The organism is Pseudomonas sp. B21-021 (assembly GCF_024749205.1).
In the GTDB taxonomy this organism is placed as follows: domain Bacteria; phylum Pseudomonadota; class Gammaproteobacteria; order Pseudomonadales; family Pseudomonadaceae; genus Aquipseudomonas; species Aquipseudomonas paraglycinae.
Map to the genome: position 1 here is coordinate 4854072 of NZ_CP087192.1, position 55448 is coordinate 4909519.

Here is a 55448-nt window from a genome sequence, read left to right on the forward strand (position 1 = left end):
TCCAAGCGCCTGATCGAACAGATGGGCGGCGAAATCGGCGTCGACAGCACACCGGGCGAAGGCTCGGAATTCTGGATCAGCCTGAACCTGCCCAAGACCCGCGACGACGCCGAAGACCTGCCTTCCGCGCCCTTGCTCGGGCGTCGGGTGGCGGTACTGGAAAACCACGAACTGGCGCGTCAGGCCCTGCAGCATCAACTGGAAGACTGCGGCCTCGACGTCACGCCGTTCAATACCCTGGAAAGCCTGACCAATGGCGTTACCGGCGCCCATCAGACCGAACAGGCCATCGATCTGGCCGTGCTCGGTATCACCAGCAACGACATGCCGCCGGAACGCCTCAACCAGCACATCTGGGACCTTGAACACCTCGGTTGCCGGGTGCTGGTGTTGTGCCCGACCACCGAGCTGACGCTGTATCACCTGTCGGTGCCCAACCCTCACAGTCAGCTGCAATCGAAACCGGCCTGCACCCGCAAACTGCGCCGGGCCTTGTCGGACATGGTCAACCCGCGCCAGCCGCGCAGCGAACCGGGCGAACCGTTGTCGAGCCGCGCGCCGAAAGTGCTGTGCGTCGATGACAATCCGGCCAACCTGTTGCTGGTGCAGACGCTGCTCGAAGACATGGGCGCCAAGGTGCTGGCCGTGGAAAGCGGTTACGCGGCGGTCAAAGCGGTGCAGAACGAAACCTTCGATCTGGTGCTGATGGACGTGCAGATGCCCGGCATGGACGGACGCCAGAGCACCGAAACGATTCGCCAGTGGGAAAGCGAGCGGCACTGCACGCCGTTGCCGATCGTCGCCCTCACCGCCCACGCCATGGCCAATGAAAAACGCGCGCTGCTGCAAAGCGGCATGGACGACTACCTGACCAAGCCGATCAGCGAGCGGCAACTGGCGCAGGTGGTGCTGAAGTGGACTGGGCTGGCGTTGCGCAATCAGGCGCCGGACCGTGGCGGCGAAAGTCTGCTGGGTAATCAGGAACTGCCGATTCTCGATCACGAGGAAGGTCTGCGCCTGGCCGCCGGCAAGGCGGATCTGGCGGCGGACATGCTGGCGATGCTGCTGGCCTCCCTCGAGGCCGATCGCGAAGCCATCCGCACGGCCCGCGACAATCAGGATCAGAACAGTCTGCTCGAACGGGTGCACCGCCTGCACGGCGCCACGCGTTACTGCGGTGTGCCGCAATTGCGCGCCGCCTGCCAGCGCAGCGAAACCCTGCTCAAGCAACAGGATCCCAAAGCCTCGACCGCGCTGGACGAGCTGGAACGGGCGATCAATCGTCTGGCGGCCCAGGCGAAGATCAGCGCCTGATCCACGGCAATGCCGGTCAACGCCGACGCAGCTAAAGTTGTCGCGGGTGATTTGCGCCCGCGTCGATGCTCCAGGAGGATTTCATGCGCACGATCGTTTTCAGCAGCCAGACCTACGACCGCGACAGTTTCCTCGCCGCCGACTGCCCGGCCGGGATCGAACTGCACTTCCAGTCAGCCCGGCTCAGCCTCGATACCGCAGCGCTGGCCGAACATCACGAAGTGGTCTGCGCGTTCATCAACGATGACCTGAGCGCGCCGGTGCTGGAACGTCTGGCCGCTGGCGGCACACGCCTGATCGCCTTGCGTTCGGCCGGCTACAACCATGTGGATCTGGCCGTCGCCAAACGTCTGGGGCTGGCTGTCGTGCGCGTACCGGCCTACTCGCCCCATGCGGTGGCCGAACATGCGGTGGCGTTGATCCTCGCCCTCAACCGTCGCTTGCACCGCGCCTACAACCGCACCCGCGAAGGCGATTTCAGCCTGCACGGGCTTACTGGTTTCGATCTGGTGGGCAAAACGGTCGGCATCGTCGGCACCGGACAGATCGGCGCGACCTTTGCGAAGATCATGCACGGTTTCGGCTGTGAACTGCTGGCTTACGACCCTTATCCGAACCCTGCCGTCGAAGCGTTGGGCGCGCGCTACCTGAGCCTGCCGGACCTGCTGGCGCAAGCACGTATCATCAGCCTGCACTGCCCGCTCAACGAACAGAGCCGTCACCTGATCAACCGCGATTCGCTGGCGCACATGCAACCGGGGGCAATGCTGATCAACACCGGGCGCGGCGGTCTGGTGGACACGCCGGCGCTCATCGACGCCCTGAAGGACGGCCAGCTCGGTTATCTGGGACTGGATGTATATGAAGAGGAGGCGCAGCTGTTCTTCGAAGATCGCTCCGATCTGCCGCTACAGGACGACGTGCTGGCGCGGCTGCTGACGTTCCCGAATGTGATCGTCACTGCGCATCAGGCATTCCTGACCCATGAGGCGCTGGGCGCGATTGCCGCGACCACCTTGCACAACATCGCGACCTGGGCGGCAGGTACGCCGCAGAACCAGGTCGAAGGCTGAGGGATCGGACTCAGACCGGGGGCGGCGTCGGGGTAATCGCCACGCACAGGATCAACAGCGCCAGCCAGCCGAACCCCAGCAAACGTTGCTTGAGGGAGTGGCCGCTGCGCAGCAGGAACCAGACAAACACCAGCGGCATCAGAAACGCCATGATCTTCAGCCAGCCTTCCACCGGGCGCGAACCGTCCGGGTTCAACACCGGTTCGACAGGCTGCGAACGACGGCGTCGCCCCGCCGCGGCCGGCATGATCTTCGGCCGCTCGGGAGCCGGCGGCGGAACGAAGGCCTCGGGCACTGCCTTGTTACGCGGCAGGCTGCCAAAGGAAATCGTCGACGCGCCCTTTTCGGCGTGAGGAGCCTGTGCATCTGCCAGCGGAGCCCCGCAATGAATGCACGCCGTGGCTTCGGAGCTGATGCTCCGCTTGCATTCATAACATTCGATCAGCGCCATGTTCCGTTCCTTGAAAATGAAGGCGGCAGTTTGCCACGACTGCGGTGTCGATTTGAACCTGATCGAAGGTCGCACGCGCGCATCATTCTGCAATCAAGCCCGTGCTAGCATGTCGCGCATATTTGGAGGACCCATGGTCGAACACGATTTCCGCTACACCCTGATGAACCCGCAACACACCCTCACCGAATGCCGCGCCCTGGTTCCGGGCCGTTATCAGGTCACCGGCAACGGTGGCTCGATCCGCATCGGCGACGTGCTGGTCGTGACCCTCAAAGGCAGCAAGGACTTGTCCATGCGCCTGACCGTCGACACCGTCCGCCACCTGATCAACCCGCCGGGTCAATGGACTGCCATGACCACCGGCCCGGTGTTCGGTGAACTGGCGATCCACACCTGGCAGGTCAACTGCGACAGCTGCGCCAAGGAGCTGAGCTTCGAATTCGCGGTGGACGCCAAGCTGGGCAAGCCTGCTGAAAAACCGGCCGCCACCGCACGTATTGCTGAACTGGGCTGGAAAGCCGTCGGCGACAAGCACCTGTGCCCGAAATGCCAGGAGCCGGCGTGATGAAACACCTGGCCCTGACCGCCGCTGTCGGCGCCGGCCTGATGGGTTGCGCCGCGGAGCCTGTGCAACTGCAACAGAACCGCAGTTACATTCTGGAATGGATCGGCGAGCGTCCGCTGATGGACTACAGCCACCTGACCGTGACCCTCGGCGATGATGGCCGGGCCTATGGTAATGGCGGCTGCAACCACTGGTTCGCGCCTTACACTTTGGAAGGCGACAAGCTGAGCTTCGGCAAGATCGGCAAGACCCGCAAACTGTGTGCCCCGGCGCTGATGGAGCAGGAGCAACGCTTCCTCCAGGCCCTGGAACACGTGGAACGCTGGGACATCTCGCCGATCGAGCAGATGCGCTTCTGGCCTGCTGAAGGCAAGCCGTTGCGCTGGTGGCTGGAAGAAGGTTGATCCTTCGAATCGTTCCCACGCACAGCGCGTGATCGTTCCCACGCTCTGCGTGGTAACGCCGCCCCGGACGCTCCGCGTCCGCTGTGACGCAGAGCGTCACGGGATGCATTCCCACGCAGAGCGTGGGAACGATCAGCCAAGGCGAATCAGTTGGTAGCCTGCAACGCCTCAAGCTTCGCCATCACCCCTGCCGCCGTCTGCTCGCCCATCAACTGTTCCCGCACCTTGCCCTTGTTGTCGATGATGTAAGTCACCGGCAAGGCTTCACTGCGCGGCAGTTCGAACAATTCCGACGGATCCTGCGCCAGCACGGTGAACTTGATGCCCAGTTTTTCGCTGGCGCTCTTCAGCTCTTCACCCTGCACGTTGTCGAAGTTGACCCCGAACACGCCGATCTTCTTGCCCTTGAGCTCGTCGGCCAGGTGATTGAGTTCCGGGATTTCCGTGCGGCACGGGCCGCACCATTCGGCCCAGTAGTTGAGCACGACCCATTGTTTGTCGAGGCGCTCGGACGCCACTTTCTGCCCGTTCTGGTCGATGCCGTAGTCGTTACCGCAGCCCCCCAGCATCAACGCCCCGATGATCGTCAATGCCGCTGCCAGTGCCCGTGTCATGTCGTGTTCCTTGTGAAAAATTGAATGCGCCTGCGACCCATCGCCTCTCAAGGTTCTGGATTGCGCGCTGCACAGTTAGAATAGCCGCCACTCTACGCAAGAAGCGACCCGCCCATGACCGATCTGACGCTTTATCACAACCCGCGCTGCTCGAAATCCCGCGGTGCGCTCGAACTGCTCGAAGCCCGTGGCCTGACGCCGAACGTGGTGCGCTACCTCGAAACCCCGCTGGACGCCGCGCAGATCAAGGCCTTGCTCGGCAAGCTGGGAATCAGTGCACGGCAACTGCTGCGCACCGGCGAAGACGAGTACAAGACGCTGAACCTGGCCGATGCCAGTCTCACCGAGAAACAATTGATCGAAGCGATCGCGGCGCATCCGAAGTTGATGGAGCGACCGATTCTCGAAGCCGGCGACAAAGCCGTCATCGGCCGTCCACCGGAGCAGATCCTGGAGCTGTTGCCGTGAGTACGCCGTACATTCTGGTTCTGTATTACAGCCGCAGCGGTTCGACCAACGAGATGGCCCGGCAGATCGCCCGTGGCGTCGAGCAGGCCGGCCTCGAAGCGCGACTGCGCACCGTGCCGGCGATCTCCACCGAGTGCGAAGCCGTGGCGCCGGACATTCCTGATGAAGGAGCGCTGTACGCCACGCTGGATGACCTGAAGAACTGCGCCGGCCTGGCCCTCGGCAGCCCGACCCGTTTCGGCAACATGGCCGCGCCGCTCAAGTACTTCCTCGACGGCACCAGCAACCTGTGGCTGACCGGCGCGCTGGTCGGCAAACCGGCCGGGGTGTTCACGTCCACCGCCAGCCTGCACGGCGGTCAGGAAACTACCCTGCTGTCGATGATGCTGCCGCTGCTGCACCACGGCATGCTGATCACCGGCCTGCCTTACAGCGAATCGGCGCTGCTGGAAACCCAGGGCGGCGGCACGCCGTACGGCGCCAGCCATCACGCCGGGGCCGACGGTAAAAGCGGTCTCGATCAACACGAAGTGGCGCTGTGCCGCGCCCTCGGCGCACGCCTGGCCAAGACGGCCCAGAAACTGGGGAACTGAGATGGCCAGAAAGCCGAAAGTCCTGCCCGCCGTCGAATGGCTCGAGCCACGGGTGCGGGCGATGCGGGTGATCAGTCTGCTGTGCTTTTTGGGCCTGGCCGGACTGCTCGCCGCGTATTACCTGGTGTTCGCCGACCTGCACGGCGCGCGGCCGTGGGTGATTCTGCTGATCGAGCTGATCCCGTGGATCGTGCTCGCACCGGGCATGATCATGGGCAGCGCACGCGGGCATTCATGGATGTGCTTTGTGGTGAATCTGTATTTCATCAAGGGCGCACTGGCGGCGTATGACCCGAGCCGGCAGCTGTTCGGTGTGCTGGAGATGATCGCCAGTCTGGCGGTGTTCTGTTCGGCTTTGCTGTATGTGCGGTGGCGGTATCAGTTGAATCGCAAACTGGCGGGCGAAGGCGAAGTCTCCGTCGCCTGACAGACCGCTATCGCTGGCAAGCCAGCTCCCACAGGTTTCGGGATCGTTCCCACGCTCTGCGTGGGAATGCATAAAGAGACGCTCCGCGTCTCAGGGACGCAGAGCGTCCCGGGCGGCATTCCCACGCAGAGCGTGGGAACGATCACCCTAGGCTCAATGGTTGACGGTATACGCCAGCATCATCGAAATCTGGCTCATCGGCCGTCCGCCACTCTCTTCATGCCACTGGTTGAACGCGTTCTGCACCGTCGCCAGATCCCGCAGACTGCTCGGCACCTTGTCGACGATCTTCTGTGCATTCAACGCCGCGACCACGTCGTAGCTCGGCACGAACGTATCCTTGCCAACCATCCGCAAGAACCGTGGCGCCGACAGCCCGCCCAATTGATGCCCGTGCTTTTTCAGATAGGTCCACAAACCGACGATATCGGTCACCGGCCAATCGGCAATCAACGCGCCGAAACTGCCCTTCTCTTTCTCGACGTCCAGAATGAACTGCGCATTGCGCGGCACGCTCTTGAGCTTGCCCAGGTGACGGATGATCCGCGCATCCTGCATCAGCCGCTCAAGGTGTTCGGCGCTCATCAGCACGACCTTTTCCGGGTCGAACTTGAAAAACACTTCCTCGAAGGCCAGCCACTTGGCATCCACCAGGCTGTGCTTGAGCCCGGCACGGAACACCCGCAGGGCCATGGTCGAGAGGTAACGGTCGTCGCTGATCTTGCGCAGTTGCGCCGGGGTCTTGGGAACGGGCAGATGGGCTTCCAGTTCAGCCGCCGAACCGAAGCGGTTCAGACAGTATTCGTGCAGCCACTTGTAGTCGCGCATGCCCTCTCCTTTTGAATGAAACGAAAAACCAATGTGGGAGCGGGCTTGCTCGCGAAGACTGAGTGTCAGTCGACTCATGCATCGACTGGTACGCCGCCTTCGCGAGCAAGCCCGCTCCCACTTGGATTGTGTTTACAGGTTTACGACGTTGACGAATCGCGAAGCGGCGGTCTCATCAATCTTCAGGCTGGTGAAGTCAAACAGGTTACGGTCAGCCAGTTGCGACGGGATCACGTTCTGCAGGCTGCGGAAGATGCTTTCGGTACGGCCCGGGGTCTTGCGTTCCCAGTCCACCAGCATTTCCTTGACCACCTGACGTTGCAGGTTTTCCTGGGAACCGCAGAGGTTGCACGGGATGATCGGGAATTGCTTGAAGTCCGAGTAGGCCTGGATGTCTTTCTCGTTGCAGTAGGCTAGCGGACGGATCACCACGTTGCGGCCGTCGTCGGCGCGCAGCTTCGGCGGCATGGCCTTGAGGCTGCCGTTGAAGAACATGTTGAGGAAGAACGTCTCGACGATGTCGTCGCGGTGATGACCGAGGGCCATTTTGGTCGCGCCGATTTCGTCAGCGAAGGTGTACAGCGTGCCGCGACGCAGGCGCGAGCACAGCGAGCAGGTGGTCTTGCCTTCCGGGATCAGCTCCTTGACCACCGAGTAGGTGTCTTTCTCGACGATGTGGTACTCGATGCCCAGCTCTTTCAGGTAGGCCGGCAGCACGTGCTCGGGGAAACCCGGCTGCTTCTGGTCCATGTTCACGGCGACGATCTCGAACTTGATCGGTGCAACCTTCTGCAGGTGCATCAGCACGTCGAGCATGGTGTAGCTGTCCTTGCCCCCGGACAGGCAGACCATGACCTTGTCGCCGTCTTCGATCATGTTGAAGTCGGTGACGGCTTCGCCGGCCAGGCGGCGCAGGCGCTTTTGCAGTTTGTTCTGGTTGACCGTAAGAGTGCCCATGACGCGAAATCCGTGAGGTGTGACGAAAGGCGGGCATTTTACGCAAAAACACTTGGCTTGTGGCCACAGGTTGTCGCCCCCTCGAATGCCTGCTTACACAGACCCCGACGCGATTACCCCGAGGTTTTACAGCGCGATTTGCTCTAAGCCCCTATCACCTGTGCGGTTAAGACCTTTCTATACTGCGACATAAGGTCGCACACAATCTGAAGACCTGTATTTGCTCGGCCGCATTGGCCCGTAGGCGCTCCGCTGGGGGGCGATGGCAATAACGAGAGGAGTGACTGGCATGATCCATCACGTAGTGGGACTTTTTACCCACCCCGATCAGGAATGGAAGGAAATCCGTGGCGACCAGGAAGAAAGCATCAGCCACATGTACCTGACGCACACGCTGATTCTGGCGGCGATCCCCGCTGTTTCGGCATTTATCGGCACGACTCAGGTCGGCTGGGTGATCGGCAACCGCGCACCGGTGATGCTCACCGTCGAAAGCGCGTTGTGGATGACGATCATGTCTTATCTGGCAATGCTCGGCGGGGTCGCGGTCATGGGTGCCTTCGTGCACTGGATGGCCCGCACCTATGACGCCAACCCGAGCCTGGCCCGTTGCGTGGCATTTGCCACCTACACCGCGACACCGTTGTTCGTCGGCGGGTTGGCGGCGCTCTATCCGCACATGTGGCTGGGGATGATCATCGGCACGGCGGCCATCTGCTACACGGTGTACCTGTTGTATGTGGGGCTGCCGACCTTCATGAACATTCCGTCCGACGAGGGTTTCCTGTTTTCAAGCTCGGTGCTGGCGGTGGGGCTGGTGGTGCTGGTCGCCATCATGGCGTTTACCGTGATTGTCTGGGGACTGGGCGTGGGGCCCGTCTACACAAATTAGCTGGCTGCACTGCCGAGAAGAACTAGATCCGCCAACACAGGCCGCCGCGAGGCGGCCTTCTCGTGCCGGTTGAAAAAGAGCGACGACCATTCGGCAGCTCGACGATTCGCAACGCCCCGGCGTTGCGGCATACTCGACGCCTCTGGAGATCCATCAAGCATGCCCGAGCAACTCAATACCCGCGTCGAAGACTGTTTCCAACTCGCTGAATCCTTTTTCAAACGTCCCTTCAAACGCCCCGTGGTGAGCCTCAAGCTGCGCGGGCAAAAAGCCGGGGTCGCGCATCTGCACGAGAATCTGCTGCGCTTCAATCCGCAGCTGTACCGGGAAAACACCGAACATTTCCTCAAGCAGACCGTGGCCCACGAAGTCGCGCACCTGATCGCCCATCAACTGTTCGGCGACCGCATCCAGCCCCACGGCGAGGAGTGGCAACTGATCATGCGCGGCGTTTACGAATTGCCGCCGGACCGCTGCCATACCTATGAAGTCAAACGCCGCAGCGTGACCCGCTACATCTATAAATGCCCGTGTGCCGATAGCGATTTTCCGTTTTCGGCGCAGCGCCATAGCCTGGTCAGGCAGGGGCGGCGCTATCTGTGCCGGCGCTGTCGCAACACATTGGTGTTCAGTGGCGAGATGCGGGTCGAGTAAGTCCCCATCTCGTTCCCACGCTCTGCGTGGGAATGTATCCCGTGACGCTCTGCGTCACAGTGGACGCGGAGCGTCCATGGCGGCATTCCCACGCAGAGCGTGGGAACGATCTACAAAACGATTTTCGCGGCACGTAATTCGGCAATTCGCTCAGCGCTTAAACCCAACTCCGCCAACACCTGATCCGTATGCTGCCCCAGCGCCGCGCCGACGTGCCGCGGCGCCGGCAATGCCTCGGAGAACTTCAGCGGACACGCCATCTGCGTCTGCGACGAGCCATCCCCACGCGGCACCTGTGTCACCAGTTCCCGCGCCCGCAATTGCGGATGCTGCACCGCCTCGCCCAGGTTCAGAACCGGTTCGACGCAGGCATCGATCCCGGCAAATAGCTCGCACAGCTCGGCAAAGTCATGCTTCTCGAACTCGACCTTCAAAGCGTCCTTGAGCGCGCGTTGCTGCTCGGGTCTGGGTGACAAGCCCTGCGCCGCCAGTTCCGGCCGACCCAGCGCCGCACACAGTTGCTGCATAAAGGCCGGTTCCAGACTGCCCACCGACATCCAGCGCCCGTCGCGGGAGCGGTAGTAATCGTAGAAGCTGCCGCCATTGAGCATCTGATCCTCCCAGCCCGGCTCCTCGCCACAGGCCAGATACCCGGCACCGGCCATGGCGTTCAGGCTGAATGCGCAATCAGTCATGCTCACGTCCAGATGGGTGCCCTGCCCGGTCTGCTGGCGGGAAATCACCGCCGCCAGCAGGCCGATCACCCCGTGCAGCGAGCCGCCAGCCACATCCGCCACCTGCATGCCCAGCGGCAACGGCCCGCTATCGGCGCGCCCGGTGTAACTGGAGAGCCCGGCCAGCGCCAGATAGTTGATGTCGTGGGCGGCGCGATCCTTGTACGGCCCGGTCTGGCCGTAACCGGTGATCGAGACATAAATCAGCTTCGGATTGATCGCCTTCAGCGCCTCGTAACCCAGCCCCAGCCGCGCCATCACACCGGGGCGGAACTGCTCCAGCACGATGTCGTAATCCGCCAGCAACTGCTTCACCAGCTCCAACGCCTCGGGCTGCTTGAGGTCCAGCGCCAGACTGCGTTTATTGCGATTGAGATAAGCGTGACTGGCCGAGACGCCGTGATCGTGCGGCGGCAACACCCGCAACAGGTCGAGACGGGTCGGCGATTCGATGCGCAGCACTTCGGCGCCCATGTCCGCCAGCAGCAGCGAGGCGAACGGCCCCGGCAGCAGGGTCGAGAAATCCAGAATCTTCAGTGAGGCCAGCGGTGCAGACATGGGCGATCTCCATCAACGATGCATGCAGCCTAGGCAGCCAGCGGCGATGGGGCAATTACCGGATCCATCAGCTGCGCTGACCGTTGCGCTCAAACAGCAGGCAAGAAAAAACCCGCCGAAGCGGGTTTTTCCATTCAAGCGATGCTTACTTCACATTGCTCGGGGTCGGGCCTTCGGCCACGCCCAGGTCATCTTCTTCACGCTCGTCGGAGATACCGCGACCGCCCGAGGCCAGCTCGGATTGCAGCACATCGGTGTCCAGCTCCTTGACCCACTTGGCCACAACGATGGTGGCAACGGCGTTGCCGACCAGGTTGGTCAGGGCACGGGCTTCGGACATGAAGCGGTCGATACCCAGGATCAGTGCCAGACCGGCCACCGGCAGGTGACCTACGGCCGACAGGGTGGCCGCCAGTACGATGAAGCCCGAACCGGTCACACCGGCTGCGCCTTTGGAGGACAACAGCAGCACCAGCAGCAGGGTGATCTGATGGGTGATGTCCATGTGGGTGTCGGTCGCCTGAGCGATGAACACGGCCGCCATGGTCAGGTAGATCGAAGTACCGTCGAGGTTGAACGAGTAGCCGGTCGGGATCACCAGACCCACCACCGATTTCTTCGCGCCCAGACGCTCCATCTTGATCAGCATGCGTGGCAGCGCCGATTCGGACGAGGACGTACCCAGTACGATCAACAGTTCTTCACGGATGTAACGCACCAGCTTCAGCACGCTGAAACCGTGGGCACGGCAGATCCCGCCCAGCACCACCAGCACGAACAGGATGCAGGTGATGTAGAAGCAGATCATCAACTGGCCCAGTTGCACCAGCGAGCCGACACCGTAGGCACCGATGGTGAAGGCCATGGCACCCAGCGCACCCAGCGGCGCCAGCTTCATGATCATGTTGATGATGTTGAACATGACGTGGGCGAAACGATCGATCAGGTCCAGCAGCGGACGACCGTACGAACCCAGGCGATGCAGTGCATAGCCGAAGATCACCGAGAACATCAACACTTGCAGAATGTCACCGGTGGCAAACGCGCCGACGATGGTGTTCGGGATCACGTTGAGGAGGAAGCCAACAATGCTCTGGTCTTTACTGGCCGTCACATAGGTGGCGATTTTCGAGGCGTCCAGGGTGGTGACGTCGATGTGCATGCCGGCGCCCGGTTGCACAACGTTGACCACGACCAGACCGATCAGCAGGGCGATGGTGGAAACGATTTCGAAGTACAGCAGCGCGTAGCCGCCGGTCTTGCCCACGGATTTCATGTTCTGCATGCCGGCGATGCCGCTGACAACGGTACAGAAGATGATCGGTGCGATGACCATTTTGATCAGTTTGATGAACCCGTCACCCAGTGGCTTGAGCGCCACGCCGGTCTGAGGGTAGAAGTGACCGAGCAGGATGCCGATGGCGATTGCAACGATCACCTGGAAATACAGGGATTTGTACAGTGGCTGACGAGTCGTCATTGCAAAGTTCCTCAAGAGTCCCGCGCGGCAACATCCATCTGTTGTACGCGACACTTGAATTGCGAACCCTCCTGCACTGGAGGGATTTGTTGTGTCGAACGGCGCTTTTCCGGACCGGCTCGGCGCACGCTTCTGTCGCTCTTATCGCAAACGTCGTGCCACTTTGGTGCAAATCGCTGCAAGCCTTTTGATATCAGGGGATACGGCTTTTTCTGTGTCACCGTTCGGTTACTCAAGTGTGGCGGATTTCCGCCAACTCGCCCGACCTCGTCCTACAATTTGGCGGAAATCCGCCTTGTTACCGATCAAAGGCAGCCGCTACCATCGGTCGCCAGAGAAAGGATCTGCCGCTCATGCGCGAACGCACCATCGCCAGTCACTTTGCCCGCGCCGCCCTCGGTGGCGCGCGGCGCTCGGGTTACGACTATTCGGACCTGCTGCAGCAACTGGGCATCAGTCCCGAACTGCTCGACGAGCCGCGCGCGCGGATCGCCCCGGAACAATTCACCCAACTGATCCAGAACCTGTGGCTGGCCCTGGACGACGAATACCTGGGTTTTGGCAATGCGCCGAGCAAACCCGGCAGCTTTGCCATGATGTGCCACGCGATCATTCATTGCCGCAGCCTGGAGAAGGCTCTGCAACGCGGCTTATTGTTTTATAGCCTATTCCCCGAAGCCCCGCGCCTGACCCTGACCCATGAAGACGAATGGGTGCGTCTGAGTCTCGACGATGCGCAATTGTGGGACCCGGATCACTTTCTCAGCGAGAGCCTGCTGGTGATCTGGCATCGCCTCGGCAGCTGGCTGATCGGCCAGCGGATTCGCCTTGAACAGGCGAGCTTCAGCTACCCGAAACCGGCACACGGGGCGGAATACGACCTGCTGTTTTCATGCCCGCTGGAATTTTCTGCAAAGCAAAGCAGCCTGGTGTTTCACAGCCGCTATTTGCACATGCCGCTGTTGCAGGACGAACGCACCCTCAAGCATTTCCTCGAACGCTCCCCTGCCGACCTGCTGTCCCGCCCGGACGACGGCAACAGCCTGAGCAGCCGACTGCGCCGTTTGCTCAGCCACGACAGCGCACGCTGGCCGGACCTCGAAGCCGTGGCCGCGCACCTGCACATCAGCCCGCAAACCCTGCGCCGGCATTTGCGCGAGGAAGGCACCAGTTTTCAGGAATTGAAGGATCAATTGCGCCGGGACATCGCGATTTATCACTTGGGCCGGGCGGATCTGTCGTTGCAACAGATCGCCGAACAGCTCGGGTTTTCCGAGCCGTCGGCGTTTCATCGGGCGTTCAAGAAGTGGACAGGGCTGACGCCGGGGGCTTATCGGGCGCAGGAGCAGTAGACCGTCACGCCGCCGGAAAATGAATCCTGAACGCCGCCCCGCCCATCGGCGAATCGCCCAAGGTCAGCTTGGCGCTGTAGCTCTCGATGATGTCCTTGACCACCGCAAGACCAATCCCCTGCCCCGGATGCTGGCGGTCGAGGCGTTCGCCGCGTTCGAGAATCCGTGCGCGCTGATCCGGTGGTACGCCGGGGCCGTCGTCTTCGATGCACAGTTCAATTCCGTCCAGGCCTTCGCGCACGCTGATGCGCACTTCGCCCAGGCACAGGCGGTAGGCGTTTTCCAGCAGGTTACCCATCATTTCCAGCAAGGCGCCCTGCTCGATCGGCACGTAACAGTGCTCCGGCAGATCGAAGGCGACGCGCACGTGTTTGTCGCGGTAGACCTTGTTCAGTGTGTCGCACAGGCTTTGCAGCACCGGGCGCAGACGCACCTGATGGCGCACCAGACCGCTTTTGCGCAGGCTGGCGCGTTGCAACTGGTAGCCGATCTGCTGGCTCATGCGTTCGATCTGGGTTTGCAGCACCCACGCCTGATCGCGGTCTTCGGGGCGCTGGGCCATGTCTTCGCTGACGCCTTGCAATACCGCCAGCGGGGTTTTCAGGCTGTGGGCCAGATCGTCGAGGGAGTCGCGGTAACGGCTGCGCTGCTGGCGCTCGCTGTGCAGCAGGCGGTTGAGGGAACCGGTCAGGCGCAACAGTTCACGCGGGTGCTGTTCGCTGAGGCTTTCGAGGGTTCCGCCTTCGATTTCGTCGAGTTCCTGGCTGAGCCGGCGCAAGGCTTTCAGGCCCCAGGTCAGGCCGATCCACAGCAGCGCCAGCAGCACCAGCAACGCCGCACCGAAACCGAGGTAGAGATTTTCCCGCAGGCCTTCGAGGGTGGTTTCGTATTCGCGCACCGGTTGCAGGGCCACGATACTGAAGGCTGCGCTTTTGCCGCCGAGCAATTTGACTTCGACGTCGTAGACGAAGAATTCCTGACCGTTGGCCTCGCGGATCCGCGCGAACTCGTTGCCGAGGCCGTCGTAGCGCGGCGTGTAGTTGATCTTCTCTTCCTGGGTGCCCTTCGAGCGCCAGACCAGATGCCCTTCGCGGTCATAGATGTAGCCGAGCAGGCGATTGTCCGTGAGGTTGAAGCGCTCGTCGGGCAACTGTGCCGGCATCATCAAGCGGTTGTTTTCAACCCGCGCGGCGGAGATCAGCGTGGTGACGTCGGACGCCAGCCGCTGCTCGATCGAGTCCTGCAACGCCAGGCTGAACGCGCCCTGCATCGCCGGGAGCAACGCGAGCATGAACAACACCGCCAGGGTGGTGGCGGCGAGCATCAGCCGGACGCGAAGGGAACGGATCAAGTGCAGCGCTCATTGAACAGGTAGCCGAGGCCGCGCACGGTGTCGATCGGCTTGAACCCGGCCGGGCCTTCGAGCTTGCGGCGCAGACGGCCGACCAGCACTTCGATCACGTTCGGATCGCGCTCGTCGTCATCCGGGTACAGCTGCTCCATCAACCGGTCCTTGGGCACCACCTGCTGGTGATGGCGCATGAGGTATTCGAGGATCCGGTACTCGTAGGCGGTCAGCGCCAGCGGTTGCTCGTCGAGGGTCGCCTGCTTGCGATTGAGGTCCAGCAACAGCGGGCCGGCGACGATGGTCGACTGGGTAAAACCGCTGGAGCGGCGCAGCAAGGCATTGAGCCGCGCTTCGAGTTCTTCGAACTGGAACGGCTTGACCACGTAATCGTCGGCACCGGCGGCCAGGCCTTCGACCTTGTCCTGCCAGTTGCCGCGCGCGGTGAGGATCAGGATCGGAAAGGTCTTGCCGCCCGAGCGCAACTGGCGGATCAGGTCGAGCCCGCCCATGCCCGGCAGGCCGAGGTCGATCACCGCCAGGTCAAAGTTGAATTGCCCGGTCTGGTACAACGCCTCTTCGGCATTGGCCACGGACTCGACCACGTGACCGCTCTCCGTCAGGCGGGTTTGCAGGTGATGGCGCAACAGCGCTTCATCTTCGACGACCAACAGTTTCATGACGCTCTCCCGGGTAAATCGACAACTCCAAAGGCTTTCGCCTCACATGGCTGCGCCGGGTCGCCCCTCGAAGGACGACCCGGCGCGGGCCTGACGCCAATCGCTTAGAAAGCGTAGTTGGCCGACAGGTAAGTCTGGGCGCTGCTGGTCAAGTCCAGCGAGCCTTGCTTGCTGCCGCCGCTCTCTTTCATTTCGGTGCTGGCGTTGCTGCGCAGGTAACGGTAACCGAGTTCGACCGAGGTGTTCTGCGAGACTTGCTGCAGCACACCGAACTGGCCACCGACGGCGTAACCGATGTCACTGTCGCGGCTGTAGCCTGGCGAATCCTGGGTCAACTTGGTCAGACCGGCCGTGGCGCCACCGAACAGCTTGGTGCTGCTGCCCACCGGGTAGAACAGATCGTAGCTGCCCAGCAGGTTTTCCTGGCGCAGTTTAATGCCATTGTGCGAGCCGGACACGTTGTCGTAGGTGGCGTAGTAGCGACCCTGGCTGTTTTGCTGACCCAGGCGCAGGCCGTAGGTGTTGTTGCCGTCGATGGCCGCCGTGGCGTCCGGGTGGCCGAGGTTGTCGTTCAGGGCGTAGGATTTCTTGATCTTGTCGCTGGTCTGGCCGAAGGTCAGGCCGGCGAAGTTGGTGGTGGTGTCGGCATGGGCAGCGATGCTTGCGCTCATGACGGTGAAAGCCAGCAGCAGTTTGTTCAAACGAGTCATTGAGTGTTCCTCAGTTGTGCTCTTCGGGTATGGCGCAAGGTTACTGACCCTCCCCTGTACCGCCCCTGAACGCTCTCTGAACCTCGCCTGAATGAAATGAACTAGGCTGTTTTGACCCCTTATTGTCCGGAGACCCGATCATGCGCCTGCTTCTAACCCTCGCCCTCCTTGTCTTCAGCGGCCTCAGCCAGGCAGCGATCAAGACCGAGGAAATTCCCTATCAGAGTGCCGACGGCACGAAGCTGATCGGTTACTACGCCTACGACGACGCGATCAAGGGCCCGCGCCCCGGCGTGGTGGTGGTCCATGAATGGTGGGGCCTGAACGACTACGCCAAGCGCCGCGCCCGGGATCTCGCCGGGCTCGGTTACAGCGCGCTGGCGATCGACATGTACGGTGAAGGCAAGAACACCGAGCACCCGAAAGACGCGATGGCGTTCATGCAAGCCGCCACGCAGAACGCCGATGCGGCCAGCAAGCGCTTTGAGGCCGGGCTGGATCTGTTGAAGAAACAGCCGCAGACCGACAAGGATAAAATCGCCGCCATCGGTTACTGCTTCGGCGGTGGCGTGGTGCTGAATGCGGCACGTCAGGGTGTGCCGCTGGCCGGCGTGGTGAGTTTCCACGGTGCGCTGGCCACCAAGACCCCGGCTACGCCGGGCAGCGTGAAGGCGAAAGTCCTCGTCGAGCACGGCGCGCTGGACAGCATGGTCACCCCGGAAAACGTCACGGCGTTCAAGTCGGAAATGGACAAGGCCGGCGCCGACTATCAATTCGTCAGCCTCGACGGCGCCAAGCACGGCTTCAGCAATCCTGACGCGGATCGCCTGAGCCACGGCGATCACGGTGGCCCGGATATCGGCTACAACAAGGCTGCCGATGAAAAATCCTGGGGGGACATGCAGGCGTTCTTCAAGAAAATCTTTGGCTGAACCCGGTCGCCCCCTCGCGCTGATGCTGATCGTTCCCACGCTCCGCGTGGGAATGCAGCCCGGGACGCTCCGCGTCCCTTCGCTGTGTGACGCGGAGCGTCACTGTATGCATTCCCACGCGGAGCGTGGGAACGATCATGGATCGAGGCTTCGGCGTGGGAACGATCACTTCCTCTGCACTATCCAGCCCGAAGACAACCCGGCAAAATGCCCGACATGACTGCCAGCCCTTTCCTCCCCGCCTGCTGTACCCCGCTCGATGCCCATTGGCCGCTGCCGACGGTGTTGCCCGACACCGTGTTTCTGAGCACCCATTTCGATCCGTCGCTACTGCTGGGCGATGACTTCCGGCGCAGCGCCATCGAGACGCCGCCGAGCATTCAGCGTTCGGTGGCCAAGCGGCAGGCGGAATTCCTTGCCGGGCGGATTTGTGCCCGGGCGGCGTTGCAGCAGCTGGAAGGCTCGAGCACTGTTCCGGCGATTGGCGAGGATCGCGCGCCCATTTGGCCGGCGCACATCTGCGGCTCGATCACCCACAGCACCGGCCGTGCGGCAGCGATTGTCGCCAACAAACAGCACTGGCGCGGGCTGGGCATGGATCTGGAAAACCTGCTCAACGCCGAACGCGCCGAGCGGCTGGCCGGAGAAATCCTGACCCCGCCGGAAATGCAGCGCATGGCCGCCGGTTCCCGGGATCAGATCGCGCTCTGGGTGACCCTGACCTTTTCGGTGAAAGAAAGCCTGTTCAAGGCGCTGTACCCGATCGTGCAGCAGCGCTTCTACTTCGAACACGCCGAGGTGCTGGAGTGGAATGAACAGGGTCAGGTACGGCTGCGGTTGCTGACGGACCTGTCCAGCGAATGGCGCAACGGCACGGAGCTCGATGCGCAATTCGGCGTGCAGGACGGGCAGTTGCTGAGTCTGGTCAGCATTCCTGCCTGAAGGTTTGTACTGTTTGGAATGGCCCTATCGCGAGCAAGCTCGCTCCCACAGGTCTGCGCGCTTGCGGGTGGGAGCGAGCTTGCTCGCGAATGGGTCAGCATTGAGCAATGCGAGATCAGCGCCGCTCCTGATTCCTCGGCCAGCTCAGGCTGAAGCACGCTCCGCCCAGGCTCTTGCTCTTGCCGATCAGCGCCCGGCCGTCGTGCCAGTGGATGATCCGCCGCACGATCGACAGGCCCAGCCCGTGCCCGCCGGACGCCCGGGTGCGGCTGTCGTCCAGGCGCAGGAACGGCGTAAAGATTTTCTCCCAGGCGGTTTCCGGCACACCGGGCCCGTCGTCCTCGACATCCACCCGACAGCGCATCTGCCCGACCTGATAACTGACCGTGACCTTCGAGCGTGCATGGCGCATGGCGTTGCTCACCAGGTTCTGCAGGGCCCGGTGCAGGTAACGCGGCTCGGCCTCGACCCAGGCGTCATCGCAATCCGCCGCCGACAGGCACAGACCGCGCTGTACCGTGACTTCGGCGCGCAGAGGCGCCAGCTCTTCGATCACCTGATTGACCAGTGCATCCAGATCGATGCGCTGGAAGGTCAGCGCCGGCGAGCCCTGCTCCAGCCGGGCGTACGTGAGCATTTCATCGACCAGTTTGTCGAGGTCCTCGATGTCGTGGTCCATGCCCTCGCGGTATTTTTCCAGCGCCTGCGGGGTGGTAGCCGAGCCGATCATCTCCAGACCGAAACGCAGGCGCGCCACCGGCGTGCGCAATTCGTGGGACACCGCGCGCACCAGTTCACGCTGGATGGCGAGCAACTGCTGCAAGTGCTCGGCCATGCCGTTGAACGCCGCCGCCAGTTTGCCCACCGAGTCGGCACCACGGGCCGGCACCCGGGTTTCCAGGCTGCCTTTGGCGATGCGCGTGGCAGCGGCTTCGAGCCCGCGCAAACGCCGTTCGAGCTGACGCACCAATAGATAGACAATCAGGCCGATCAGGGTCAGGCCGAGGGCGGCGATCAGCACCAGCCATTCCGGCGGGTACGGGTTCATCTGATACAGCGGCCCGATTTCCAGCACCCACGGCGTGCCGACCATGCCGGCGAACACCCGGATCGAATCGCCGCCCTTGCCCAGCGCCATCACCGTATCGCCCTCGGACACCCGACGGCTCTGGTCTTCGTCCATGTCGGCATCGCTGACGGTGACCAGCCGCAAATCGAAGCCGAAGCCTTTGTCTTCCTTCAATTGCGCCAGTCGTTTGGGCTGCTCGCCCACGGGCACCCGCACCAGTTCATCGGCCAACAGGTAAATGGTCGCCCGGGCCAGCTGCTCGCTGATCTGCTGCACCTCGCCCACCAGCACCAGTTGATCTTTGTCGCTGACCAGCCGATAGACCTTGGCCGCGTGCGGGCCAGTCTGCTCGACCAGCGCCTGGCCGCGCTGCACCCGGGTGCGCTGGGTCAGGTCGAGATCGGTCTGGGCAAAGGTCTTCAGCGCCAGCGGAATCCCGAGCAGGCGCTCCCACACCAGCAAGGCGCGATGGCGCTCGGTTTCGTTCATCGGTTGCAGGTTGTCGGCCATCAGCGAAAACGTGCCGTGGGCCAGACGCTCGCGGTATTGCTCGCTGCGCACCTGGTTAAGCAGGTGCAGCGCCAGCACGCCGAGCACCGCCACCAGAATCAGCGCCGCGCACATGCCGCCATAGATGCGCAGGAAGATCGAATTCACAGCGGCAGGTCTGCGCAGGCTTCCGGCACGAACAGATAGCCTTTGCTGCGGATGGTCTTGATCAGGCGCGGGTGATCGGGGTCGTCGCCGATTTTCGGGCGGATGCGCGAGATGCGTACATCGATCGAGCGGTCCTGGCCGTCGTAACCGATGCCGCGCAGTGCGGTGAAGATTTCTTCCCGGGACAGGATCCGTCCGGCGTTGGACACCAACAGCCAGAGCAGATCGAATTCGGCGCTGGTCAGCTCGATGCCACTGTCGCTGAGCCAGGCTTCGCGCAACGCGTTGTCCACCACCAGCGGGCCGAATTGCAGCCGACGCGGATTGCCGGCCGGCGCCTCCGGTGTGTCACTGCGTCGCAGCAGCGCCTGGATACGCGCCAGCAGCAGCCGCGGGCGAACCGGTTTGCAGACATAGTCATCGGCGCCGAGATCCAGGCCGAGGATCTGGTCGGCGTCATCGGTGCGCGCGGTGAGCATCAGGATCGGCCCGTCGTAGCGGTCGCGCACCTTGCGGCAGATGCTCAGGCCGTCTTCGCCGGGGAGCATCAGGTCGAGGATTACCAGGTCCGGCTGTTCCTTGATGATCCGCGCCGCCGCCAGTGCACCGTTGCCTTCGATCTCCACGCGCAATCCGTTGGCTTGCAGGTATTCACGGGTCAGTTCGGCCAGACGCTGGTCGTCCTCGACTATCAATACCTGCCAGGCTTCTTGCTCCACGGGTGACCTCTGCTTGCCGATGCTGCTTATAAAGGAAGGATCCTCCCGTCTTTTTGTCATCTTTAAGGAGGATAAGAATGCGTGCGCATGGGCCGATTGTATAAACGGCGTACAGCCAGAACACAAGTCGGTAAATGCGTTCGGACAAGGCGGATTTTTGTGATAGGGTTCGCGCCCTCAAAATTCCGCCGCAGCATTTTTTTGCGGTAGAAAACAGTGACAAACGGTCTAGCTCAGCAGGTTCGCGGCCTACACGTGAATTCGACATTTCGCACACAATTTACGCACAGGGTTATCCACAGGCTGTCCGTTGCAATCCTCCCCCAAAACGCATTATCTTGTAGCCCGCGCTTGAAAAAACCCTACATGTAGGGGTTGAGGCCAAAAAACCAAACACAAACCGGACAGTGAATTCAAGGCTTTTTATTGCCATTGTCGGGTTGAACCAAACGTATTTTCAGAAGCCCAAACCGCGCCTGCGGATGGCTACCGTTTTTCAGCCGATCACGGCGTAAACGGTACGGGTGTTGCAGTCCCAAACTGCTCCCCGAAAGGAATGCGGTTTCACGCGTATCGCGCGAACCGAAGACTTCGGCATGGAAGCGGCGCCCACAAGGCCCCCTTCCTGAACTGTCCCGAAGTCGTTACCCGGCTACTGCCGGTCGTAGTGCTTCAGGACGGAACGGTGGGCACCGTGATGGTGCCCAAACAAACATAGAGAACGTGGAGACACCCATGCAAACCGACACAACTCGCGAGAACCCGCAGGGCACCTTGCCGCAGGCCGCCGATTCGAATTCGGATCTGGCTGCCACCGCGCCTGGCCAACTGCGTGTGATCAAGCGTAATGGCACTGTCGTTCCTTACACCGATGACAAGATCACCGTCGCTATCACCAAAGCGTTTCTCGCAGTTGAGGGCGGCACCGCTGCCGCTTCGTCGCGAATCCACGACACCGTTGCCCGTCTGACCGAACAGGTCACCGCGACCTTCAAGCGTCGCATGCCGTCGGGCGGCACCATCCACATCGAAGAAATCCAGGACCAGGTCGAACTGGCCCTGATGCGTGCCGGCGAGCAGAAAGTGGCTCGCGACTACGTGATCTACCGTGACGCCCGTTCCAAGGAACGCGCCGTTCGCACCACCGCCGAAGAACCGGTACAGGCGCACCCGTCGATCCGCATCACTCGCGCCGACGGCAGCCTCGCGCCGCTGGACATGGGCCGCCTGAACACCATCGTCACTGAAGCCTGCGAAGGTCTGGCCGAAGTCGACGGCGACCTGATCCAGCGCGAAACCCTGAAGAACCTGTACGACGGCGTGGCCCTGAACGACGTCAACACCGCGCTGGTAATGACCGCGCGTACCCTGGTCGAGCGCGAGCCGAACTACTCGTTCGTGACCGCCCGCCTGCTGATGGACACCCTGCGTGCCGAAGGCCTGGGCTTCCTGGGCGTGGCCGAGAGCGCCACTCACCACGAAATGGCCGACCTGTACGCCAAGGCCCTGCCGGCCTACGTCGCCAAAGGTATCGAGTTCGAACTGCTGAACCCTGTGCTGGCCTCCTTCGACCTGGAAAAACTGGGCAAGGCGATCAACCACGAGCGCGACCAGCAATTCACCTACCTGGGCCTGCAGACCCTGTACGACCGTTACTTCATCCACAAGGATGGCGTGCGCTTCGAACTGCCGCAGATCTTCTTCATGCGCGTGGCCATGGGCCTGGCGATCGAAGAGAAGCAGAAAGAAGACCGTGCGATCGAGTTCTACAACCTGCTGTCCTCGTTCGACTACATGGCTTCGACCCCGACCCTGTTCAACGCCGGTACCCTGCGTCCACAGCTGTCGAGCTGCTACCTGACCACCGTGCCGGATGACCTGTCGGGCATCTACCACGCGATCCACGACAACGCCATGCTGTCGAAATTCGCTGGCGGCCTGGGCAACGACTGGACTCCGGTTCGTGCACTGGGTTCTTACATCAAGGGCACCAACGGCAAGTCGCAAGGCGTGGTTCCGTTCCTGAAAGTGGTGAACGACACCGCCGTTGCCGTTAACCAGGGTGGCAAGCGCAAAGGCGCTGTGTGTGCCTACCTGGAAACCTGGCACATGGACATCGAGGAGTTCATCGAACTCCGCAAGAACACCGGTGATGACCGTCGTCGTACCCACGACATGAACACTGCCAACTGGATCCCTGACCTGTTCATGAAGCGCGTCTTCGATGACGGCAAGTGGACCCTGTTCTCGCCGTCCGAAGTACCGGACCTGCACGACCTGACCGGCAAGGCCTTCGAAGAGCGCTACGAGTACTACGAAGCCCTGACCGAGTACCCAGGCAAGGTCAAACTGTTCAAGACCATCCAGGCCAAAGACCTGTGGCGCAAGATGCTGTCGATGCTGTTCGAAACCGGCCACCCATGGCTGACTTTCAAGGATCCGTGCAACCTGCGCAGCCCGCAGCAGCACGTCGGCGTTGTTCACAGCTCGAACCTGTGCACCGAGATCACCTTGAACACCAACAAGGACGAGATCGCGGTCTGCAACCTGGGCTCGATCAACCTGCCGAACCACATCGTCGACGGCAAGCTGGACACCGCCAAGCTCAAGCGCACCATCGATGTAGCCGTGCGCATGCTCGACAACGTGATCGACATCAACTACTACTCGGTACCGCAGGCGAAGAACTCCAACTTCCGCCACCGTCCGGTCGGCCTGGGCATCATGGGCTTCCAGGACGCGCTGTACCTGCAGCACATTCCTTACGGCTCCGACGCTGCCGTCGAGTTCGCCGACAAGTCGATGGAAGCGGTCAGCTACTACGCGATCCAGGCTTCCTGCGACCTGGCTGACGAGCGCGGCTCGTACGAGACGTTCCAGGGTTCGCTGTGGTCCAAAGGCGTACTGCCGCTGGATTCGCAACAGATCCTGATCGAAGCACGTGGCCAGAAGTACATCGACGTCGACCTGACCGAGTCCCTGGACTGGGCACCGGTTCGCGCCCGTGTACAGAAAGGCATCCGTAACTCGAACATCATGGCCATCGCACCGACCGCTACCATCGCCAACATCACCGGCGTATCGCAGTCGATCGAACCGACCTACCAGAACCTGTATGTGAAATCGAACCTGTCGGGCGAATTCACCGTGATCAACCCGTACCTGGTTCGCGACCTGAAGGCTCGCGGTCTGTGGGACTCGGTCATGATCAACGACCTGAAGTACTACGACGGTTCGGTTCAGCAGATCGAGCGCATCCCGCAAGAACTCAAAGAGCTCTACGCGACCGCGTTCGAAGTGGACACCAAGTGGATCGTTGACGCCGCCAGCCGTCGTCAGAAGTGGATCGACCAGGCCCAGTCGCTGAACCTGTACATCGCCGGCGCATCGGGCAAGAAGCTGGACGTGACCTACCGCATGGCCTGGTACCGTGGTCTGAAAACCACCTACTACCTCCGTGCCCTGGCCGCGACCAGCACCGAGAAGTCGACCATCAACACCGGCAAGCTGAACGCTGTATCCAGCGGCGGCAACCACGGCGACGACTCGGTCCTGGCAGCCCCTGCCGGCCCTGCTCCAGTACCGAAGGCTTGCGCCATCGACGAGCCGGATTGCGAAGCTTGCCAATAAGCTGAGCTGAATCAGGCGTTGCGAAACGCCTGATCCGAGAACCCCCCCGACAGACTTCTGGTTTGTCGGGGGTTTTCTTTTGCCCGCGCAAAAAGCAAAAGCCGCCCTCACCCTAACCCTCCCGAAACGTCGGACCGCCCAGAGGGAGAGGGAACTGACCGAGGTGTTTTGGGGAGGTACGCCGACGTGAAATACCGATTTGAACTCGGGTTTTAAAAAGCATGCAACTCGACTCCTGCTGCTTCTTCTGCTTTGGCTTTGGCTTCCCACCACTCAACACGATGAGCGTTAGCTCGAGTACCGCTTTTGACGTGCCGGCCCCATCGGAAGGCTGAGTGGAGGGATTTATCCGGGGGTGGGAGCGCAGCGACCGTGCGGCGAAGCCGCATGCATCGAGAGGAGGTGCAGCGAAGCAAACCGTAGGCGATGCCCCCGGATGAATCCCGGAACGAAGGAACACCGAGCCAAAGCGAGGGGCCGAACGCCGGGGTCCAGACCTTTGGTTACTTTGGGGCGTTTGCCAAAGTGACCCGCCGTAAGGGCGGAACCATAATCCGCAACACCCGAAGCAACGGATCCACCCCCAAACCCAAGCCAAAAAAAGCCCCTCAAAAAGAGGGGCTCCTTAACCAGCCAAAACCCAGAAATCAGGTCATCTGAATAATGGTCTGCATGATAGTGCTCTGAGTCGAAATGGTCTTGGCGTTCGCCTGATAGTTGCTCTGACCCTTGATCAGATCAACCAGCTCATTGGTCAGGTTAACGTTCGACTCCTCCAGCGAGTTCGAAACAACCGAACCCAGCGTACCGGTCTCCGGCGCGTCGTAGCCCGGAATACCCGAAGCGTAAGTCTCTTTCCAGCTGGTACCACCGATAGGCTGCAGACCCTGCTCGTTGGTGAAGCTCGCCAGCGCAACCTGGCCGATGGCCTTGCTCTGGTTGTTGCTAAAGTTGGCAAACAGCGTACCGGTACCGTCGATGGTCAGGTTGGTGATCTGGCCAGTCGCGTAACCATCCTGAGTCGGGATCGAACGCGCGGTGTCAGCGTTGAACTGAGTGGTCTTGGCCATCGAAATGGTGATGCCAGCCGGGTTCGCCGAAGCGCCGTTGGCCTTCCACACGCCGTTGGTGACAGTACCCGGTACCCAGCCAGTGAGTTTCAGGTCGCTGCTGATCACGGCAGGCGGCGTGCTGACCTGAGTCAGTTGACCGGTGGAGTCGAAGGTCATGGTCGAAGCAACAGGTGCGGTGACTTTCGGATCGCTACCGGTAGCATCCGGGTTACGACCGTCCACCAGGGTGTAGACCTTCCAGGTGTTGGCACCGGTTTTCACCATGTACTGGTCCATGACGTGGGCGTTACCCTGGCTGTCATAGATCGGGGTGCTGAACGACTTGGTGTAAGTCTCGGTCTTGCTAGGGTCGAACTTGCCGGCCGCCACTGTGTCGTCGATCACCGGAGCGGTCGAGTTCAGGTTGATGGTCGAGGTCACCAGCGAGGTGGACTTCGGCGCCAGGTTCGAGGTGTCGATCTTCAGATCGGTCAACACGCCGTTGATGACCTTGCCGTTGGAGTCCACACCGTAGCCTTGCAGACGCGAGGTGTAGTCGGTGTTGGTGATGAAGCCGTCCTTGTCGACCTTGAACGTACCGGCACGGGTGTAGGAGATCGAGCCGTTGTTGCTCAGGGTGAAGAAGCCCGAACCGTTGATGCCCATGTCCAGCACGTTGCCGGTGTTGTTGATGTCGCCCTGGGTGAACTGCTGGGAAACGTTGGCCAGGCGCACACCGTTACCGATGACCTTGCTGCCGCTACCCAGGCGAGTGGCCGAGTAGACGTCTTCGAATTCTGCACGGGACGATTTGAAACCGGCGGTCGCGACGTTGGCGATGTTGTTGCCGGTCACGTCCAGTTGCTTGTTGGCTGCATAGAGACCGCTAAGGCCGATATTGAAAGACATATTCCACTCCTTTGTGCCGGTTAGTCGGCTCTATATACCAATGGTTTGTACTTTGGACAGGGCAACGGTGCCCTTGCCGGACAGGTTGAGCATCAGCTCGCCACCGGTCTGGCTGATCGTCACGCTGGTGACCGTGGCTGGCAGGTAGGTCGCCAGGTCGGTCGCGGTGCCGTTGATCGAGGCGTTGGCCTTGACGGTGTAGGTACCGGTTTTCACCAGGTTGCCGTCCTTGTCCTTGCCGTCCCAGGTGAAGCTCGCGTCGCCTGCGGCGCGACTGCCCAGATCGATGGTGCGAACAACGGTGCCGCTGCTGTCGGTGATGGAGACGGTACCGCCGGCAATCGACGACGGAACGGTGACCGAACCGGTCATGCCTTTGCTCGGATCGTCGAGCTGGACCGAGTTGGTCTGCACGATCACGTTGCGGCCGACCAGCGACGAAGCCTGCAGGGCTTGCGACGAGTTGTAGTTGCCGGCCAGCGAACTGACAGTGCTGTTGAGGGTGGTAATCCCCTCAAGGCTGCTGAACTGCGCCAGCTGGGCAACGAATGCGCTGTTGTCCTGCGGGTCGAGCGGGTTCTGGTTCTTCAGCTGGGTCACCAGCAGTTGCAGGAACGCGTCCTTGCCCAAGGCCTGGCCGCCGGTCGAACTGTTGGTGGCCGAAGCGATGCCGCCGGCGGTGGTGCTACTGGTCTTCTTCGAAGAATTGGCCAGTATGTCGTTCATCGTCAGGCTGCTGGTGGTATCGGTAACACTCATGGCAGTCGCCCCTTATTACTGACCGAGGGTCAGTACCTTCTGCATCATGGTTTTGGCGGTGTTCATCATTTCGGCGTTGGTCTGGAACGACCGGCTCGCGGAAATCATGTCAGCCATTTCTTCCACCACGTTGACGTTCGGGTAGTAGACGTAGCCTTTGGCGTCGGCCGCCGGATGGTTCGGCTCGTAGCGCGCTTCGAGGTTGCTCTGGTCTTCGACCACGCCCATGACCTGCACGCCCTGGCCGGCTGCGTCCTGGTTCTGGAACAGCGAATTGCTGCCGCCGCTCTGGCCGCCCTGGAACATGGTGGCGAATACCGGGTGACGGGCGCGGTAGGTCTGGTCGATGCTCGACGAGACGGTCTCGGCGTTGGCGATGTTCGACGCCACGGTGTTGAGACGGGTGGTCTGGGCGCTCATGCCGCTGCCGGCAATGTTGAAAACGCTGGACAGGGACATGGATTACTCTCCGCGCAGGGCTGAGACCAGCCCTTTGAATTTGCTGTTGAGCAGGGTGAAGCTGGCCTGGAAGCCGACCGCGTTTTCCGCGTAGTTCGACTGTTCCAGCTGGGCGTCCACGGTGTTCTGGTCGATCGACGGCTGCATCGGCGTGCGATACATCAGCGACTCGTCGCCATTGCCCAGGCCTTCAGCTTCGATGTGACGGCTGTTGGTCATGTTCAGGGCGATGGTGCCGTTGGCGTTCTTCTGGCTCTGTGCTTCGAGCACTTTGGAGAACTCCAGATCCCGCGCCTTGTAGTTCGGGGTGTCGGCGTTGGCGATGTTGTTGGCCAGCACTTCGGCACGCTGGGCGCGGAAGCCCAGAGCCTTTTCGTGAATGCCGAGCGCTTTATCGAAGCTGATGCTCATGTCGGGAACCTTCAGGTGACCGGATTTTTCGTAACAGGGTTATAGCAAGCGGCGTGCCAGTTTGAGAAAGCCCCGGATTACGGGGCTTTGCGCGGAACCGGCAACGCGGCAATGCCAGAAAAGCGGCAACCGGTTTCCGCCGGATGCCGCTTTTCTGCCGCCACCTGCCACCGGCAAAACCTTCAGGCATAAAAAAACGGGAGCCCCTGAGGACTCCCGTTTCTTGTGTTGCCGGTCTTTATCACTTCGCCTGGTAGATGATCCCCGGGCTGCACTGAACCATCTGGTAATGATCCGGCAGACCGTTCAGCGCCTCGGAAGCGCCAAGGAACAGATAACCGCCCGGCTTCAGCGTGCTGTGAATGCGCAACAGGATGTCCTTCTTCACCTCGGCGGAGAAGTAGATCAGCACGTTGCGGCAGAACACGATGTCGAACTTGCCCAGGCTTGCGTAGCTGTCGAGCAGGTTGAACGAGCGGAATTCCACCCGGTTCTTGATCGGCGCCTTGATCACCCAGCGCCCCGGCCCTTTCGGGTCGAAGTAGCGCTGCAGACGATCGGCGGACAGACCGCGACCGATCGCCAGGCTGTCGTACTCGCCGGTCTTGCAGTTGGTCAGCATGCTGCCGGACAGATCCGTGGCAACGATCTGCACACCCATCTTCAACTGACCGATGTTGGTCCGCTCGAATTCATCGATCGACATCGACAGCGAATAGGGTTCCTGACCCGACGAGCAGGCCGCCGACCAGATCCGCAGACGCTGGTTGGGAGCGGCCTTGATCGCCTCGGGCAGCACCTTGTTCTTCAAGACTTCAAACGGATAGGTGTCACGAAACCACAGGGTTTCGTTGGTCGTCATGGCATCGACCACCTGCTCGCGCAAACCGCTGCGCGGCTGGGTCTGGATGCGCTGAACCAGCTCACCCAGGGACTTGATGCCTTGCTGCTCCATCAGTTTGTTGAGACGGCTCGACACCAGGTACTGCTTGTTTTCACCGAGCAAAATGCCACAGGCTTTTTCCAGGAAGACCCGGAACTGTTCGAAATCCAAATTACCCGTAGACAAATGATGCCGCCTCTTAAATCGTGTTGAACGCCAGGGGCAGAAGGCCCTTAGCTGATATCTGCTGCTTTGATCCGGTCGACTACCCGGGATGCCAGGTCATCAGGACGGAACTTGGCCAGGAAGTCATCGGCACCGACTTTCTTGACCATCGCCTGATTGAACACACCCGACAACGAAGTATGCAGGATGATATGAAGCTTTTGCATCCGAGGGTCGCTGCGGATCTCGGCCGTCAGGGTGTACCCGTCCATCTCCGGCATTTCGATGTCGGAGATCATCATCAGGAACTCTTCTTCCGGCTTCTTGCCCTCGTCGACCAGCTTGCGCAGGTAATCCAGCGCCTGCTTGCCGTCGTTCAACGCCACCACTTCGACACCGACCGTCTGCAGGCAACGCGTCACCTGCTTGCGCGCCACCGACGAGTCATCGACCGTCAGCACCCGCAGCGACAACGCCTTGCTCTGGGTCTCGACATCCACCACGCCGACCGAAATCGCTTCCGGGGTCGGCGCAACTTCCGCCAGCACCTTCTCGACGTCGATGATTTCGACTAACTGATTGTCGACCCGAGTCACAGCGGTCAGGTAATGATCGCGTCCGGTGCCCTTGGGCGGCGGATGGATCTCTTCCCAGTTCATGTTCACGATACGTTCCACCGAGCGCACCAGGAAACCCTGGGTCTTGGTGTTGTATTCCGTGATGATCACGAACGGACTGTTCTTGTCTTTCAAAGCACCGGAGCCGGTCGCCATCGCCAGATCAAGGATCGGAATGGTCGCCCCCCGGATATTCGCCACCCCGCACACGACAGGACTGGACTTGGGCATCACCGTCAGTTGCGGGCATTGCAGCACTTCCCGAACCTTGAACACGTTGATCCCGTAGAGCTGCTGGCCGTCGAGACGGAACAACAACAGCTCCAGGCGATTCTGCCCCACCAGTTGCGTGCGCTGGTTCACCGAATCCATTACACCAGCCATGCCCAGACTCCTACACCAACGCCAAGTGTTGTTGCGACGCACATTCATTGCTAAACGGCACGGCGCTTGCTTTTTAACTCGTATGAACGCTCAAACGACATTTTTCCGACGCCTGACATCTCCCCTCCGCAGAGGGCTTTGCGCGATGTCCGCCGTTTGCCTTTTTTTCGCTGGCAGCCCTGCCGGTGCTGATGCGGTTACCTTGCCTGACATGCTTATCGGCGTCACTCAGGGCTTTCTTGAATTCACCGTAGAAGACTATCTGGCTACCAGTCAAACGGAAGGCCGTTATGAAATTGAGGTCAACCAGCTCGATCCCCGCATGCGCATGCCTATGTGCGACAAGGAATTGACAGCGACACTGGAGAGTCCGGCACGCCCTCTGGGCCGTGTCACGGTCAAGGTCCGCTGCGAAGGCGCCTCCCCCTGGACGGTGTTCGTGCCCGCTCAAGTCCGCCTGTTTCGCGAGATTGTCACCACCACGCGGCCACTCAAACGCGCCGGCATCATCGAGCCTCAGGACGTGACCTTGCGCGAGCGCGACGTCAGCACGATCAATCAGGGTTTTCTGACGTCGGTGGATGAAGCCATCGGGCAGAAATTGACCCGACCAACGGTAGCCGATCAAGTCATCACCCTGGTGCATCTGGAACAGGCGGAAGTGGTTCGCAAGGGCGATCAAGTGGTGATCACCGCCCGCAGCGGCACCCTCGCCGTCCGCATGCCGGGCGAAGCCCTGTCGAACGGTGGCCTGAAAGAACAGATTCGGGTGAAAAACCTCAATTCCCAACGGGTTATCAAGGCGCAGGTTATCGCGCCCGGCCAGGTGGAAGTTGCCATGTGAACGGCCATGTAGCGGTGATGTGAGCGGCTGTATGAACGGATATTTGAAAAGCCCCTGAGTACTCAAGCAGAAAACTGGCGCTGACCAGAGCTGTTCCCTAAACTGTGCCGCAGCAGGTTCTGCAACGGCGCATGCAAGCTCATTGCTAAATGAGCCTAAAGTTTTCCAGGGGATGGCCGAGAACATGGCAAGCGTCCAAATTCCCAGAGGTTTTTAACATGGTCATCGATTTCAGCCGTTTGAACAGCTCCTCGTCACTTACGGGCAGTACGCGTACCAGCAACGCCAAGGAAACCGCCGAAACCGGCACCTCCGCGCCGCTGAATACCCCGGCCGAACAGGCCAGTACCGCAAAAAGCGGGGAATCGGTACACCTCAGCAATGAGGCTCAACAGTTGCAGAAGGTCACTGACAAGCTGCGCGATCAGCCTGCCGTCGATAAAGCCCGCGTGGCCGAGTTGAAAGCAGCGATTGCCGATGGCAGCTACAAAGTCGACAGCAACCGTGTAGCCAGCAAACTGCTCAATTTCGAAGCCCAGCGCTAGGCCTCGGTCAGCGCCAGGCTTTTGGACGCTTAAAACCCAAGGCCAGCCATGCACGACACTAATTTATTGCAACTGATCACCGACGACTTTGCTCCAGCTCAACAATTGCTGGAGTTACTGCAAACCGAGTCCCTCGCCTTGCACGGTCGCGACATGCCTCTGCTGGAAGAAATTCTGGCGCGCAAACAGGCATTGATCATTCTGCTCGAACAGCATGGCCGCAAGCGCAGCGAAATCCTCGCCAGTCTCAACCTGTCCCTCGACCGCGCAGGTCTGGAACAACTGGCCAGCCAGTCGAGCATCGGCGACCAGTTGCTGAGCCAGAGCGATGTCCTGACCGACCTGATTGCCCAGTGCCAGGCAGCCAACGTCAAGAACGGCCAGTCGATCATCATGCAGCAGGCCGCTACGGCCAATCAGCTGAAAATCCTCACCGGCGGCGAGCCTCCCGCGCTCTACGATGCCAGTGGCACCTTCTCCAAACTGCAGAAACCGCGCGCGCTCAGCCAGGCGTGATGCTTTCTTCTATGCTTGCGCCCTATCAACGTGCGAAACATGCTGGCAAAATACTGGCCAGCCGTAGTCAAATTTTGTCTGGAGATTGATTTAACGTGTCCAACGATGACGCTCCGCAGCCCCCAAAGGTGCTCACCACGCCCCTGGAGATCTCCAGCAATCTGCGCCAGCTGCAAGAGAGCCACGATCCGCTGATCATTACGTTCCACGAGCGTAGCCAGCGCTTCCAGAGCTACCTGATTGAAGTCGATCGCGAAAATGGTTCGATCAAGCTTGATGAAATGATCCCGCGCGACGGCGAACGTTTTCTGGAAGCAGGCGAACCGTTCAAGGTTGAGGGCTTTCATGATGGCGTGCGCATTGCCTGGGAATGCACAGGCACGCTGAGCATCAAGGATTCCGACGGCGACCGCTTCTACACCGGCGACCTGCCCACCGAAGTGGTTTATCACCAGCGCCGCAATGCCTTTCGCGCCGCCCTGAAGCTGACCGACCTGGTCAGCGTCGAACTGGGTGGCGAAAAGCTCAAGTCGCCGATCGGCGGCAAACTGCTGGATATCTCTGCCACCGGTTGCAAGCTGCGTTTCGAAGGCGACATCACTGACCGCCTGCAACTGGGCCAGGTCTATGATCGCCTGATCGCCGCGCCGCTGTTCGGCAACCAACCGGTATCGGTCGAGCTGCGTTACCTGCACTTCGAAGAAAAGCTCAACATCACCTTCGCCGGCCTGCGCTTTCACAACATCAGCGGCCCGGCGGCCCGCAACGTCGAGCGTTTCGTTTATCAACTGCAGCGCGAAGCGCGTCGGTTCGATAAAGACGATCTCTGATCGGCAGGCATAAAAAACGGGCAGTCACTGCGGTGACTGCCCGTTTTTTATGCCCGGATCACGGCTTGGCGGGAGTGATGTCCGGCCCCTCGTCTTCGACTGTCGAGTCGGTGGGCGCGGCAGATTCTGGCTCTGGTTCAGGTTCTGGCTCCGGTTCAGGAGCGACCGTATTCTGCATCTGCTCCTGCACCACCTGCTCGTCGACCCGCGGGTCAAGCGCAGCCACCAGCGGCGAACTGGACATGCTGTCCGGCATCGCCACGTGATGCAGAGGTGCATCGTCGACCTGGTGCAGATTGGTCACGGCTTTCGGCCGGATCCGCCACACCAGCACCAGCGCGAAAAAGGTAAAGAACGCATACAGGCTCTGCGGCCCGAACAGCTTCATCAGCACCCCGGCCGCCAGCGGCCCGATACTGGCGCCCACGCCGTAAGTCACCAGCAGCATCGCCGTCAGCGACACCCGACGCTCGCCTTCGACGTGGTCGTTGGAGAACGCCACCGCCAACGGGTACAGGCAAAACTGCACCAGCGAGCAGAGGAAGCCGACCACGAACAGCACCTCCAGTGGCACCTGCGGCAGAATCGCCAGCGGTAATGCAGCAATTGCGAGGAAGAACGCGAAACAGCGGATCAACAGCGCCCGGTCATAGCGGTCGGACAACCAGCCCAACGGCCACTGCACCACCAGCCCGGCAAAAATGCAGCTACCCATGAACAGACCGACCTGTTCGGTGGACAGCCCCTGCTGCGAGGCATACAGCGGCGCCAGACCGTAGAACGAACCGATGATGAGACCTGCACCAAGCACCGTGCTCAGCGACTGCGGCACGCGCTTGATAAAGAAGCGCGGCTCCATCGGCGCCGGATGCAGCGGTGCCGGGTGAATCCGCCGGGTCAGCGCCACCGGCACCAGACACAGGGCAAAGCACAGCGCGACCAGCATCAGCAGTTCCAGGCCCAAGCCCGGGTGCATGACCAGAATCAGCTGACCGAGCACCAGCCCCAGATACGATGCGATCATGTAGCCGCTGAACACTAGGCCGCGCTGATTGGCGTCAGCCTGCTCGTTCAGCCAGCTCTCGATGACCATGTATTGGCACATCATGCCGAGGCCGACGATGGTCCGCAGCACCAGCCAGGCCGGCAGCCAGTCCACCAGACCATGACCGAGCACCGCTGCGCCGACGATCCCCGCACACGCCGAGTAGGCGCGGATATGCCCGACCCGGGCAATCAGGCGGTGACCGATCTTGCCGCCCAGCACCAGACCGAAATAGTTGGCCGCCATCAACGCACCGACCCACAACCCGTCGACATGGTCGGCAGCCAGACGCAAAGCCAGATAAGTAGAAAGAAGGCCCGAGCCGATCAACATCATCAGCGAGGCGAAATACAGCGCTCGAAAGGATTTCCAGATTTGGCGCATCGGCGTTCCGAGCGGCTCCTTGCGGTAAGTATCGGGCTATCAAACGATAGCCCGACGGCAACATTTCGTCAGGCCTGGGCTGCTAGAACACGGCGTTCCCAGGGAGTGATTTCATCAAAGAAACTGGTCAACTCCATGGTCTTCGAAGCGATGTAGCCTTCGATGAACTCCGTGCCGAACAGTTCCTTTGCAAGCTGGCTGCGCTTCAGACGTTCAAGCGCCGCGTGCAGGGTGCACGGCAGCGAAAGATTGTCCGGCACGTCGAACTCGCCCTGAATCGCTTCGCTTGGCTCCAGCTCATGCTCGATGCCGTACAAGCCGGCGGCCAGGCTCGCAGCGATGGCCAGATACGGGTTGGCATCGGCGCCCGGCAAGCGGTTCTCGACCCGACGCGCAACCGGCGAACTGGCCGGAATACGCAAGCCGGCGGCGCGGTTGTCGTGGGACCAGCAAGCGTTGTTCGGCGACGCAAACGGATGGCACAGGCGCTGGTACGAATTGACGTTCGGCGCGAACAGCGCGGTGAAGTCAGCCATGCCCGCCTGCTGCCCGCCGATGAAGTGGCGGAACATCGCGGTCGGCTGACCGTCCGCATCGCTGAACACATTCTTGCCGCTGCCGATCTCGACGATGCTCTGGTGAATGTGCATCGAACTGCCCGGCGTGTGCGCCAGCGGCTTGGCCATGCAGACCACGGTCAGGCCGTGCTTGAGTGCGACTTCCTTGAGCAGGTGCTTGAACAGGAAGGTCTGATCGGCCAGCAGCAGCGGATCGCCATGCAGCAGGTTGATCTCGAACTGGCTGACGCCCATTTCGTGCATGAAGGTATCGCGCGGCAGACCGAGGGCCGCCATGCATTTATAGACTTCACTGAAGAACGGCCGCAGACCGTTATTGGAGCTGACGCTGAACGCCGAGTGACCGTCCTCGCGACGACCGTCGAGACCGACGGGCGGCTGGAACGGCTGGGTCGGGTCGGTGTTAGGAGCGAACACAAAGAATTCGAGTTCGGTCGCCACCACCGGCGCCAGACCGAGGGCTGCGTAGCGGGCAATGACTTTCTTGAGCTGGCCACGGGTCGACAGGTTGGAGCTTTCACCGGTCAGCTCGTCGGCATCACAGATTGCAAAGGCCCGTGGCTCTTCACTCCATGGCAACGGATGGATTTGCGCAGGATCGGCCACCAGCGCCAGATCGCCGTCATCGCTGCCATAGAATTTCGCGGCGGGATAACCGCCCATGATGCATTGCAGCAGCACCCCCCGAGCCAACTGCAAACGCCGCCCTTCGAGGAAACCCTCGGCGGTCATTACCTTGCCCCGTGGCACGCCGTTCAAATCCGGCGTGACACATTCAATCTCATCAATGCCCGTCAATCGCTGCGCGAGTGAACGCTGGCCATCGGTTGTCATGACGCAATCCTTGTTATTGTGCGAGCCGCGAACGGCGACCCGGACAAAATAGGCTTCGGCTGTTCGGAATATCAAGCAGCAGCCAACAAAAAGAATTCCGGTCGATGAATCCGTGATTCAGGGCAGGTAAATACTGAACACGCCGCCGCCCAACGGGCCGCCATTACGGATCTCGGTCCGGCCGCCAACACCGTTGCGCTGATGCAGCGCAGCGATGCGTCCGGCGAAGTACAGACCGAGGCCGGTGCTGCCACTGCTGTGGTTGATGCCCTGCACGTAATCGGACTGGCGCTCGAGCATTTCAGCCGGGTAACCGTCGCCATCGTCATTGATGCTCAGCACCAGTTGCCCGGCTTCGTCGCTGACGGTGATCAGCAGCGATTCACGGGCGTAACGGATCGCATTGTTGATGCAGTTGCCCAGCACCGAGGCGATCAGTTCACGGTCGAAAAAGCCCAGGGGACTGAGCGGATCGACTTCGTAAGTGGCGATGATTCCGCGACTGGCGAACACTTCCTGATGCGCCGCCAGTTGCGCCTCGATGAAATCGTCCAGCTCGTGATAGGCCGGCTGCAACGGCATCTGATTCACCCCGAGCTTGTACAGCCCGAGCAACTGCACCAGCATGCCGTTGAGGTGGGCGAACTCAAAGTCGATCACGCCCTGCTCCGCCCCTTGGCGCTGCGCATCGGGCAGGCGCGCCAGCCATTGGCTGTGGGCCTGCATCAGCATCGCCAGAGAGTTCTTCATGTCGTGCACGGTGGAGGCGATCACCGTGGAAAAGTCCAGTGCCTGCTCGTCTTGGTTCATTCGCCAAACGCCTTGCTTTTCAGCTTCTGATAACGCGGATAACGCGCGTCGGTATCGGGCATCATGCCCACCAGTTTCAGGCAGGCCCGACATTCTTCCAGCTCCGCCGACGGCACATTGGTGTCGGTGCCGTGCAGCAGCGACTGGGCCATGTTCAGCGCGATACTGATGTTCTTCGGTTGCATCTTCAGCGCCTTGCGGAACACCTCGCGGGCCTCCACCAGGTTGCCGGTCTTGTACACGCGCACGCCCTGACGGTTGAGGTCGGCGGCCGCGTTGCTGGAGCTGAGAATAGTCGGGTCGTCGGTGAGCTTGGCAATGTCTTTCATCACCGTCGGGTCATCGCCGTAGATTTCCGCACAGCTCTTGAGCATCGAAGTGCCCGCCTCGGCCTGGCCGAGCATCTGCAATTGCTTGGCGACCAGCAACGCCGCCTCGGGGCTCATGAACTGTTCCATGCCGTCGAGGCGCATCAGCGCTTGTTCGGTGAGCTTCTCGGCGGTCTCGGCATCGTTGAGCAACAGGCTCGTGGCCTTCATCAGACGCGCGCGAATCTGCAGGCCCGGGTCGGTCGGGTTTTCTTTCGCCACCGCGCTCAGCGTGGTGTTGATCTCCAGACGCGTACGGGTATCGAGCCCGCGTTCGCTGCCCTTGCTGATCAGCGCGTGAGCCAGGCCGAGATTGCTTTCCGGATCCTTGAAGCGCGATTGCGCGCCCTGATTCACCGCCTGGCGATAAGCCCGGGAGGCGGTGTCGAAATCTTCGTTGGCCATCGCCAGTTTGCCCAACAACGCCTGACGGCGCACTGCCAGCGGCGACAGGCGAATCGCCTCCTCCAGCACTTGCTGCGCGCCTTTGGTATCGCCTTCGGCGACCAGCACGTCAGCCATGCCGTCATACAGCGCCGGCATCATCGGGAAGACCTTCAGGGCTTTTTCGTAAACGCCTTTGGCCTGACTGACCTGCCCACGCTTGAACAGCAACTTGCCCAACCCGGCAAACGCCCACGGCAACGGGCGGTCGGCGATGATGCTGTCATACAGACGCTCGAGCGCTTCGTTCTGGTTCATGTCGCGCAACGCATCGGCGCGATAGCGCAGGCACAGCGGCGAATAACGGATGTCCTGTTTGCACAAGGCGATGCAGGCGTTGAGCACCTCTACCGGTTTGCCACGGTCGAGGGCTTGCAGAATCGGCTTGAGCAGGGTCTTGCGCTGCTCCAGACGCTCCAGCCGCTGAGCGAGGCCGGAGCGGTTGAACGGTTTGGTCAGGTACGCGTCCGGCTCGTGCTCCAGGGCACTGAGCACCATCGCCTGACTGGTCTCGGCCGTGACCATCACGAACACCGCTTCGTGGCTGATCAGCTTTTCCATCATCAGGTCTTCCAGCACCTGCTGACCGTTCTTCTTGCCGTCACCGAGGTGGAAGTCCTGGAGGATGAAATCGTAGGACTTCTGCGCACACATTTTCAGCGCCTGCTCACCGGTGTCGGCGGTGTCCACATCCTTGACGCCCAACTCGCGCAACATCGAACGCACGGAACTGCGGAAATCCGAGAAATCATCGACGATCAGAAAACTCTTTTGGTGATACGACAGCATCGAGGATTTCCAGGCAATTGAAGAGGATGGACCATTTCCAGGCGCGCAGATGATAGCTGCCGGCCAAATGCTATCAAGCGATTTCGCGCGACTCTGAAGTCACCGAATGGGTTATCGGCCGGATCAGCGGTTCTCTTGAAGCGAGGGTTCAAGATTCGTTGCGCAAGGATTACCCTGCGCGGCGGTTCTCACCTTCCAACGCGGATACATCAAGAACAAGCCATCGCGTCGACCTGTAAACTTGCGTTCAGCCTGCTCCCTCCAACAGCCGGATTGGACGGCGCCAAATACAAAAAAGCCCCACCAGATGTCTCTGCATGGGGCTTTTCAATTCAGGGCGCTTCTCAGACCTCCGCCACCAACACATCGGCAATCCGGATACTCAACGCCGCACCTGTCAGCGTCGGGTTCACGCAGGAGGACGATGGCATGACGCTCGTGCCTGCGATGAAGAGGTTGGAATGGTCGTGACTGCGGCAATCGCGGTCCACCACGGAGTCTTTCGGGTCATCGCCCATGATGGTGGTGCCCATGATGTGCTGCCGATTCTGGAAGCCCGTGTCGGTGCTGAGGATGTCGGCGTCGAGCAGTTTCGCAAACTGTTTGAAGTCCTCCAGAGCCTTCTCTTTGCCGGCGTGCCAGTAGTCGGGAACGCTGTAGTAGATCTCGGGAACCGGCAGACCGATTGCGTCGAACTTGGTCTTGCTCGGGGTGACCCGGTTTTCCGGCAGTGGCAAGGTTTCGAAGTCGACAGCCCAGTTCAGGGAGCGCGCCGATTGCAGCCGGATCTGCTCATCGAGCTTCGAGCCCAGCACGCCTTTGGCAATCAGGTTCGAAGTGATCTGCGACGTCGGCACGGTGTTGCGCACCTTGATCTTGTAGCTCGGATAATCGTTGCGAAACGCACCATCGCGGCTGTTCAGATAAACCAGCAATTGCGTCGGCCCTTCGCCCGGCCACATGTCTTCCTTGGTCATGACGTTCATGCTGATGCCGGTGTGATCCATCAGGTTGCGCCCGACCTGATCCGACGAGTTGGCAATCCCGTTCGGATACTTTTCCGAGGTCGACATCAACAGCAGCTTCGGCGACTCGATACCGTAAGCCGCCAGCACAAAGGCCCGTGCGGTCAGTTTGTGTTTGGACTTGTCGGGGCGCATGTACCAGATCGCGGTGATCTTTCCATCGTCGCCCGCCTCGATCTTGTAGACCACGGAGTTGTCCAGCACCTTGGCGCCATGACGCTCGGCTTCATCGATATGCATCGAACCGTCGTACTTCGCCGCGATCGGGCACACCGGGTTGCAGTTGTTGTTGCCGGCGCAGGGAGGCCGTTTGCCATAGGGGCGGGTTGCCCGGCCATTCGGCTCGAGGATCGGGTTATACCCGCCCTTGCTGAGCAATTCGGAAAGGCGCTTGAACATGTAGCTCGGTTTCAGGCCTTCCATCGGATAGGGAATCGAGCGCGGTGGATAGGCGTCTCCGCCCTGCCCGCTTTCGTCCTGGCCGTCGACGCCGGAAACGCCCAGTTCGATTTCAGCTCGAGCGTAATACGGTTCCAGTTCGTCATAACTGATGGGCCAGTCACGACCACGGCCATACAACGACTTGAGACGAAAATCGTTGGGCAGCATGCGCCACAGCGATGACCCGAAATGCCAGGTGGTGCCGCCCACCACACGCAGATAAGAGGTGTTGTATTTCACCGGCCCTACCTGCTGCAGATAGTCGCCATAGGTAGAGGGCGCATGGGGCAGGCTCGGATAAGGCGACCCGGCACCCTGCAGCTTCGCATTGGCCAGCGAGAGTTTCACCGGAGCATTGCGGAACGTTTCCACCACATCACGGCGATTCACCCGAGGACCGGCCTCGAGCACGATCACCGACTTGTTCGCTTTGGCCAGGCCCGTGGCGATCAGGCCGCCCATGACACCGGAGCCGATGATCACCACATCGGCATCGAATTGATCGCTGCTCATACTGTCGAGTCCTGATTGACTGCTGGTTTGGGACCCCATGAATCCGGGCCGCCACCGTAGGTTGGAATGATGAGAATGCCGTGAGTGGGCTGATACATCATGGCGAGGGAATAGCTGATCAGCTCGGCATCCGCCGGCTCACCGACAATGCCCAGATACCAGGCGGAAATGATGCTGGTGGCCGTGGCTCGCAGCGATGGATCCGGATTCGGCTGCGCCAGGTATTCGTCGACATGCCTGTACCCCTGTGCGCCGATCAATTGCTTCAGGGCAATTACATTGGTCGAGAAATTCGGCGCGCGCTTGTCCAGTGCGGCGTAGTAACGACCGGCCAGAACCGGATTGACCGCACGACTGACCAGAAACCGGGAAAGCGCAATGAAATCGTCGCTGGAAACCTGGGCTGCCAGCACAGACTGCCAGGGCAGCGCACCACCGATCATCGCCGCCAGCCCCAGTGTCACGGAACCGCGCAACAGGTTGCGGCGAGTGAGCCCCGTCGAGCCTTCGGTTTGAGTTTTTACGTGTTTGTGCGTCATTGAAGTGTCCATTGCTCAGGCCTCCTTGCGCCGACGTGCAATCAAGGCCCATGCGCCCAGGCCGATCAACAAGCACACGAGAATGATGACCGGGATCGTAAACTTCGCCATCACTGCCAGCGGTGCCTTGGGACCACCTTCCCGTACCTGCGCCACATCGGCGGCGGTGACAATCGTGTCGGCATTGCCGTAGCGCGACAGCACGTAGTTGCTGACGTCGGCAATCTGCTGGTCGTTCAGGCGGTCGGTGAACAGCGCGTCCGGGCCGAATGCCGGCATGTCGATGGCCACACCGTCGACTTCGCGGTGCACGCCATACACGATGGCCGCAATCAGGTTGTCGCTGCGACTGGTGGCGGTGTTGTGAAACAGCGATGGATATTCCCGCGTGCCTTGACCGTCAGGCTGGTGACAGTTGGCGCAAGTGCCACTGAAAATGTGCCAGCCCGGGTTGTCCCCCGGTTTGCCTCCGCGCAGCGTCAATTCATCGACCGAAGCCTGACCGTACTCGTGCCGGGCCTTGCTCTCCCCGGTCTTGATCGGCGCGGTCTGCAACAGATAGGCCGCGATGGCCTTGAGATCCACATCGCTCAGATGCTGCAGGCTGTTCTCCACCGCCTCGGCCATCGGCCCCGCTGCCTGGGCCTTGCCCTCGACGTGACCGGTACGCAGATAGGCCACGATCTCGTCGCTCGACCAGGCACCGATGCCGCTGACTTTGTCGGAAGTGATATTGGGGGCATACCAACTGCCCAGCGATCCGCCGGCCAACGGCTTTGCGCTGTCGGCCGCCATCAGGACATTGCGCGGTGTATGACAGGTGTCGCAGTGAGCCAGGCCGTTGACCAGATAGTCGCCACGATTGACCTCGGCGGACTTGGCCGGATCCGGTGTGAAGCGTGTTTTGCTGTGGAACAGCGCGTTCCAGCCAATCATCGATGCACGGATATTGAACGGGAAATCCAGAGCGGTTTTCTGGTTCGGCGTATCGACCGGCGTCACCTCATGCATGAAGTAGTCGTAGAGCGCAGCAATGTCGCTGTCGGTCATCTTCGAATAAGAGGTGTAGGGCATCGCCGGGTAAAGCCGAGTGCCATCGGCCGCCACCCCGTCACGCACCGCACGGGCGAATTGCTCTGACGTGTAATTGCCGATACCGGCCGTTTTCGAAGGCGTGATATTGGTCGAATAAATGGTGCCCATCGGTGAGCCGAGCGGATAGCCGCCCGCAAAAGCCTTGCCGCCTGGCGCCGTGTGGCAAGCCACACAGTCAGCCGCTACCGCCAGACGCTTGCCCACCGACGCGGTGCTGTCGAGCGCCTCGCCATGCGCAGTTCCAGCCGCGGCGATCAACAGCGTAACCAATCCGGCAAAGGCGTACCCCCTGCGTTTCCCTTTATCAATGCGACGCGACATGAGTCCTACCCTAGGCTGCTTCGTTCTTTTTTTTCACGGTTCCGGCAAGCACGAACACGGCATCCTCGCCATCTCGTAAGCCGAGGACGAAGAGGTACGATGTCGTACGTATTTTTGGAATATTCCACATAATGTAACACTTTGCAATAAATAGAAAAGGCCAAGTGCCATCTTTTGTATGTATGTGCTGAATGCTCTAAACCAATGGTTACAAGGGGTTTTATGCAGAATATATTTAGATGAGAAACAACTAGTAACCCTACAGTTGTGGACTCCGCAGCCGAAAGATGTACGACGACACGCCATTTACCTACGAGCTGCGCTCGATATTGACCCGCCCCCACATGTCAGCAGGATGCCCCTTATGAGTTGGTTGAATGACGCAAGACTTTCCACGAAATTGATCACGGCCTTCGCGGCGTGCGCCTTCATTACTTTGGGGGTGGGCCTGCTGGGAAGCCGGGGAGTGACCGAGCTTTCGACGAGCCTCAGATCGGTGTTCGGCAACAACCTGGTCGCCGTCGCCAACATTGCGCAGACCAAAATCAAGGCTGTCGGACAGACCCGTGACATGTATCGGCTTTACGTCGCCACAGCCGCCAACCTGCCACAGAGCACCAAGGACGAATTCCTCGCCTCGATGAGCGCCAACCAGTTGGCGAGCGAAAAAGCCTTTGCCGAATACCGAAAAACCGAGCTTGCCGACGACGAACGTGCGGCCGGTGACCGAATGGAAAAAGCCTGGCCCGTTTACCAGGCGATCGTGCAAAGGTATCTGGCCCTGATGAAGGCCGGGGACCTGGAAAACGGCCGCGAATTGCTGCTCGGCGACCTGCAGAAAAACTACCGCGTCGTCATGGACGAATTGACCATCATGACCAACTCCAACGATATGCAAGTCAGCGAAGCCGCAAAACGATCGGTTCTGACGGAGTCTTCCGCCAAGACGTCGCTGTACATTGGCATCGTGCTGGCCTTCGTCGCTGCGATTTTGCTTGGCCTGTTCATCAGCCGACTGATCAGCCGCCCCATCTCCAAAGCCGTTGAAAGCGCCCGAAGCATCGCTGGGGGCGACCTGACTCAGCAGATCGTCAGCACCGGCCGCGACGAGGCCGGCCAGTTGCTCACGGCCCTGGCCGAGATGCAGGGCAGTCTGAAAAGCACTATCCAGCAGATCGCCAGCGCGGCAGATCAACTGGCTTCAGCTGCAGAAGAACTCACCGCCGTCACTGACAATGGAAGCCGTGGCTTGATACGTCAGAATGACGAGATCCAGCAGGCTGCGACCGCCGTCACGGAGATGACCTCCGCTGTGGAGGAGGTTGCGCGCAACGCGGTATCCACTTCCGAGGCCTCCCAGACCACCAGCCGGGAAGCCAGCAACGGCCGCGACCAGGCGCGAAACGCCGTTGCCGCGATCAACCATGCAACCACGGAAATCGCTACCTCCACGACCATGGTCAAGGATCTGGCAGAGAAAGTACGGGACATCGGCAAGGTTCTGGATGTCATCAGGGGGATAGCAGAGCAAACCAATCTGCTGGCGCTTAACGCCGCCATCGAGGCTGCACGCGCGGGTGAGCAAGGTCGAGGTTTTGCCGTCGTTGCCGACGAGGTAAGAGCCCTGGCGGCGAGAACCCAGGCTTCGACGGGGGAAATCGAAGGCATGATCAACGACGTTCGCAACAGTGCAGACGAAGCCGTTGGCGCCATGGGGAAAAGTCAGGCACTGGTCAGCGAAACCCAGTCACTGGCGCAAGCGACCGGCCAGGCCCTGGAGCTGATTGCCGACGGCATCTCGCAGATCAATGACCGCAACCTCGTCATCGCGACAGCCTCGGAAGAACAGGCACACGTTGCTCGTGAAGTGGACCGAAATCTGGTCAACATTCAGGATCTTTCCACCCAGACAGCGGCAGGCGCGCATCAGACCAGCGCCTCGACTCAGGAACTCTCCAACCTGGCGGCGTCGTTCAACACAATGGTCAGTCGCTTCCGCTTATAAATTCGTGAAAACAAAAAGCCCCGCGCAGATCACTCTGCGCGGGGCTTTTCAATAGATGGTGTCCCAGGGCAGGTTCGAACTGCCAACCTTCCCCTTAGGAGGGGGATGCTCTATCCAATTGAGCTACTGGGACACAGGACTGTCAGTGCGACAGACGGCGTGCATGTTAACGGCCGGGCCCTGATTTGTCATGTCGTCCGCAGGGCTTTTTAAGTGTAGGCAGGCGCCTCGCAAGGGGGCCGGATGTTTTACCGTGCAATTTGCATCACCGCAAAAAGCCATCATTGCAGAATGCAATGCGCCCTCTCCGAAAAACCCTGTTAAATGCTTGTTTTTAAAGGACTTAACAGCGGTTAGACTATTGGCACGACGGCTGCTTTACCGGTTCTTATACAAGAACAATCGGAGACTCGTCTCATGAACAGCGCCCTCGTGTTCGCAAACGCAATCGCACTGGCCGTCCTGGTGGGCTTTCACTTCGTCCCCGAGGACAACGAGAAAGTGGCCGGGCGCATGCCGCATTACCTGCAAGTGCAGAAGGCGCCGCAATGGGCGGTGTTGAGCGATCAGAGCTTCGCCCCGCAAGCGGTCAGCGAGTCTGAACAGGCGTTGCCGGCGCATTCGACTGAACGTCTGGTGTTTTGAAATATCTTCAGGAGTACAGCATGTCCAAGTCAGCTGCAGGATTTCTGATCCTCGCCTTATTGAGTGGCCTCGGGCATTTTTCGCTGTTCGAGGAAACCGAAATATCCCTGCCGCTGATCGGTTGCGGCGTCTTCTCGGCGCTGTTCGTATTGGCGCTGGTGGCCGGTCGCAAGATCAAGTTTGATCCGGTATTGCGCTAAGCCTGACCAGCTCCAGCAGATGATGGACGGCGTCGGCCAGGTCGCCCGAGTTGTCGATCAGGTGCACAGGGCTATCGGTTGATCGCCTGTCCTTGAATAGCGTGTTGCGGGCCAGCCTCGCATCGATCTGCTCAAGCGTCTCCCGGCCACGCCGGAGCAGGCGCTCACGCAAGACGTTATCTCGAACCGTCAGCAACACCGGCACCAGTGTCGGATAGCTTTCCAGCGCCTGCCGGAGGTTCGCCCGAGAGCCGTTCACCAGGACGTGTTTCCCGGCTTTCAACCATTGGTCCATTTCCACCGGAATCCCGTAGGCGAGACCATTGGCCTCCCACGCCAGTGCAAACTCGCCGGCGCGCTGACGCTGCTCGAACTCCTGGGGCGTCACGCCGATCGCATCCTCACCCACGGATTCGGCCGAACGGGTGATCACGCGTCGAATGATTTCGCAGTTCAACGCCCGCAAGGGTTCACGCGCAGCCTCGATCAGACTGTCCTTGCCGGAGCCGGAAGGTCCCATGAGGTAAATCAGCCTGCCATCCATCCTGAAAACGCCCTCCGGCGGGCATTTGCCCCTAGTAAATCGGCCATTTGCCACTATCCTGTACAAGGTAAGGAACAACGATTCAACCCGCATAGCATGCACGTTCTGACGCCTTCGGGCATCAGTCGACGTGCTTCAGGACGCGGTCAGCGATACGGGCCGATGCTTTCTTTTCAAACCAGTCCGCATTTCTGATAATTGGTGCTGGCATTACGCCTTTACCCGGATCAATATTTGTCACAGAATTGACGCCAATGATCTGGCAATTTTGAGGCATGATGCGCGCCTCTTAACAATTCAGGTTGAACCATTTGGCGCGGATGCTTGTCCTACCACACATCCTGCGGCCAATCCCGAGAACCGCTCCCCTGAACTAACCGGTTAAATATATGCGCCCATTGAAACAGGCAATTTATTCCAGCCGTACGGCTGACAAGTTCGTCGTACGTCTGCCAGACGGAATGCGTGAACGCATTGCCGAGGTGGCTCGCAATCATCATCGCAGCATGAACTCCGAGATCATTGCGCGCCTTGAGCAGAGTCTTATTCAGGAAGGTGCACTGGGCGAAGAGCTGAGCATGCGCCTGGACAGCCCGGAGCTGTCGCTGCACGAACGCGAGCTGCTGCAACGCTTCCGCCAGCTCTCCCACCGCCAGCAGAACGCGCTGGTTTCTCTGATCGCCCACGACGCCGAAATGGCCGCAGACGCATCCTGAGTAAAACCGAACATCTCAAGCCAGCATGAATGCTGGCTTTTTTTTGCCTGCAATTCGGGTTTTCAGGGGCGAAAAAAAGCCCGCCAATCGGCGGGCTGTTTCAATGCAGTCAGTCAGAGCAGGAAAATCGTCGCCAGCCCCAGGAAGATGAAGAAGCCACCACTGTCGGTCATGGCCGTGATCATCACACTGGCGCCCATCGCCGGATCGCGGCCCATCTTCGCCAGGGTCATCGGGATCAACACCCCCATCAACGCAGCCAGCAGCAGGTTCAACGTCATGGCGGCCGTCATCACCACACCCAACGACCAACTACCGTAGAGCAAGTAAGCGACCACACCGATCACACCGCCCCAGACCAGGCCATTGATCAACGCCACGGCCAACTCTTTGCGCATCAGGCGCGAGGTGTTGCCGGTACTGACCTGATCGAGGGCCATGGCGCGAACGATCATGGTGATCGTCTGGTTGCCGGAGTTGCCGCCGATGCCCGCCACGATCGGCATCAGCGCCGCCAGAGCCACCAGCTTCTCGATCGAACCTTCGAACAGGCCGATCACCCGCGACGCGACGAATGCAGTGATCAGGTTGATCGCCAGCCATGCCCAACGGTTGCGCAGGGATTTCCAGACCGAGGCAAAGATGTCTTCCTCTTCACGCAGACCCGCCATGTTGAGGACTTCGCTTTCGCTCTCCTCACGAATCAGGTCGACCATTTCGTCGATGGTCAGACGGCCGATCAGCTTGCCGTTCTTGTCGACCACCGGGGCCGAGATCAAGTCGTAACGTTCGAACGCCTGAGCAGCGTCGTAGGCGTCTTCATCCGGGTGAAAACTCACCGGGTCACTCGCCATGACTTCGGAAACCTGCTTCTCCGGGTCATTGACCAGCAAACGCTTGATCGGCAGCACGCCCTTGAGCACACCGTCGTAATCGACCACGAACAGTTTGTCGGTATGGCCCGGCAGCTCTTTCAGGCGACGCAGGTAACGCAGAACCACTTCGAGACTGACATCCTCACGGATGGTCACCATCTCGAAGTCCATCAGCGCACCGACCTGCTCCTCATCGTAGGAGAGAGCCGAACGCACACGTTCGCGTTGTTGCTGGTCCAGAGTCTCCATCAGCTCATGGACGACGTCTCGCGGCAGCTCGGAGGCCAGGTCAGCAAGTTCGTCGGCATCCATGTCCTTGGCCGCAGCCAGGAGCTCGTGATCGTCCATGTCGGCGATCAGCGTTTCACGGACGGAATCGGATACTTCGAGAAGAATGTCGCCGTCGCGATCGGCCTTGACCAGTTGCCAGAGCGTCAGACGATCGTCCAGCGGCAGGGCTTCAAGAATGTAGGCGACGTCAGCGGAGTGCAGATCATCGAGCTTGCGTTGCAGCTCGACGAGATTTTGCCGGTGGACCAGGTTCTCGACCCGGTCATGATGCGGGCCTTCCTGGCGATGAGTCAGGTCTTCGACGACCCGCTGGCGCTGCAGCAGTTCGACGACCTGAGCCAGGCGATCCTGCAGGCTTTCCTGTGTTTTCTTTACTTCGATTTCGGACATAGGCGAACTCCACTCCCAGCAGCGGGGCACGCCGGAAGGATCAATCAGTCAATTCATGATTGGTGAAACGGGTTACTGAATAACTACTGGGTAAGTCCATGGAGGTTTTCCATAAGCCCCGGCGGGGCTGACGGGCGCAATGATACACCGCCTGACGGTTTTAAACGTTAAAAAATAGTGGCTGAAACAAGCGCTTGCGAGACAAAGCTGAGCGCTGTCCTGATCCTTCACACTGCGACGACTCATCCTGAAAAGAAAACACACCGGCGGTGAAAAAACTGCCGACTACGCTTGGGGACAATCGTCACGGAGGACGCCGAATGCGATCGAAAACATCCCGATTCATGCTGACCACCCTGCTCTGCCTGCCCGCCATCGGGAGCGCAACGACACTTCATCGCTGCGAAGCTTCTGATGGTCGCGTCACGTTCACCACATTGAGCTGCGCGAACGATGAGCACCTTTCACTGCAGGAAGTTCGCCCCTACTCGCCTGGCTCGACCGTGACACTGATACCCGAAGCCCGGCACGAAGAAATATCCGGTATGAATATCAAAAAACGAGAAATGGCCGTCGTCGGGCGCACTCACGATAAATGTGGAGATCTGATCGACGCGCGACAGAAACGCGAGGCAATCATCAATCAACGAATCATCGCCGGCATGAGCCAACAGGAGGTTGAAAGCGCCTTGGGCAAACCCGACAAGGTGAGCATCCGCAATTCGGCAACGAGTTATCGTTACGACCTCAAGCGAGGCCGCAGTGCTCAAATCGATTTTGATGAGAAAGGATGCGTGACGGGAAAAGCCAAATCCCGGACAGCAAAAAGCCCGCGTTAAACGCGGGCTTTTCGGTATATGGTGCACTCGACAGGATTCGAACCTGTGACCGCTCGGTTCGTAGCCGAGTACTCTATCCAGCTGAGCTACGAGTGCAATTTGTGTTTTTAGACCAGACCACAACTGGCTGTAACCAAGTCATCTGCATTGCTGCAACTGACTCTTAAATGGTGCACTCGACAGGATTCGAACCTGTGACCGCTCGGTTCGTAGCCGAGTACTCTATCCAGCTGAGCTACGAGTGCATTTTGTGTTTTTAGACCAGATCACAACTGGTTGAAGCCGAGTCATCTGCATCGCTGCAATTGACTCTTAAATGGTGCACTCGACAGGATTCGAACCTGTGACCGCTCGGTTCGTAGCCGAGTACTCTATCCAGCTGAGCTACGAGTGCATTTGTTGCGCCGCATTATAGCCCGTCTAATCTCTATTCCAACCACTTTTTCTATAAATTTCAACAACTTACAGAAAAAGCCAGATTACAACGTACTAAGCAAATAATGGCGGAGAACGGGGGATTCGAACCCCCGACACCCTTTTGAGGTGTACTCCCTTAGCAGGGGAGCGCCTTCGGCCACTCGGCCAGCTCTCCGCAACACGGGGCGTATATTAACCACCTTCTTCCCCGTTTGCAAACATAAAAATCGATAAAAATTAATGGCTTGGTTCTTCGTCCTTCTCTTTCTTTATACGCAGATAGATTTCTTCACGGTGCACGGCCACCTCTTTCGGGGCGTTGACGCCGATACGCACTTGATTTCCTTTAACGCCGAGCACGGTCACGGTGATTTCGCCATCACCGATAATCAGGCTTTCTGCGCACCGACGAGTCAGAATCAGCATACCTTTCTCCTCACGCGAATCATTTCAGGGACAACAGTCTGCAAAAAAAAGGCACCCGACCTACAACCGGAGCGATCGTAGCCCTACATGCCTGAGTATTGACCAGCGCGAGCAAAAGAACAGTTCAGGGCTCACGCCATTCAAAAAATAAAGGGCGCGGTCAGACCGCGCCCTTCATTGACCAGGATTACTCGCCCTGACGGGCCGGAGCGTCCAGTTCGAAAGCCGTGTGCAGGGCGCGCACGGCCAGTTCCAGGTACTTCTCTTCGATCACCACGGAAACCTTGATTTCCGAGGTCGAGATCATCTGGATGTTGATGCTTTCTTTTGCCAGGGATTCGAACATGCGGCTGGCCACGCCTGCGTGGGAACGCATGCCGACGCCGACAATCGAGACCTTGGCAATCTTGGTGTCGCCAACCACTTCACGGGCACCGATCTCGCGAGCGGTGTTTTCCAGCACGGTTTGCGCGGACTGGTAGTCGTTGCGGTGCACGGTGAAGGTGAAGTCGGTGGTGTTATCGTGCGCGACGTTCTGCACGATCATGTCGACTTCGATGTTCGCGGCACTGATCGGGCCGAGAATCTTGAACGCCACGCCCGGGGTGTCTGGCACGCCACGGATGGTCAGCTTGGCTTCATCGCGGTTGAAAGCGATGCCGGAAATGATCGGCTGTTCCATGGTTTCCTCTTCATCAATAGTAATGAGGGTGCCCGGACCCTCCTTGAAGCTGTGCAGTACGCGCAGCGGAACGTTGTACTTGCCGGCGAACTCCACGGCGCGGATCTGCAGCACCTTGGAACCGAGGCTGGCCATTTCCAGCATCTCTTCGAAGGTGATCTTGTCCAGACGCTGAGCGACCGATACCACACGCGGGTCAGTGGTGTAGACACCATCGACGTCGGTGTAGATCTGGCATTCGTCAGCCTTCAGCGCAGCGGCCAGCGCCACGCCGGTGGTGTCGGAACCGCCACGACCCAGGGTCGTGATGTTGCCGTGCTCGTCGACGCCCTGGAAACCGGCGACCACCACCACGCGACCTGCTTTCAAGTCACCGCGGATCTTCTGGTCATCAATCTGCAAGATACGCGCTTTATTGTGCGCGCTGTCCGTCAGGATCCGTACCTGGTTGCCGGTATACGACACCGCCGGCACACCGCGCTTGATCAGCGCCATCGCCAACAAGGCGATTGTCACCTGCTCACCGGTGGAAACGATCACGTCCAGTTCACGGGGAACCGGTTGATCTTCGCCACTGATTTGCTTGGCCAGATCGATCAGACGGTTGGTTTCGCCGCTCATTGCAGACAGCACAACCACCAGGTCATCGCCGGCATCGCGGAATTTCTTAACCTTGTCGGCGACCTGCTCGATTCTCTCGACAGTGCCGACCGAGGTGCCTCCAAATTTCTGTACGATCAAAGCCATTTCAAAGCCGCCTCTGCCCATGAAGGGCGCCCAATAATCACTCGAACAGCCGCCGGGCCCGCCACTAGACTGCGGGCCCGACGGGCCGTCTTATAAACCCTGCTCGACGAATGGAACGGTCAGCGCCAGTGCGCCATCAAGCGCGCCGGCGTCGACACCGCCGCCCTGCGCCATGTCCGGACGACCACCGCCCTTCCCGCCCACTGCCGCAGCAGCCTGTTTCATCAAATCACCGGCTTTGAGTTGGCCAGTCAGGTCCTTGGTTACGCCTGCAACCAATACGACCCTTTCCTCATGGACACTGCCGAGCAGGATCACTGCGCGGCCGAGTTTGTTTTTCAGCTGATCGACCAGCGCCAGCAGCGCCTTGCCGTCCTGACCATCCAGACGCACGGCCAGCACTTTCACGCCCTTGACGTCCACGGCCGAAGCCGACAGATCGTCGCCTGCGGCAGCAGCGGCCTTGGCCTGCAACTGCTCGAGCTGCTTTTCAAGCGCACGGTTGCGCTCCAGCACAGCCGACAGCTTGTCGATCAGGTTGTCGCGGCTGCCCTTGACCAGGCTGGCCGCTTCCTTGAGTTGTTCTTCAGCAGCGTTCAAGTAAGCCAGCGCCGCAGCGCCGGTGACCGCTTCGATACGACGCACGCCCGATGCCACACCGCCTTCGCTGATGATTTTCAGCAGGCCGATGTCGCCGGTACGGTTGGCGTGAATACCGCCGCACAGCTCGACGGAGAAATCACCGCCCATGCTCAGCACGCGCACGTTGTCGCCGTACTTCTCGCCGAACAGCGCCATCGCGCCTTTCTGCTTGGCGGTTTCGATGTCGGTTTCTTCGGTTTCAACAGCGGAGTTCTTGCGAATCTCGGCGTTGACGATGTCTTCCAGCGCCTTGATCTGCTCAGGCTTGATCGCTTCGAAGTGGCTGAAGTCGAAGCGCAGGCGCTGGCTATCCACCAACGAACCTTTCTGCTGAACGTGCTCGCCCAATACCTGACGCAGCGCAGCGTGCAGCAAGTGGGTGGCCGAGTGGTTCAACGAAGTCGCATGACGCACTTCGGCATCCACGTGGGTTTCCACTGGCGCGCCGATGATCAGGCTGCCGGATGCCAGCACGCCGTGGTGCAGGAACGCGCCGCCGGTCTTGGTGGTGTCGCGCACGTCGAAACGGCTGTTGCCGGCCTGCAGATAACCGCAATCGCCCACCTGGCCGCCGGATTCAGCGTAGAACGGCGTCTGATTCAGAACGATCACCGCCTCTTCGCCTTCATTCAAGACGTCGACCGACTGGCCATCTTTATAGATAGCGACAATTTTCGCCGAACCGCTGGTGTCGGTGTAACCGGTGAACTCGGTGGCCACATCCACCTTGACCAGCGTGTTGTAGTCCAGACCGAACGAACTGGCCGAACGTGCACGAACACGCTGGGCTTCCATCTCGCGTTCGAAACCGACTTCGTCGATGGTCAGGCTGCGCTCGCGAGCGATGTCCGCAGTCAGGTCCATCGGGAAACCGTAGGTGTCGTAGAGTTTGAACACCACGTCGCCCGGCACCACGGTGCCTTTGAGTTCCAGCAGATCCTGCTCGAGGATCTTCAAGCCGTGATCCAGGGTCTTGGAGAATTGTTCCTCTTCGGCCTTGAGCACGCGCTCGATGTTGGATTGCTGCTTCTTCAGTTCCGGGAACGCTTCGCCCATCTCGGCGACCAGTGCCGCAACGATCTTGTAGAAGAAGCTGCCGGTGGCGCCCAGCTTGTTACCGTGACGGCAGGCACGACGGATGATCCGGCGCAGCACGTAGCCACGGCCTTCGTTGGACGGCAGCACGCCGTCGGCGATCAGGAAACCGCACGAACGGATGTGGTCGGAAACAACCTTGAGCGAAGACTGGTCGCCATTTTCGCAACCGATTGCCTCAGCCGAAGCTTTCAGCAGGTTCTTGAACAGGTCGATGTCGTAGTTGGAGTTGACGTGCTGCATCACCGCACTGATCCGCTCCAGGCCCATGCCGGTGTCGACCGACGGCGCTGGCAACGGATGCAACACGCCGTCGGCGGTGCGGTTGAACTGCATGAACACGTTGTTCCAGATCTCGATGTAACGGTCGCCGTCTTCTTCCGGCGAACCCGGAGGGCCGCCCCAGATGTGGTCGCCGTGATCGTAGAAGATTTCGGTGCATGGGCCGCACGGGCCGGTATCGCCCATGGTCCAGAAGTTGTCGGAGGCGTAAGGCGCGCCTTTGTTGTCGCCGATACGAATCATGCGCTCGACCGGCACACCGATTTCTTTGGTCCAGATGTCATACGCTTCGTCGTCGGAGGCGTAGACGGTGACCCAGAGTTTTTCCTTCGGCAGTTTCAGAACGCCGGTCAGGAACGTCCAGGCGAAGGTAATCGCGTCGTGCTTGAAATAGTCACCGAAGCTGAAGTTGCCCAGCATTTCGAAGAAGGTGTGGTGACGGGCGGTATAACCGACGTTTTCCAGGTCGCTGTTCTTGCCACCGGCACGCACGCATTTCTGGCTGCTGGTCGCACGGGTGTACGCGCGCTTTTCCTGGCCCAGGAAGCAGTCCTTGAACTGGTTCATCCCCGCGTTGGTGAACAGCAGGGTTGGGTCGTTGCCCGGAATCAAAGAGCTGGAGGCTACACGGGTGTGGCCTTGCTCTTCGAAGAAGCGAAGGAAGGCTTCACGGATTTCTGCGCTTTTCATTAGGTTCTTCCACGGAGGCTGCGGCCAAAGGCCTGTACGAAACGTCAACAGACGAAACGACGGCAAAGGGCCGCATTATATCGGCCCTGCGCGCGGGGTACAGCGTGTTTATACGATAGAAACGGTCAATTGGGTGGCTAACGCTGTCACTTGCGCGAAAACTCGACGAATGTCGCGACCACTTGCTCGATTTGCGAGCGATTGACGTCCATGTGCGTGACCATCCGCAACCGCGAGGCGGCGCTCAATTTGATCCCGCGCTCGGCAGCGAATGCCTTGATCGCCTCGGCACGGTCGCCCATCTGCACGTAAACCATGTTGGTCTGCACCGGTTCGACGCTGAAACCGGCCTCGCGCAGGCCTTCGGCCAAAAACTGGGCGTTGGCATGGTCATCCGCCAGACGCTCGACGTTGTGGTCCAACGCATATAGCCCCGCCGCCGCCAGCAATCCGGCCTGACGCATGCCGCCACCGACCATTTTGCGCAGGCGCCGGGCCTTTGCAATCAACGCCGACGAACCGCACAGCACCGAGCCGACCGGCGCGCCGAGGCCTTTGGACAGGCACACCGAGACCGAATCGAAGTATTGGGTGATTTCCCGGGCATCGACCCCGAGCTTGACCGCCGCGTTGTACAGCCGCGCGCCGTCCAGATGCAGCTGCAGGCCATTGTCCTGAGTGAACTGGCGGGCCCGGGCCAGATAGTCCAGTGGCAGCACTTTGCCCTGCATGGTGTTTTCCAGCGCCAGCAGGCGGGTGCGGGCGAAGTGGAAATCATCAGGCTTGATCGCCGCTGCCACCTGATCCAGGTCCAGCGAGCCATCGGCCTGCACTTCCAGCGGCTGTGGCTGAATCGAACCGAGCACCGCTGCGCCACCGCCCTCGTACTTATAGGTATGCGCCTGTTGACCGACGATGTACTCGTCACCGCGCTCGCAGTGCGCCATCAGGCCCAGCAGGTTGCTCATGGTGCCGGTCGGAACGAACAGCGCGGCGGCGAAACCCAGCCGTTTCGCCAGATCGCCTTCCAGACGATTGACCGTCGGATCTTCGCCATACACGTCATCGCCGGTGTCGGCGCGGGTCATCGCGTCGAGCATGGCGGGAGTCGGTTGAGTGACGGTGTCGCTGCGAAGATCGATAACGCTCATGAACCTGGCCTCAAGTCAGTAGGGGAAATCCCTTTACGAAGAGGAATTACTGCGGGCATGGCGCAGATTAATCAACCCTTGCGCAAGGAAAAGTCGTTTCCTGCGCTTCGAAAAATCCGATGGCAATCATCACAAAGGCGCAATGCACAGTCCGGCAATCTGTGTTAAAAACGCTGCGCCGCCCGATAAAGGGCGGCGAAACGTTCTCAGGGCGGGGTGCAATTCCCCACCGGCGGTAATTGCGCGCAATGCGCATAGCCCGCGAGCGCTTGGTGACGGACACGGCAAAAACCGTGAGCGGCGGCAAGGTCAGCAGACCCGGTGTGATTCCGGGGCCGACGGTCATAGTCCGGATGAAGAGAGAACGGGATTGACGCCAAAGGGCCGTCCGCCGTGTTCGCGCGAGCGTGCGTACCCTTGAATCCCTTTCGATTCATAACGCCCTGTTTTTCACACAAACAGGAGTCAGAACATGCAACCCACCGCTATCGACAGCAAAAGCAAACACACTCACGGCGAGCGCGTCGCGTTCATCCAGGCCTGCTGGCACAAGGAAATCGTCGACCAGAGCCGTAAAGGCTTCCTCGCCGAAATGATCGCTCAGGGTTATCAGGAATCGGACATCGATTTCTTCGAAGTCGGCGGCGCCTTTGAAATGCCTCTGCACGCCAAGCTGCTGGCCAAGACCGGTCGTTATGCCGGTATCGTTGCCGCCGCCCTGGTGGTGGACGGCGGAATCTACCGTCACGAGTTCGTCGCCCAGTCGGTGGTCAGCGGCCTGATGCAGGTTCAGCTGGAAACCGAAGTGCCGGTGTTCTCGGTATCGCTGACCCCGCACCACTTCCACGCCGGCGAAGAACACCAGAAGTTCTTCTTCGAGCATTTCGTACACAAGGGTCAGGAAGCGGCGAAGACCTGCGCCGATACGTTGCAGAAAGTGCGTGCGTTGCGCCGCACCGAGCCGCGCGCTGTCGCGGTCTGATTTTTCAGTGATGATCGTTCCCACGCTCTGCGTGGGAATGCAGCCCGGGACGCTCCGCGTCCCAAAAGCGGACGCAGAGCGTCCATTGAGGCATTCCCACGCAGAGAGTGGGAACGATCAGTCAGCGTGGGAACGATCTTCAGGCGAAATCAGGCAAGATTTTCGTCAGTGGTCGGCACGATCAGAATGCCCGCCCGCAGGCCGTTCTTGACCTTGGG

Annotated in this window: 54 protein-coding genes, 5 tRNA genes, 1 pseudogene and 1 riboswitch (2 of these 61 cut by a window edge); of the genes and pseudogenes, 24 read left to right on the plus strand and 36 right to left on the minus strand. The window is 60.3% G+C overall.

Translation table 11 applies throughout. From position 1 onward, the window contains the following. Positions 1–1314: the 3' end of a response regulator gene (locus LOY31_RS21725; RefSeq protein WP_258712188.1), read on the plus strand. The gene continues 1440 nt to the left of window position 1, outside the view; the window shows 1314 of its 2754 coding nt (coding positions 1441–2754); its start codon lies beyond the left edge, outside the window; its stop codon occupies positions 1312–1314. A gap of 83 nt (positions 1315–1397) precedes the next feature. After that, positions 1398–2387, plus strand: a complete 990-nt coding sequence (locus LOY31_RS21730) for a 2-hydroxyacid dehydrogenase (protein ID WP_085607391.1) — start codon at positions 1398–1400, stop codon at positions 2385–2387. A gap of 10 nt (positions 2388–2397) precedes the next feature. Here the strand turns inward: LOY31_RS21730 and LOY31_RS21735 are convergent, their stop codons facing one another. After that, positions 2398–2838: a hypothetical protein gene (locus LOY31_RS21735; RefSeq protein ID WP_085607393.1), complete on the minus strand. Its 441-nt coding sequence runs from the start codon at positions 2836–2838 to the stop codon at positions 2398–2400. A 133-nt stretch (positions 2839–2971) separates the two neighbouring features. Between LOY31_RS21735 and LOY31_RS21740 the strand changes: the two genes are divergently transcribed. Together LOY31_RS21740 and LOY31_RS21745 are read left to right on the plus strand one after the other, a co-directional pair. Then, positions 2972–3406, plus strand: coding sequence for a hypothetical protein (locus LOY31_RS21740; protein WP_007957770.1), 435 nt, complete (start codon positions 2972–2974; stop codon positions 3404–3406). After that, positions 3406–3810: an META domain-containing protein gene (locus LOY31_RS21745; RefSeq protein WP_007957769.1), complete on the plus strand. Its 405-nt coding sequence runs from the start codon at positions 3406–3408 to the stop codon at positions 3808–3810. Before LOY31_RS21740 ends, LOY31_RS21745 begins: the two co-directional genes overlap by 1 nt. Before the next feature lie 146 nt (positions 3811–3956). On the opposite strand, the gene LOY31_RS21750 is transcribed toward LOY31_RS21745, so the two are convergent. Then, positions 3957–4424 carry a TlpA disulfide reductase family protein gene (locus LOY31_RS21750; RefSeq protein WP_007957768.1) on the minus strand — a complete coding sequence of 156 codons (468 nt, stop codon included), beginning with the start codon at positions 4422–4424 and terminating at the stop codon, positions 3957–3959. A 114-nt stretch (positions 4425–4538) separates the two neighbouring features. Between LOY31_RS21750 and arsC the strand changes: the two genes are divergently transcribed. The 3 genes from arsC to LOY31_RS21765 are packed head-to-tail and all read left to right on the plus strand — an operon-like array spanning position 4539 to position 5912. Continuing rightward, positions 4539–4892 (plus strand): arsenate reductase (glutaredoxin), encoded by a 354-nt coding sequence (gene arsC / locus LOY31_RS21755; protein WP_011335489.1) that lies wholly within the window; start codon positions 4539–4541, stop codon positions 4890–4892. Further along, complete coding sequence (wrbA, locus tag LOY31_RS21760; RefSeq protein WP_085607395.1) at positions 4889–5485, plus strand: NAD(P)H:quinone oxidoreductase; 597 nt, start codon at positions 4889–4891, stop codon at positions 5483–5485. The genes arsC and wrbA overlap by 4 nt, the downstream gene beginning before the upstream one ends. A 1-nt stretch (position 5486) precedes the next feature. Further along, a complete protein-coding gene (locus tag LOY31_RS21765; RefSeq protein ID WP_258712189.1) occupies positions 5487–5912 on the plus strand; it encodes a DUF2069 domain-containing protein in 426 nt (141 codons plus the stop codon). A 153-nt stretch (positions 5913–6065) separates the two neighbouring features. On the opposite strand, the gene LOY31_RS21770 is transcribed toward LOY31_RS21765, so the two are convergent. Together LOY31_RS21770 and ttcA are read right to left on the minus strand one after the other, a co-directional pair. Beyond that, entirely contained in the window at positions 6066–6740 is a 675-nt protein-coding gene (locus LOY31_RS21770; protein ID WP_221533761.1) for a DNA-3-methyladenine glycosylase I, read from the minus strand. 132 nt (positions 6741–6872) lie between these two features. Next, positions 6873–7697: a tRNA 2-thiocytidine(32) synthetase TtcA gene (ttcA, locus tag LOY31_RS21775; RefSeq protein ID WP_064598661.1), complete on the minus strand. Its 825-nt coding sequence runs from the start codon at positions 7695–7697 to the stop codon at positions 6873–6875. Positions 7698–7986: 289 nt separating this feature from the next. Here ttcA and LOY31_RS21780 point away from each other — a divergent pair, with 289 nt between their 5' ends. Both LOY31_RS21780 and LOY31_RS21785 read left to right on the plus strand, forming a co-directional pair. Then, positions 7987–8589, plus strand: coding sequence for a Yip1 family protein (locus tag LOY31_RS21780; protein WP_258712190.1), 603 nt, complete (start codon positions 7987–7989; stop codon positions 8587–8589). A gap of 159 nt (positions 8590–8748) precedes the next feature. Beyond that, positions 8749–9243 (plus strand): SprT family zinc-dependent metalloprotease, encoded by a 495-nt coding sequence (locus LOY31_RS21785; RefSeq protein WP_007957760.1) that lies wholly within the window; start codon positions 8749–8751, stop codon positions 9241–9243. Between the two features lie 110 nt (positions 9244–9353). Here the strand turns inward: LOY31_RS21785 and LOY31_RS21790 are convergent, their stop codons facing one another. Next, positions 9354–10535 carry a CaiB/BaiF CoA-transferase family protein gene (locus LOY31_RS21790; RefSeq protein WP_258712191.1) on the minus strand — a complete coding sequence of 394 codons (1182 nt, stop codon included), beginning with the start codon at positions 10533–10535 and terminating at the stop codon, positions 9354–9356. A gap of 145 nt (positions 10536–10680) precedes the next feature. Then, complete coding sequence (locus LOY31_RS21795) at positions 10681–12015, minus strand: dicarboxylate/amino acid:cation symporter (RefSeq protein ID WP_085607405.1); 1335 nt, start codon at positions 12013–12015, stop codon at positions 10681–10683. Between the two features lie 353 nt (positions 12016–12368). Here LOY31_RS21795 and LOY31_RS21800 point away from each other — a divergent pair, with 353 nt between their 5' ends. Next, the gene (locus LOY31_RS21800) at positions 12369–13367 is read left to right on the plus strand and encodes an AraC family transcriptional regulator (protein WP_221533759.1); all 999 of its coding nucleotides are present in this window, start codon (positions 12369–12371) and stop codon (positions 13365–13367) included. 4 nt (positions 13368–13371) lie between these two features. Here LOY31_RS21800 and LOY31_RS21805 read toward each other — a convergent pair whose 3' ends face one another. The 3 genes from LOY31_RS21805 to LOY31_RS21815 form a co-directional block, all read right to left on the minus strand. After that, positions 13372–14718, minus strand: coding sequence for an ATP-binding protein (locus LOY31_RS21805; RefSeq protein WP_258712192.1), 1347 nt, complete (start codon positions 14716–14718; stop codon positions 13372–13374). Beyond that, complete coding sequence (locus LOY31_RS21810; protein ID WP_007957754.1) at positions 14715–15392, minus strand: response regulator transcription factor; 678 nt, start codon at positions 15390–15392, stop codon at positions 14715–14717. The genes LOY31_RS21805 and LOY31_RS21810 overlap by 4 nt, the downstream gene beginning before the upstream one ends. A gap of 104 nt (positions 15393–15496) precedes the next feature. Further along, the gene (locus LOY31_RS21815) at positions 15497–16102 is read right to left on the minus strand and encodes a porin family protein (protein WP_258712193.1); all 606 of its coding nucleotides are present in this window, start codon (positions 16100–16102) and stop codon (positions 15497–15499) included. Positions 16103–16242: 140 nt separating this feature from the next. Here LOY31_RS21815 and LOY31_RS21820 point away from each other — a divergent pair, with 140 nt between their 5' ends. After that, a complete protein-coding gene (locus LOY31_RS21820; protein ID WP_258712194.1) occupies positions 16243–17034 on the plus strand; it encodes a dienelactone hydrolase family protein in 792 nt (263 codons plus the stop codon). A gap of 216 nt (positions 17035–17250) precedes the next feature. Then, on the plus strand, positions 17251–17976 hold the full coding sequence (locus LOY31_RS21825) for a 4'-phosphopantetheinyl transferase (protein WP_221533758.1): 726 nt from the start codon (positions 17251–17253) through the stop codon (positions 17974–17976). Between the two features lie 115 nt (positions 17977–18091). On the opposite strand, the gene LOY31_RS21830 is transcribed toward LOY31_RS21825, so the two are convergent. Next, positions 18092–19702: an ATP-binding protein gene (locus LOY31_RS21830; RefSeq protein ID WP_007957745.1), complete on the minus strand. Its 1611-nt coding sequence runs from the start codon at positions 19700–19702 to the stop codon at positions 18092–18094. Beyond that, on the minus strand, positions 19699–20421 hold the full coding sequence (locus LOY31_RS21835) for a response regulator (RefSeq protein WP_258712195.1): 723 nt from the start codon (positions 20419–20421) through the stop codon (positions 19699–19701). Before LOY31_RS21835 ends, LOY31_RS21830 begins: the two co-directional genes overlap by 4 nt. 735 nt (positions 20422–21156) lie before the next feature. Here LOY31_RS21835 and LOY31_RS21840 point away from each other — a divergent pair. Next, positions 21157–24051, plus strand: a complete 2895-nt coding sequence (locus LOY31_RS21840) for a ribonucleoside-diphosphate reductase subunit alpha (protein WP_127799403.1) — start codon at positions 21157–21159, stop codon at positions 24049–24051. A 647-nt stretch (positions 24052–24698) separates the two neighbouring features. Here the strand turns inward: LOY31_RS21840 and flgE are convergent. The 6 genes from flgE to LOY31_RS21870 all read right to left on the minus strand — a co-directional run bounded on the left by flgE (position 24699) and on the right by LOY31_RS21870 (position 29690). Then, positions 24699–26012, minus strand: coding sequence for a flagellar hook protein FlgE (gene flgE / locus LOY31_RS21845; RefSeq protein ID WP_221533757.1), 1314 nt, complete (start codon positions 26010–26012; stop codon positions 24699–24701). Between the two features lie 30 nt (positions 26013–26042). Next, the gene (gene flgD / locus LOY31_RS21850) at positions 26043–26771 is read right to left on the minus strand and encodes a flagellar hook assembly protein FlgD (protein WP_085607422.1); all 729 of its coding nucleotides are present in this window, start codon (positions 26769–26771) and stop codon (positions 26043–26045) included. A gap of 15 nt (positions 26772–26786) precedes the next feature. Further along, on the minus strand, positions 26787–27230 hold the full coding sequence (flgC, locus tag LOY31_RS21855) for a flagellar basal body rod protein FlgC (RefSeq protein WP_007960329.1): 444 nt from the start codon (positions 27228–27230) through the stop codon (positions 26787–26789). 3 nt (positions 27231–27233) lie between these two features. Further along, positions 27234–27641 carry a flagellar basal body rod protein FlgB gene (gene flgB, locus LOY31_RS21860; protein ID WP_007960328.1) on the minus strand — a complete coding sequence of 136 codons (408 nt, stop codon included), beginning with the start codon at positions 27639–27641 and terminating at the stop codon, positions 27234–27236. 241 nt (positions 27642–27882) lie between these two features. Beyond that, on the minus strand, positions 27883–28710 hold the full coding sequence (gene cheR / locus LOY31_RS21865) for a protein-glutamate O-methyltransferase CheR (protein WP_007960327.1): 828 nt from the start codon (positions 28708–28710) through the stop codon (positions 27883–27885). Between the two features lie 47 nt (positions 28711–28757). Further along, positions 28758–29690, minus strand: coding sequence for a chemotaxis protein CheV (locus LOY31_RS21870; RefSeq protein ID WP_085607426.1), 933 nt, complete (start codon positions 29688–29690; stop codon positions 28758–28760). Between the two features lie 82 nt (positions 29691–29772). On the opposite strand from LOY31_RS21870, the gene flgA reads away from it, so the two are divergent. The 4 genes from flgA to LOY31_RS21890 all read left to right on the plus strand — a co-directional run bounded on the left by flgA (position 29773) and on the right by LOY31_RS21890 (position 32425). Beyond that, entirely contained in the window at positions 29773–30534 is a 762-nt protein-coding gene (gene flgA, locus LOY31_RS21875; protein ID WP_081493604.1) for a flagellar basal body P-ring formation chaperone FlgA, read from the plus strand. 218 nt (positions 30535–30752) lie between these two features. Continuing rightward, complete coding sequence (flgM, locus tag LOY31_RS21880; RefSeq protein WP_007960324.1) at positions 30753–31079, plus strand: flagellar biosynthesis anti-sigma factor FlgM; 327 nt, start codon at positions 30753–30755, stop codon at positions 31077–31079. A gap of 48 nt (positions 31080–31127) precedes the next feature. Beyond that, complete coding sequence (locus tag LOY31_RS21885; protein ID WP_007960323.1) at positions 31128–31595, plus strand: flagella synthesis protein FlgN; 468 nt, start codon at positions 31128–31130, stop codon at positions 31593–31595. A 95-nt stretch (positions 31596–31690) separates the two neighbouring features. Continuing rightward, complete coding sequence (locus tag LOY31_RS21890; RefSeq protein ID WP_085607428.1) at positions 31691–32425, plus strand: flagellar brake protein; 735 nt, start codon at positions 31691–31693, stop codon at positions 32423–32425. A 58-nt stretch (positions 32426–32483) separates the two neighbouring features. Here LOY31_RS21890 and LOY31_RS21895 read toward each other — a convergent pair whose 3' ends face one another. The 7 genes from LOY31_RS21895 to LOY31_RS21925 form a co-directional block, all read right to left on the minus strand. Beyond that, positions 32484–33854, minus strand: coding sequence for an MFS transporter (locus LOY31_RS21895; RefSeq protein WP_085607430.1), 1371 nt, complete (start codon positions 33852–33854; stop codon positions 32484–32486). A 68-nt stretch (positions 33855–33922) separates the two neighbouring features. Continuing rightward, on the minus strand, positions 33923–35164 hold the full coding sequence (locus tag LOY31_RS21900) for a glutamine synthetase family protein (RefSeq protein WP_178076177.1): 1242 nt from the start codon (positions 35162–35164) through the stop codon (positions 33923–33925). Between the two features lie 219 nt (positions 35165–35383). Continuing rightward, positions 35384–36076 (minus strand): sensor histidine kinase KdpD, encoded by a 693-nt coding sequence (locus LOY31_RS21905; protein ID WP_085683595.1) that lies wholly within the window; start codon positions 36074–36076, stop codon positions 35384–35386. After that, the gene (locus LOY31_RS21910; RefSeq protein ID WP_085745116.1) at positions 36073–37677 is read right to left on the minus strand and encodes a tetratricopeptide repeat-containing response regulator; all 1605 of its coding nucleotides are present in this window, start codon (positions 37675–37677) and stop codon (positions 36073–36075) included. The genes LOY31_RS21905 and LOY31_RS21910 overlap by 4 nt, the downstream gene beginning before the upstream one ends. A gap of 344 nt (positions 37678–38021) precedes the next feature. Further along, positions 38022–39656 (minus strand): GMC family oxidoreductase, encoded by a 1635-nt coding sequence (locus LOY31_RS21915; RefSeq protein ID WP_039772094.1) that lies wholly within the window; start codon positions 39654–39656, stop codon positions 38022–38024. After that, entirely contained in the window at positions 39653–40207 is a 555-nt protein-coding gene (locus LOY31_RS21920; RefSeq protein ID WP_127799415.1) for a sugar dehydrogenase complex small subunit, read from the minus strand. The genes LOY31_RS21915 and LOY31_RS21920 overlap by 4 nt, the downstream gene beginning before the upstream one ends. 3 nt (positions 40208–40210) lie before the next feature. Further along, positions 40211–41611, minus strand: a complete 1401-nt coding sequence (locus LOY31_RS21925) for a cytochrome c (protein WP_221533754.1) — start codon at positions 41609–41611, stop codon at positions 40211–40213. A gap of 364 nt (positions 41612–41975) precedes the next feature. Between LOY31_RS21925 and LOY31_RS29525 the strand changes: the two are divergent. Continuing rightward, positions 41976–42758 (plus strand): annotated as a pseudogene (locus tag LOY31_RS29525) (MCP four helix bundle domain-containing protein); the annotation flags it as partial. Beyond that, a complete protein-coding gene (locus LOY31_RS29530) occupies positions 42753–43616 on the plus strand; it encodes a methyl-accepting chemotaxis protein (RefSeq protein WP_408980479.1) in 864 nt (287 codons plus the stop codon). The pseudogene LOY31_RS29525 and the gene LOY31_RS29530, both read left to right, overlap by 6 nt. 56 nt (positions 43617–43672) lie before the next feature. Here the strand turns inward: LOY31_RS29530 and LOY31_RS21935 are convergent. Continuing rightward, positions 43673–43749 (minus strand) — tRNA-Arg (locus LOY31_RS21935). 284 nt (positions 43750–44033) lie between these two features. On the opposite strand from LOY31_RS21935, the gene LOY31_RS21940 reads away from it, so the two are divergent. Both LOY31_RS21940 and LOY31_RS21945 read left to right on the plus strand, forming a co-directional pair. Then, positions 44034–44261 (plus strand): hypothetical protein, encoded by a 228-nt coding sequence (locus tag LOY31_RS21940; protein ID WP_085701582.1) that lies wholly within the window; start codon positions 44034–44036, stop codon positions 44259–44261. Positions 44262–44281: 20 nt separating this feature from the next. Then, positions 44282–44461 carry a PA3371 family protein gene (locus LOY31_RS21945; protein ID WP_007960291.1) on the plus strand — a complete coding sequence of 60 codons (180 nt, stop codon included), beginning with the start codon at positions 44282–44284 and terminating at the stop codon, positions 44459–44461. Here LOY31_RS21945 and phnN read toward each other — a convergent pair. Then, the gene (phnN, locus tag LOY31_RS21950; protein WP_085607472.1) at positions 44436–45005 is read right to left on the minus strand and encodes a phosphonate metabolism protein/1,5-bisphosphokinase (PRPP-forming) PhnN; all 570 of its coding nucleotides are present in this window, start codon (positions 45003–45005) and stop codon (positions 44436–44438) included. The genes LOY31_RS21945 and phnN overlap by 26 nt on opposite strands. A 389-nt stretch (positions 45006–45394) precedes the next feature. On the opposite strand from phnN, the gene LOY31_RS21955 reads away from it, so the two are divergent. Beyond that, on the plus strand, positions 45395–45721 hold the full coding sequence (locus tag LOY31_RS21955; protein ID WP_003178899.1) for an Arc family DNA-binding protein: 327 nt from the start codon (positions 45395–45397) through the stop codon (positions 45719–45721). A gap of 113 nt (positions 45722–45834) precedes the next feature. Here LOY31_RS21955 and mgtE read toward each other — a convergent pair whose 3' ends face one another. Continuing rightward, positions 45835–47277: a magnesium transporter gene (mgtE, locus tag LOY31_RS21960; protein WP_007960287.1), complete on the minus strand. Its 1443-nt coding sequence runs from the start codon at positions 47275–47277 to the stop codon at positions 45835–45837. A 320-nt stretch (positions 47278–47597) separates the two neighbouring features. Between mgtE and LOY31_RS21965 the strand changes: the two genes are divergently transcribed. Then, a complete protein-coding gene (locus LOY31_RS21965; protein ID WP_258712196.1) occupies positions 47598–48116 on the plus strand; it encodes a cell envelope protein SmpA in 519 nt (172 codons plus the stop codon). 19 nt (positions 48117–48135) lie between these two features. On the opposite strand, the gene LOY31_RS21970 is transcribed toward LOY31_RS21965, so the two are convergent. From LOY31_RS21970 to ltaE, 8 genes are all read right to left on the minus strand, one after another. Beyond that, positions 48136–48212 (minus strand) — tRNA-Arg (locus LOY31_RS21970). A 72-nt stretch (positions 48213–48284) separates the two neighbouring features. Continuing rightward, positions 48285–48361, minus strand: a tRNA-Arg gene (locus tag LOY31_RS21975). 72 nt (positions 48362–48433) lie between these two features. Further along, a tRNA-Arg gene (locus tag LOY31_RS21980) sits at positions 48434–48510 on the minus strand. Between the two features lie 107 nt (positions 48511–48617). Then, positions 48618–48708, minus strand: a tRNA-Ser gene (locus LOY31_RS21985). Between the two features lie 62 nt (positions 48709–48770). Continuing rightward, the gene (gene csrA, locus LOY31_RS21990; RefSeq protein WP_002554426.1) at positions 48771–48959 is read right to left on the minus strand and encodes a carbon storage regulator CsrA; all 189 of its coding nucleotides are present in this window, start codon (positions 48957–48959) and stop codon (positions 48771–48773) included. 187 nt (positions 48960–49146) lie between these two features. Further along, complete coding sequence (locus LOY31_RS21995; RefSeq protein ID WP_007951048.1) at positions 49147–50388, minus strand: aspartate kinase; 1242 nt, start codon at positions 50386–50388, stop codon at positions 49147–49149. Between the two features lie 90 nt (positions 50389–50478). Further along, positions 50479–53097, minus strand: coding sequence for an alanine--tRNA ligase (alaS, locus tag LOY31_RS22000; protein WP_258712197.1), 2619 nt, complete (start codon positions 53095–53097; stop codon positions 50479–50481). A 146-nt stretch (positions 53098–53243) separates the two neighbouring features. After that, complete coding sequence (ltaE, locus tag LOY31_RS22005) at positions 53244–54248, minus strand: low-specificity L-threonine aldolase (RefSeq protein ID WP_258712198.1); 1005 nt, start codon at positions 54246–54248, stop codon at positions 53244–53246. 198 nt (positions 54249–54446) lie between these two features. Beyond that, positions 54447–54618: riboswitch (FMN riboswitch) on the plus strand. 102 nt (positions 54619–54720) lie between these two features. On the opposite strand from ltaE, the gene LOY31_RS22010 reads away from it, so the two are divergent. Next, positions 54721–55230, plus strand: coding sequence for a 6,7-dimethyl-8-ribityllumazine synthase (locus LOY31_RS22010; RefSeq protein ID WP_011335530.1), 510 nt, complete (start codon positions 54721–54723; stop codon positions 55228–55230). A gap of 149 nt (positions 55231–55379) precedes the next feature. On the opposite strand, the gene astE is transcribed toward LOY31_RS22010, so the two are convergent. Continuing rightward, a protein-coding gene (astE, locus tag LOY31_RS22015) for a succinylglutamate desuccinylase (protein WP_007951052.1) crosses the window boundary here: on the minus strand, positions 55380–55448 show its 3' end. The gene runs 942 nt beyond the window's last position; only the last 69 of its 1011 coding nucleotides appear in the window; its start codon lies off the right edge, out of view — the gene reads right to left on this strand; its stop codon occupies positions 55380–55382.

Bases quoted from the DNA above. Each gene is read 5' to 3' on its own strand.
- flgB (WP_007960328.1), bottom strand. From the start codon at position 27,641: ATGAGCATCAGCTTCGATAAAGCGCTCGGCATTCACGAAAAGGCTCTG.
- phnN (WP_085607472.1), bottom strand. From the start codon at position 45,005: ATGGATGGCAGGCTGATTTACCTCATGGGACCTTCCGGCTCCGGCAAG.
- flgA (WP_081493604.1), top strand. From the start codon at position 29,773: ATGAACGCTCAAACGACATTTTTCCGACGCCTGACATCTCCCCTCCGC.
- LOY31_RS21885 (WP_007960323.1), top strand. From the start codon at position 31,128: ATGCACGACACTAATTTATTGCAACTGATCACCGACGACTTTGCTCCA.
- flgC (WP_007960329.1), bottom strand. From the start codon at position 27,230: ATGTCCCTGTCCAGCGTTTTCAACATTGCCGGCAGCGGCATGAGCGCC.
- flgE (WP_221533757.1), bottom strand. From the start codon at position 26,012: ATGTCTTTCAATATCGGCCTTAGCGGTCTCTATGCAGCCAACAAGCAA.
- csrA (WP_002554426.1), bottom strand. From the start codon at position 48,959: ATGCTGATTCTGACTCGTCGGTGCGCAGAAAGCCTGATTATCGGTGAT.
- LOY31_RS21745 (WP_007957769.1), top strand. From the start codon at position 3,406: ATGAAACACCTGGCCCTGACCGCCGCTGTCGGCGCCGGCCTGATGGGT.
- LOY31_RS21770 (WP_221533761.1), bottom strand. From the start codon at position 6,740: ATGCGCGACTACAAGTGGCTGCACGAATACTGTCTGAACCGCTTCGGT.
- LOY31_RS22010 (WP_011335530.1), top strand. From the start codon at position 54,721: ATGCAACCCACCGCTATCGACAGCAAAAGCAAACACACTCACGGCGAG.
- LOY31_RS21840 (WP_127799403.1), top strand. From the start codon at position 21,157: ATGCAAACCGACACAACTCGCGAGAACCCGCAGGGCACCTTGCCGCAG.
- flgD (WP_085607422.1), bottom strand. From the start codon at position 26,771: ATGAGTGTTACCGATACCACCAGCAGCCTGACGATGAACGACATACTG.
- LOY31_RS21915 (WP_039772094.1), bottom strand. From the start codon at position 39,656: ATGAGCAGCGATCAATTCGATGCCGATGTGGTGATCATCGGCTCCGGT.
- LOY31_RS21765 (WP_258712189.1), top strand. From the start codon at position 5,487: ATGGCCAGAAAGCCGAAAGTCCTGCCCGCCGTCGAATGGCTCGAGCCA.
- ltaE (WP_258712198.1), bottom strand. From the start codon at position 54,248: ATGAGCGTTATCGATCTTCGCAGCGACACCGTCACTCAACCGACTCCC.
- LOY31_RS21810 (WP_007957754.1), bottom strand. From the start codon at position 15,392: ATGAAACTGTTGGTCGTCGAAGATGAAGCGCTGTTGCGCCATCACCTG.
- ttcA (WP_064598661.1), bottom strand. From the start codon at position 7,697: ATGGGCACTCTTACGGTCAACCAGAACAAACTGCAAAAGCGCCTGCGC.
- LOY31_RS21825 (WP_221533758.1), top strand. From the start codon at position 17,251: ATGACTGCCAGCCCTTTCCTCCCCGCCTGCTGTACCCCGCTCGATGCC.
- LOY31_RS21965 (WP_258712196.1), top strand. From the start codon at position 47,598: ATGCGATCGAAAACATCCCGATTCATGCTGACCACCCTGCTCTGCCTG.
- LOY31_RS21945 (WP_007960291.1), top strand. From the start codon at position 44,282: ATGTCCAAGTCAGCTGCAGGATTTCTGATCCTCGCCTTATTGAGTGGC.
- LOY31_RS21780 (WP_258712190.1), top strand. From the start codon at position 7,987: ATGATCCATCACGTAGTGGGACTTTTTACCCACCCCGATCAGGAATGG.
- LOY31_RS21800 (WP_221533759.1), top strand. From the start codon at position 12,369: ATGCGCGAACGCACCATCGCCAGTCACTTTGCCCGCGCCGCCCTCGGT.
- LOY31_RS21905 (WP_085683595.1), bottom strand. From the start codon at position 36,076: ATGAACCAAGACGAGCAGGCACTGGACTTTTCCACGGTGATCGCCTCC.
- LOY31_RS21730 (WP_085607391.1), top strand. From the start codon at position 1,398: ATGCGCACGATCGTTTTCAGCAGCCAGACCTACGACCGCGACAGTTTC.
- LOY31_RS21795 (WP_085607405.1), bottom strand. From the start codon at position 12,015: ATGACGACTCGTCAGCCACTGTACAAATCCCTGTATTTCCAGGTGATC.
- LOY31_RS21735 (WP_085607393.1), bottom strand. From the start codon at position 2,838: ATGGCGCTGATCGAATGTTATGAATGCAAGCGGAGCATCAGCTCCGAA.
- LOY31_RS21920 (WP_127799415.1), bottom strand. From the start codon at position 40,207: ATGGACACTTCAATGACGCACAAACACGTAAAAACTCAAACCGAAGGC.
- LOY31_RS21940 (WP_085701582.1), top strand. From the start codon at position 44,034: ATGAACAGCGCCCTCGTGTTCGCAAACGCAATCGCACTGGCCGTCCTG.
- LOY31_RS21995 (WP_007951048.1), bottom strand. From the start codon at position 50,388: ATGGCTTTGATCGTACAGAAATTTGGAGGCACCTCGGTCGGCACTGTC.
- LOY31_RS29530 (WP_408980479.1), top strand. From the start codon at position 42,753: ATGCAGGGCAGTCTGAAAAGCACTATCCAGCAGATCGCCAGCGCGGCA.
- LOY31_RS21820 (WP_258712194.1), top strand. From the start codon at position 16,243: ATGCGCCTGCTTCTAACCCTCGCCCTCCTTGTCTTCAGCGGCCTCAGC.
- mgtE (WP_007960287.1), bottom strand. From the start codon at position 47,277: ATGTCCGAAATCGAAGTAAAGAAAACACAGGAAAGCCTGCAGGATCGC.
- LOY31_RS21815 (WP_258712193.1), bottom strand. From the start codon at position 16,102: ATGACTCGTTTGAACAAACTGCTGCTGGCTTTCACCGTCATGAGCGCA.
- flgM (WP_007960324.1), top strand. From the start codon at position 30,753: ATGGTCATCGATTTCAGCCGTTTGAACAGCTCCTCGTCACTTACGGGC.
- LOY31_RS21785 (WP_007957760.1), top strand. From the start codon at position 8,749: ATGCCCGAGCAACTCAATACCCGCGTCGAAGACTGTTTCCAACTCGCT.
- arsC (WP_011335489.1), top strand. From the start codon at position 4,539: ATGACCGATCTGACGCTTTATCACAACCCGCGCTGCTCGAAATCCCGC.
- LOY31_RS21750 (WP_007957768.1), bottom strand. From the start codon at position 4,424: ATGACACGGGCACTGGCAGCGGCATTGACGATCATCGGGGCGTTGATG.
- LOY31_RS21895 (WP_085607430.1), bottom strand. From the start codon at position 33,854: ATGCGCCAAATCTGGAAATCCTTTCGAGCGCTGTATTTCGCCTCGCTG.
- LOY31_RS21910 (WP_085745116.1), bottom strand. From the start codon at position 37,677: ATGCTGTCGTATCACCAAAAGAGTTTTCTGATCGTCGATGATTTCTCG.
- LOY31_RS21900 (WP_178076177.1), bottom strand. From the start codon at position 35,164: ATGACCGCCGAGGGTTTCCTCGAAGGGCGGCGTTTGCAGTTGGCTCGG.
- LOY31_RS21925 (WP_221533754.1), bottom strand. From the start codon at position 41,611: ATGTCGCGTCGCATTGATAAAGGGAAACGCAGGGGGTACGCCTTTGCC.
- LOY31_RS21790 (WP_258712191.1), bottom strand. From the start codon at position 10,535: ATGTCTGCACCGCTGGCCTCACTGAAGATTCTGGATTTCTCGACCCTG.
- LOY31_RS21740 (WP_007957770.1), top strand. From the start codon at position 2,972: ATGGTCGAACACGATTTCCGCTACACCCTGATGAACCCGCAACACACC.
- LOY31_RS21870 (WP_085607426.1), bottom strand. From the start codon at position 29,690: ATGGCTGGTGTAATGGATTCGGTGAACCAGCGCACGCAACTGGTGGGG.
- alaS (WP_258712197.1), bottom strand. From the start codon at position 53,097: ATGAAAAGCGCAGAAATCCGTGAAGCCTTCCTTCGCTTCTTCGAAGAG.
- LOY31_RS21955 (WP_003178899.1), top strand. From the start codon at position 45,395: ATGCGCCCATTGAAACAGGCAATTTATTCCAGCCGTACGGCTGACAAG.